Source organism: Nioella sp. MMSF_3534 (assembly GCF_030732985.1).
In the GTDB taxonomy this organism is placed as follows: Bacteria; Pseudomonadota; Alphaproteobacteria; order Rhodobacterales; family Rhodobacteraceae; genus Nioella.
In genome coordinates this window covers 1-56,027 of record NZ_JASHJX010000027.1, presented here as the reverse complement: position 1 = coordinate 56,027, position 56,027 = coordinate 1, and the positions used below count along the sequence as shown (strand labels likewise).

The 56,027-nt window shown below is 63.6% G+C and carries 56 protein-coding genes; 20 read left to right on the top strand and 36 right to left on the bottom strand.

What is annotated here, in order from left to right; genetic code table 11:
- Positions 1–74 precede the first annotated feature (74 nt).
- The 9 genes from RBB16_RS12590 to RBB16_RS12550 form a co-directional block, all read right to left on the bottom strand.
- Entirely contained in the window at positions 75–1,361 is a 1,287-nt protein-coding gene (locus tag RBB16_RS12590) for a Hint domain-containing protein (RefSeq protein WP_306046503.1), read from the bottom strand.
- Positions 1,362–1,582: 221 nt separating this feature from the next.
- Positions 1,583–2,536 carry a Hint domain-containing protein gene (locus RBB16_RS12585; protein WP_306046502.1) on the bottom strand — a complete coding sequence of 318 codons (954 nt, stop codon included), beginning with the start codon at positions 2,534–2,536 and terminating at the stop codon, positions 1,583–1,585.
- A 145-nt stretch (positions 2,537–2,681) separates the two neighbouring features.
- A complete protein-coding gene (locus RBB16_RS12580) occupies positions 2,682–3,896 on the bottom strand; it encodes a Hint domain-containing protein (protein ID WP_306046501.1) in 1,215 nt (404 codons plus the stop codon).
- Positions 3,897–4,048: 152 nt separating this feature from the next.
- Positions 4,049–4,933: a Hint domain-containing protein gene (locus RBB16_RS12575; protein WP_306046500.1), complete on the bottom strand. Its 885-nt coding sequence runs from the start codon at positions 4,931–4,933 to the stop codon at positions 4,049–4,051.
- 254 nt (positions 4,934–5,187) lie between these two features.
- Positions 5,188–8,589: an efflux RND transporter permease subunit gene (locus RBB16_RS12570; protein WP_306046499.1), complete on the bottom strand. Its 3,402-nt coding sequence runs from the start codon at positions 8,587–8,589 to the stop codon at positions 5,188–5,190.
- Positions 8,586–10,052, bottom strand: a complete 1,467-nt coding sequence (locus RBB16_RS12565) for an efflux RND transporter periplasmic adaptor subunit (protein WP_306046498.1) — start codon at positions 10,050–10,052, stop codon at positions 8,586–8,588. The genes RBB16_RS12570 and RBB16_RS12565 overlap by 4 nt, the downstream gene beginning before the upstream one ends.
- A gap of 85 nt (positions 10,053–10,137) precedes the next feature.
- Entirely contained in the window at positions 10,138–10,680 is a 543-nt protein-coding gene (gene moaB, locus RBB16_RS12560; RefSeq protein ID WP_306046497.1) for a molybdenum cofactor biosynthesis protein B, read from the bottom strand.
- The gene (locus RBB16_RS12555; RefSeq protein ID WP_306046505.1) at positions 10,677–11,276 is read right to left on the bottom strand and encodes a metallophosphoesterase family protein; all 600 of its coding nucleotides are present in this window, start codon (positions 11,274–11,276) and stop codon (positions 10,677–10,679) included. Before RBB16_RS12555 ends, moaB begins: the two co-directional genes overlap by 4 nt.
- On the bottom strand, positions 11,273–12,043 hold the full coding sequence (locus tag RBB16_RS12550; RefSeq protein WP_306046496.1) for a uracil-DNA glycosylase: 771 nt from the start codon (positions 12,041–12,043) through the stop codon (positions 11,273–11,275). The genes RBB16_RS12555 and RBB16_RS12550 overlap by 4 nt, the downstream gene beginning before the upstream one ends.
- A gap of 540 nt (positions 12,044–12,583) precedes the next feature.
- Here RBB16_RS12550 and RBB16_RS12545 point away from each other — a divergent pair.
- The 7 genes from RBB16_RS12545 to RBB16_RS12515 are packed head-to-tail and all read left to right on the top strand — an operon-like array spanning position 12,584 to position 17,247.
- A complete protein-coding gene (locus RBB16_RS12545; protein ID WP_306046495.1) occupies positions 12,584–13,534 on the top strand; it encodes an aspartate carbamoyltransferase catalytic subunit in 951 nt (316 codons plus the stop codon).
- Positions 13,527–13,931, top strand: a complete 405-nt coding sequence (locus RBB16_RS12540) for a hypothetical protein (RefSeq protein ID WP_071691311.1) — start codon at positions 13,527–13,529, stop codon at positions 13,929–13,931. Before RBB16_RS12545 ends, RBB16_RS12540 begins: the two co-directional genes overlap by 8 nt.
- Complete coding sequence (locus tag RBB16_RS12535) at positions 13,928–14,503, top strand: hypothetical protein (RefSeq protein ID WP_306046494.1); 576 nt, start codon at positions 13,928–13,930, stop codon at positions 14,501–14,503. The genes RBB16_RS12540 and RBB16_RS12535 overlap by 4 nt, the downstream gene beginning before the upstream one ends.
- Positions 14,500–15,063, top strand: coding sequence for a hypothetical protein (locus RBB16_RS12530; protein ID WP_306046493.1), 564 nt, complete (start codon positions 14,500–14,502; stop codon positions 15,061–15,063). Before RBB16_RS12535 ends, RBB16_RS12530 begins: the two co-directional genes overlap by 4 nt.
- Positions 15,060–16,343, top strand: coding sequence for a dihydroorotase (pyrC, locus tag RBB16_RS12525; RefSeq protein WP_306046492.1), 1,284 nt, complete (start codon positions 15,060–15,062; stop codon positions 16,341–16,343). Before RBB16_RS12530 ends, pyrC begins: the two co-directional genes overlap by 4 nt.
- Positions 16,344–16,345: 2 nt before the next feature.
- Entirely contained in the window at positions 16,346–16,954 is a 609-nt protein-coding gene (plsY, locus tag RBB16_RS12520) for a glycerol-3-phosphate 1-O-acyltransferase PlsY (protein WP_371931243.1), read from the top strand.
- A gap of 2 nt (positions 16,955–16,956) precedes the next feature.
- Positions 16,957–17,247 carry a hypothetical protein gene (locus RBB16_RS12515; protein ID WP_306046490.1) on the top strand — a complete coding sequence of 97 codons (291 nt, stop codon included), beginning with the start codon at positions 16,957–16,959 and terminating at the stop codon, positions 17,245–17,247.
- Here the strand turns inward: RBB16_RS12515 and RBB16_RS12510 are convergent.
- Positions 17,244–17,489: a hypothetical protein gene (locus RBB16_RS12510; protein ID WP_306046489.1), complete on the bottom strand. Its 246-nt coding sequence runs from the start codon at positions 17,487–17,489 to the stop codon at positions 17,244–17,246. The two genes, RBB16_RS12515 and RBB16_RS12510, sit on opposite strands and share 4 nt — an antisense overlap.
- 207 nt (positions 17,490–17,696) lie before the next feature.
- Here RBB16_RS12510 and RBB16_RS12505 point away from each other — a divergent pair, with 207 nt between their 5' ends.
- Complete coding sequence (locus tag RBB16_RS12505; protein ID WP_306046488.1) at positions 17,697–18,272, top strand: DUF805 domain-containing protein; 576 nt, start codon at positions 17,697–17,699, stop codon at positions 18,270–18,272.
- Between the two features lie 3 nt (positions 18,273–18,275).
- Here RBB16_RS12505 and RBB16_RS12500 read toward each other — a convergent pair whose 3' ends face one another.
- The 3 genes from RBB16_RS12500 to RBB16_RS12490 are packed head-to-tail and all read right to left on the bottom strand — an operon-like array spanning position 18,276 to position 20,965.
- Positions 18,276–19,646, bottom strand: a complete 1,371-nt coding sequence (locus RBB16_RS12500; protein WP_306046487.1) for a glutamate--cysteine ligase — start codon at positions 19,644–19,646, stop codon at positions 18,276–18,278.
- Between the two features lie 60 nt (positions 19,647–19,706).
- Complete coding sequence (locus RBB16_RS12495; protein WP_306046486.1) at positions 19,707–20,240, bottom strand: hypothetical protein; 534 nt, start codon at positions 20,238–20,240, stop codon at positions 19,707–19,709.
- Positions 20,237–20,965 (bottom strand): 16S rRNA (uracil(1498)-N(3))-methyltransferase, encoded by a 729-nt coding sequence (locus RBB16_RS12490; RefSeq protein WP_306046485.1) that lies wholly within the window; start codon positions 20,963–20,965, stop codon positions 20,237–20,239. Before RBB16_RS12490 ends, RBB16_RS12495 begins: the two co-directional genes overlap by 4 nt.
- A gap of 12 nt (positions 20,966–20,977) precedes the next feature.
- Between RBB16_RS12490 and ubiA the strand changes: the two genes are divergently transcribed.
- The 3 genes from ubiA to RBB16_RS12475 are packed head-to-tail and all read left to right on the top strand — an operon-like array spanning position 20,978 to position 24,258.
- Positions 20,978–21,949: a 4-hydroxybenzoate octaprenyltransferase gene (ubiA, locus tag RBB16_RS12485; protein WP_306046484.1), complete on the top strand. Its 972-nt coding sequence runs from the start codon at positions 20,978–20,980 to the stop codon at positions 21,947–21,949.
- Positions 21,950–22,000: 51 nt separating this feature from the next.
- Positions 22,001–23,935 carry an OmpA family protein gene (locus tag RBB16_RS12480; protein ID WP_306046483.1) on the top strand — a complete coding sequence of 645 codons (1,935 nt, stop codon included), beginning with the start codon at positions 22,001–22,003 and terminating at the stop codon, positions 23,933–23,935.
- Entirely contained in the window at positions 23,932–24,258 is a 327-nt protein-coding gene (locus tag RBB16_RS12475) for a hypothetical protein (protein WP_071691324.1), read from the top strand. The genes RBB16_RS12480 and RBB16_RS12475 overlap by 4 nt, the downstream gene beginning before the upstream one ends.
- Before the next feature lie 382 nt (positions 24,259–24,640).
- Here RBB16_RS12475 and RBB16_RS12470 read toward each other — a convergent pair whose 3' ends face one another.
- From RBB16_RS12470 to RBB16_RS12410, 13 genes are all read right to left on the bottom strand, one after another.
- Positions 24,641–25,096, bottom strand: coding sequence for a molybdenum cofactor biosynthesis protein MoaE (locus tag RBB16_RS12470; RefSeq protein ID WP_306046482.1), 456 nt, complete (start codon positions 25,094–25,096; stop codon positions 24,641–24,643).
- A 1-nt stretch (position 25,097) separates the two neighbouring features.
- Positions 25,098–25,346 carry a molybdopterin converting factor subunit 1 gene (gene moaD / locus RBB16_RS12465; RefSeq protein WP_306046481.1) on the bottom strand — a complete coding sequence of 83 codons (249 nt, stop codon included), beginning with the start codon at positions 25,344–25,346 and terminating at the stop codon, positions 25,098–25,100.
- Entirely contained in the window at positions 25,339–26,010 is a 672-nt protein-coding gene (pgsA, locus tag RBB16_RS12460) for a CDP-diacylglycerol--glycerol-3-phosphate 3-phosphatidyltransferase (protein WP_306046480.1), read from the bottom strand. Before pgsA ends, moaD begins: the two co-directional genes overlap by 8 nt.
- A 76-nt stretch (positions 26,011–26,086) precedes the next feature.
- Positions 26,087–27,955, bottom strand: a complete 1,869-nt coding sequence (gene uvrC / locus RBB16_RS12455) for an excinuclease ABC subunit UvrC (protein ID WP_306046479.1) — start codon at positions 27,953–27,955, stop codon at positions 26,087–26,089.
- 310 nt (positions 27,956–28,265) lie between these two features.
- Positions 28,266–29,042: an SDR family oxidoreductase gene (locus RBB16_RS12450; RefSeq protein WP_306046478.1), complete on the bottom strand. Its 777-nt coding sequence runs from the start codon at positions 29,040–29,042 to the stop codon at positions 28,266–28,268.
- A 13-nt stretch (positions 29,043–29,055) separates the two neighbouring features.
- Positions 29,056–30,015 (bottom strand): calcium/sodium antiporter, encoded by a 960-nt coding sequence (locus RBB16_RS12445; RefSeq protein ID WP_131541900.1) that lies wholly within the window; start codon positions 30,013–30,015, stop codon positions 29,056–29,058.
- A gap of 6 nt (positions 30,016–30,021) precedes the next feature.
- Positions 30,022–30,222 (bottom strand): hypothetical protein, encoded by a 201-nt coding sequence (locus RBB16_RS12440; protein ID WP_306046477.1) that lies wholly within the window; start codon positions 30,220–30,222, stop codon positions 30,022–30,024.
- Between the two features lies 1 nt (position 30,223).
- Positions 30,224–31,024 (bottom strand): S49 family peptidase, encoded by an 801-nt coding sequence (locus RBB16_RS12435; RefSeq protein WP_306046476.1) that lies wholly within the window; start codon positions 31,022–31,024, stop codon positions 30,224–30,226.
- 95 nt (positions 31,025–31,119) lie between these two features.
- Positions 31,120–31,389: a Txe/YoeB family addiction module toxin gene (locus RBB16_RS12430; protein ID WP_306046475.1), complete on the bottom strand. Its 270-nt coding sequence runs from the start codon at positions 31,387–31,389 to the stop codon at positions 31,120–31,122.
- Complete coding sequence (locus RBB16_RS12425; protein ID WP_306046474.1) at positions 31,386–31,637, bottom strand: type II toxin-antitoxin system prevent-host-death family antitoxin; 252 nt, start codon at positions 31,635–31,637, stop codon at positions 31,386–31,388. Before RBB16_RS12425 ends, RBB16_RS12430 begins: the two co-directional genes overlap by 4 nt.
- Before the next feature lie 72 nt (positions 31,638–31,709).
- The gene (locus RBB16_RS12420; RefSeq protein ID WP_306046473.1) at positions 31,710–32,513 is read right to left on the bottom strand and encodes a 3-hydroxybutyrate dehydrogenase; all 804 of its coding nucleotides are present in this window, start codon (positions 32,511–32,513) and stop codon (positions 31,710–31,712) included.
- The gene (locus RBB16_RS12415) at positions 32,510–34,012 is read right to left on the bottom strand and encodes a class I adenylate-forming enzyme family protein (RefSeq protein WP_306046472.1); all 1,503 of its coding nucleotides are present in this window, start codon (positions 34,010–34,012) and stop codon (positions 32,510–32,512) included. The genes RBB16_RS12420 and RBB16_RS12415 overlap by 4 nt, the downstream gene beginning before the upstream one ends.
- Positions 34,012–35,172 carry an acetyl-CoA acetyltransferase gene (locus RBB16_RS12410; protein ID WP_306046471.1) on the bottom strand — a complete coding sequence of 387 codons (1,161 nt, stop codon included), beginning with the start codon at positions 35,170–35,172 and terminating at the stop codon, positions 34,012–34,014. The genes RBB16_RS12415 and RBB16_RS12410 overlap by 1 nt, the downstream gene beginning before the upstream one ends.
- A 125-nt stretch (positions 35,173–35,297) precedes the next feature.
- Here RBB16_RS12410 and RBB16_RS12405 point away from each other — a divergent pair, with 125 nt between their 5' ends.
- Positions 35,298–35,840 carry a PAS and helix-turn-helix domain-containing protein gene (locus RBB16_RS12405; RefSeq protein WP_306046470.1) on the top strand — a complete coding sequence of 181 codons (543 nt, stop codon included), beginning with the start codon at positions 35,298–35,300 and terminating at the stop codon, positions 35,838–35,840.
- Here the strand turns inward: RBB16_RS12405 and hpaH are convergent.
- The 10 genes from hpaH to RBB16_RS12355 form a co-directional block, all read right to left on the bottom strand.
- Entirely contained in the window at positions 35,837–36,637 is an 801-nt protein-coding gene (hpaH, locus tag RBB16_RS12400) for a 2-oxo-hept-4-ene-1,7-dioate hydratase (RefSeq protein ID WP_306046469.1), read from the bottom strand. The genes RBB16_RS12405 and hpaH overlap by 4 nt on opposite strands.
- The gene (locus RBB16_RS12395) at positions 36,631–37,509 is read right to left on the bottom strand and encodes a fumarylacetoacetate hydrolase family protein (RefSeq protein WP_306046468.1); all 879 of its coding nucleotides are present in this window, start codon (positions 37,507–37,509) and stop codon (positions 36,631–36,633) included. The genes hpaH and RBB16_RS12395 overlap by 7 nt, the downstream gene beginning before the upstream one ends.
- Before the next feature lie 12 nt (positions 37,510–37,521).
- Positions 37,522–38,502 carry a 3,4-dihydroxyphenylacetate 2,3-dioxygenase gene (hpaD, locus tag RBB16_RS12390; RefSeq protein WP_306046467.1) on the bottom strand — a complete coding sequence of 327 codons (981 nt, stop codon included), beginning with the start codon at positions 38,500–38,502 and terminating at the stop codon, positions 37,522–37,524.
- A gap of 234 nt (positions 38,503–38,736) precedes the next feature.
- Positions 38,737–39,444, bottom strand: a complete 708-nt coding sequence (locus RBB16_RS12385) for a ThuA domain-containing protein (protein WP_306046466.1) — start codon at positions 39,442–39,444, stop codon at positions 38,737–38,739.
- Entirely contained in the window at positions 39,441–40,310 is an 870-nt protein-coding gene (locus RBB16_RS12380) for an NAD(P)-dependent oxidoreductase (protein WP_306046465.1), read from the bottom strand. The genes RBB16_RS12385 and RBB16_RS12380 overlap by 4 nt, the downstream gene beginning before the upstream one ends.
- A 1-nt stretch (position 40,311) precedes the next feature.
- The gene (locus RBB16_RS12375; RefSeq protein WP_306046464.1) at positions 40,312–41,823 is read right to left on the bottom strand and encodes a sugar ABC transporter ATP-binding protein; all 1,512 of its coding nucleotides are present in this window, start codon (positions 41,821–41,823) and stop codon (positions 40,312–40,314) included.
- Positions 41,820–42,821 carry an ABC transporter permease gene (locus RBB16_RS12370; protein WP_306046463.1) on the bottom strand — a complete coding sequence of 334 codons (1,002 nt, stop codon included), beginning with the start codon at positions 42,819–42,821 and terminating at the stop codon, positions 41,820–41,822. Before RBB16_RS12370 ends, RBB16_RS12375 begins: the two co-directional genes overlap by 4 nt.
- A gap of 12 nt (positions 42,822–42,833) precedes the next feature.
- Positions 42,834–43,814, bottom strand: coding sequence for an ABC transporter permease (locus tag RBB16_RS12365; RefSeq protein ID WP_071691342.1), 981 nt, complete (start codon positions 43,812–43,814; stop codon positions 42,834–42,836).
- A gap of 85 nt (positions 43,815–43,899) precedes the next feature.
- Complete coding sequence (locus RBB16_RS12360; RefSeq protein ID WP_306046462.1) at positions 43,900–44,697, bottom strand: SDR family NAD(P)-dependent oxidoreductase; 798 nt, start codon at positions 44,695–44,697, stop codon at positions 43,900–43,902.
- A 92-nt stretch (positions 44,698–44,789) separates the two neighbouring features.
- Positions 44,790–45,758, bottom strand: coding sequence for a sugar ABC transporter substrate-binding protein (locus tag RBB16_RS12355; protein ID WP_071691344.1), 969 nt, complete (start codon positions 45,756–45,758; stop codon positions 44,790–44,792).
- Between the two features lie 277 nt (positions 45,759–46,035).
- Between RBB16_RS12355 and RBB16_RS12350 the strand changes: the two genes are divergently transcribed.
- From RBB16_RS12350 to RBB16_RS12315, 8 genes are all read left to right on the top strand, one after another.
- Positions 46,036–47,799 (top strand): ABC transporter substrate-binding protein, encoded by a 1,764-nt coding sequence (locus RBB16_RS12350; RefSeq protein ID WP_371931242.1) that lies wholly within the window; start codon positions 46,036–46,038, stop codon positions 47,797–47,799.
- Between the two features lie 13 nt (positions 47,800–47,812).
- Entirely contained in the window at positions 47,813–48,622 is an 810-nt protein-coding gene (locus RBB16_RS12345; protein WP_306046461.1) for an SDR family NAD(P)-dependent oxidoreductase, read from the top strand.
- 66 nt (positions 48,623–48,688) lie between these two features.
- The gene (locus RBB16_RS12340) at positions 48,689–49,999 is read left to right on the top strand and encodes a Xaa-Pro peptidase family protein (protein WP_071691346.1); all 1,311 of its coding nucleotides are present in this window, start codon (positions 48,689–48,691) and stop codon (positions 49,997–49,999) included.
- Positions 50,000–50,085: 86 nt separating this feature from the next.
- Positions 50,086–51,093 carry a thiamine pyrophosphate-dependent dehydrogenase E1 component subunit alpha gene (locus RBB16_RS12335; RefSeq protein ID WP_306046460.1) on the top strand — a complete coding sequence of 336 codons (1,008 nt, stop codon included), beginning with the start codon at positions 50,086–50,088 and terminating at the stop codon, positions 51,091–51,093.
- A 12-nt stretch (positions 51,094–51,105) separates the two neighbouring features.
- The gene (locus tag RBB16_RS12330) at positions 51,106–52,101 is read left to right on the top strand and encodes an alpha-ketoacid dehydrogenase subunit beta (RefSeq protein ID WP_306046459.1); all 996 of its coding nucleotides are present in this window, start codon (positions 51,106–51,108) and stop codon (positions 52,099–52,101) included.
- Positions 52,091–53,359 (top strand): biotin/lipoyl-containing protein, encoded by a 1,269-nt coding sequence (locus RBB16_RS12325; RefSeq protein ID WP_306046458.1) that lies wholly within the window; start codon positions 52,091–52,093, stop codon positions 53,357–53,359. Before RBB16_RS12330 ends, RBB16_RS12325 begins: the two co-directional genes overlap by 11 nt.
- Positions 53,360–53,376: 17 nt before the next feature.
- Positions 53,377–54,807: an NAD-dependent succinate-semialdehyde dehydrogenase gene (locus RBB16_RS12320; RefSeq protein ID WP_306046457.1), complete on the top strand. Its 1,431-nt coding sequence runs from the start codon at positions 53,377–53,379 to the stop codon at positions 54,805–54,807.
- Positions 54,808–54,816: 9 nt separating this feature from the next.
- Positions 54,817–55,722 carry a 2-oxo acid dehydrogenase subunit E2 gene (locus tag RBB16_RS12315; RefSeq protein ID WP_306046456.1) on the top strand — a complete coding sequence of 302 codons (906 nt, stop codon included), beginning with the start codon at positions 54,817–54,819 and terminating at the stop codon, positions 55,720–55,722.
- Positions 55,723–56,027: the final 305 nt, after the last annotated feature.

Genomic DNA, 56,027 nt, shown 5'->3' with positions numbered 1-56,027 from the left:
AGATCAGACATGTTACCGCTCGTTTTTTCGAGCCGTGAATCATGCCGCCAGACGGAAATCAATGGGTCCTGAGCCTAAGCGGCCGCCCTCCTGCTCAGCTTCCCGACGATTGATGCCGACACCTGCCGCGCAGACATCGCGCGGGGGTAAGGCAGTTCTTCCATCTCCGGCACGTCCCCATAAAGCGCCTCGAACTCGGCGAAGTTGTCGAAGACGCGGCGGGAGACATTGTCGATAAACGTTTCCGCAGGCGCACCATTTGCGAGGATGATCTCATGTTCCTCGGTTTCCACATGATAGACGGTGTAGGTCTCCCCCATCTCGGCGAGCGGCACCCGCGTGATGGACGTCCCATTCACCAGCGCCCCGGCATGACAGATCACACCGTCCACCAACATCCCGTGGTCGGCGGTGACGGTCAGGTCAGCATGCGGCAGGCCCGCACCAAGAGACCCCGCCGCAAACCGCACCGGCATCAGCCGTTCTGCGGGGCCGAACCGGGTCATCACCGTCTGGCGACCGATCCACTTGACGAGCACCGCACGGCCCTCGGCAGTCAGGACCGTATCCCCGATGCACAGGCGCTCCACCGCGACCTCGCCTGCTGGCGTTGCGATCAGGCTGCCTTCGGCAAAGCAGAGCGGCGCGCCATTGGGCTCGAAATTGTTTGAGAAATTCGTGGTCGAACCGGAACTCGGCACGTCATCCCCCAGTTCGGTTTCAGCCCGGTTGTAGGGGATGTAGTAAGAGCCATTGGCGGCAGAATAGAAGATCGGATGCTCGCTGCCGTCCGAATGCGTGTAGTAGTAGCCGCTGAACACCCAGTCGGTGCCATCGACGGTGTCGATCCCGATATCGAGATTGCCGTCATTGTTCTGATCCACCACGGTATGGGGCTGGTAGAAAGGCGGCAACTTGGTTGTCCAAGACAGTGTCGTTCCGTCATCAGTCACGCCGTCCAATCTCATGAGATGTGTGTAGTCGTGATACCCTGTCGTACCAAACGGGAGGTTGTCCGTACTGTCCGTAATCGCGCCCGAGCTAGGGAACTCGGCGGCCAGGTCAACCTCGGACGTGCTGTAGACGATGATGTGCGGCGCAATGGACGGGATGTTGTAAGCCCGTTCAAAGATCGGATGCTGTGTCCCGTTCTGATCCGTGTAATAGTAACCAGAGAAGGTGTAGAGCTGGTTTGCGACATGGTCGAGCCCGATATCGAGGTCGCCATCGTCATTGGTATCGGTAATAGTATTACCGGCACCGGTCTGAGACTGAGTGGATGTCCAGGACAGCGCGGTGCCGTCATCCGAGGTGCCGTAGAGACGAACAATCCCGTCGAATCCGCCGATGAATGTCGCCATGTCGCCCTCGGTTTTCTATCAACATTTGCGCGGGGGCGCTTCAAGCCACGCGATCTCCGGCCGATGCCCGTCACACCGGGCCGCTGGATCAAAAAGGCCTCAACAAAAACGCTGATACCAAGCCAACGAAGCGGTCAAAAATAACCGTCCCCCACGGGCCGAACCCTAACCCTCTGAAATCGCCTGTCAATAGTTGAATGGCAAATCATTCAGGCGGTATGTCACGCGACTCTTTGTGCGGACGAGATGCGCCGAATCCGCGCCGGCACCTGCCGCGCAGACATCGCACGGGGGTAAGGCAGTTCTTCCATCTCGGGCACATCGCTGTAGAGCGCCTCGAACTCTGAATAGTTGTCGAAGGCGCGTCGGGAGACATTGTCAATGAAGGTCTCCGCAGGTGCGCCATTGGCGAGGATGATCTCATGCTCCTCGGTCTCGATATGGTAAACCGTGTAAGTCTCCCCCATCTCGGCCAGAGGAACGCGGGTGATCGTGGTTCCGTTGACCAAAGCCCCGGCGTGGCAAATGACCCCATCCACCAGCATCCCGTGGTCGGCAGTGACGGTCAGGTCAGAATGCGGCAGGCCATCGCCGAGCGAGCCAGCCGCAAACCGCACCGGCATCAGCCGCTCAGCAGGGCCGAAGCGGGTGGAGACGGTCTGGCGGCCGATCCATTTGACCAAGACCGCATGACCCTCGGTGGTCAGAATTTGGTCGCCCATCTCAAGGGTCTCGACCGCGACCTCGCCCGCGGGCGTTGCAATCATCGCCCCGGCAAGGAAACAGGCCGGTGACGTCCCAAGGGTCTGGCTGCCTGGATTGTCCTTGAAGAACTCCACATCAGACCCCGCATCGGGGCTTCCTGCCGTAGAAGAATCGTATGTGGTGAACAGGCCGTCGCTGTCGCCCACGGTCGCAGCGGTGCCGAATACATAGCCCGTGCTGCCATCGAAAACGCCGGTCCCGAGATAGTAGAGAGGCCCGGAGACACCGGCGGCGTCGAAGAATTCCAACAGAATGTGCGACGGCAACCCGGAAAGCGACACCTCGTCCCCGACCGAAACCACGCCGTCATCGATCGTGGCGACAACCTGGAACGTGCCTTCATCGCCGCCGTCTGTCCGCCCCCTGGCATTGCAGTAGGCAAAAGATCCGAAAGTGAATGACGTTGGCATAACTGGTTCCCCCGTAATCTGTCTGCAAGCTCAATCCCGTGACACTGCACCCAAGCCAAATGCGGCGTCAAGCCTGCGATCCACTGGACTGCAATCCCGCGGGCAGGGCGAAGCAACGCATTGAATTAAAAGTGAAATATCCGTTTTAGGCGACCTTTGCACCCGCGATTGCCCGTATCACCCACCCCGGCACCTGCCGCGCGGACATCGCACGGGGGTAAGGCAGCTCTTCCATCTCGGGCACATCGCCGTAGAGCGCCTCGAACTCGGCATAGTTGTCGAAGACCCGGCGGCTGACATTGTCGATAAACGTCTCGGCGGGGGCACCATTGGCGAGGATGATTTCGTGCTCTTCCGTCTCGATATGGTAGACGGTGTAGCTCTCGCCCATCTCGGCCAGCGGCACCCGCGTGATCGTGGTACCGTTCACCAGCGCGCCCGCGTGGCAGATGACGCCGCCAACAAGCATCCCGTGATCGGCGGTGACCGTCAGGTCCGTATGCGGCAGGCCCTCGCCCAGAGACCCGGCAGCAAAGCGGACAGGCATCAGCCTTTCGGCGGGGCCGAAGCGGGTGGACACGGTCTGACGTCCGATCCATTTGACGGGCGTGCAACTGCCATTCTGAGAAACGATGAGATCGCCGATGGAGAGCGATTCAACCGGCTTCTCCCCGTCAATTGTGGAGATCAGGCTTCCGGCAAGAAAGCACGTCACATTGGCAGCCTGAGTGGCGTAGGTCGTGCCATTCACATCGGGGTTGGTATGGCTGACTGGGTCGTTTGTTCCGGTCCAGTAATTGTGATCGTCCCCGTGTAGGGTGATGTCACCGCCAGTGAACATCATGTTGTCTCGGACATTCGTAAAATTATCGAGATCCTCGACCGCGGGGCTGGCGAGTGTCGGATTGTTTGCGATGAAAGTGTTCAATGCGCTGTCCGACAGGCCGGTCACCGTCAGAGTATCCGTGGTGACCGATAGGTTCGTTAAAGTCTGGTTCCACAAACCGCCATTGCTGATCGCGGCGATCACCTGCCCGCCCGAACCGGCAATAAGGTTGTCAGATGAGGTGATCGAAATGGTGCCTGTGAAGCCGGAGATTGAGCCTCCGGAGGGATCGGATTGAACCGTTGCCGAGCTATTGTTGGGCAGAATGATCACCACCTGATCCAGGGCCGACAGGCCGCCAACCCCCACCGTGTAGGTGAAAAACCCATCCCCGAGAGCCTCTGGCTGGTGGAAGGTGATGGTTTCGCCCGCCGCGATATTCGTCGTCGTCACAAAGGAAAAGGAGTCCGCGTTCGACCCATCGGGATCGGTGATCAGCGACGTGAAATAGATATCTCCAACGGAAACGGGCATTGGCTTCTCCTAATATGGCTATCGACGGCGCATGAGGCTGAAAAACCATTGCGCATGAGTAGTATCGGCGACCCTAGGTGTCCGATGACAACAGGACAACACCAAATTGAATCTGGGCCAGACCTTTCATCCATGACGGTCGTGCGTGGCGATCAGCAATAAGCACTGCGGGAGCGGCCAAGACGAACGGTGACCCTCCCCGGCACCTGCCGCGCGGACATCGCACGGGGGTAGGGCAGTTCCTCCATCTCCGGCACCTCGCCATAAAGCGACTCGAACTCTGCATAGTTGTCGAAGACCCGGCGGCTGACATTGTCGATAAACGTCTCGGCGAGGGCACCATTGGCGAGGATGATCTCATGTTCCTCGGTCTCGATGTGGTAGACGGTGTAGCTCTCGCCCATCACGGCCAGCGGCACGCGGGTGATCGTGGTTCCGTTCACCAGCGCCCCCGCATGACAGATCACCCCGTCCACCAGCATTCCGTGATCGGCAGTCACGGTCAGGTCGGTATGTGGCAGGTCCGCGCCCAGAGACCCGGCGGCAAAGCGCACCGGCATCAGGCGCTCTGCAGGGCCGAAGCGGGTGGAGACGGTCTGGCGACCGATCCATTTGACCTTTGCGGTCTGGCCATCCTGCGTAGACAACCTGTCCCCTATGCTAAGGGTCTCCACCCGTCGCTCACCGTCCGGCACGGTGATCCGCGTCCCTGCCAAAAAGCACAGCGCAAGCTGAGACCGGGTATAGGCCGGGATATCATCAACGTGGGTCGGATAGGCTCCTGTTGAGTTTGGCGACACGAGTTCCGTGATGTCGCCAGAGCTGTTGACAAAAACAAGGAACAGATTGCCAGACGCGTCTTCGTAGAAACCGTCAAAAAGGCGATTGGTAGAGCTCTCGAGAAACCTGTCGCCCAGATCCCACGTACCGTCATCGGTATCGGAGCTTCCTATGATCGTCGAAACATTCTGAACGGACAAAAAGCCCAACGCCGGATGGACCGGTGCGAATGACGCCACCTCATAGTCTTGTGCCATCGCTCATACCCCCCCTTGCAGATCGCCACGGTTCTCCAGAACCTCAAACCTTGAAGACAAGGGTAGTGTAAAAGGATCCGAAGGTCTATTCGTTGATCTTTGTCAACTATTCACATTCCAGATTACTGAGGGGTCGACTTCAGCCTGCTACACGGAATGGAAATTACAATCGGCCTGCGTGCCAACCCCCGAGGATCCACAGAAGGCATCTTTTGGAAGATTCTCGCAGGAGGTCTCGCGACACAATCGCGTGGTCAGGAAGACTGGATTGCGCGTCTCAGCGACATGACCCCAACCAGGAAGAGGCCCAAGATCCAAAACCCAAAGCAGATTGCCGCCGTGCCGCCGAGGAAGCCCAGGAACGCCCCGCGTGCACCCTCCAGCGGAACCTGTGACGCCAGCGGCGCCCACATCGCGCCCGTGACGATCTGAGCGCCAAGCGTTGCCGCGAAGAGCGCCGCAACCGCGACAACAGCCAGCCCCACCGCCGCCGCCAGAGCCGGCGCGCGCGCCGCCGTTCTTAGCCCCCGGCGCAGCGCCTGCATCTGCCGTGCCACGTCCTGTTGCATGGCCAGAATGGACGGCACCACCAGCAGCACGATGAACAGGCCAAAGCCAAGCCCATAGACCAGCGTGATCACCGTGGGTTTCAGGAATTGCGCATCGGCAGAGCGTTCATAAAGCAGCGGCGCCAGCCCCAGAACCGTGGTCAGCGTGGTCAGCAGCACCGGACGCAACCGGTCTGCCACCGCATCGACAATCGCAGGCACCAGCCCCCGGTCGCGGGCGTAGTCGTCCACCGTCGTGATCAGCACGATGGAATCGTTGATGATGATCCCGGTCATCCCGATCAGCCCCACCACGGTGAACATGCTCAAAGGCACGTCCCATGCGGCATGGCCATAGATCGTGCCCACCAGCCCGAAGGGGATGATCGCCATCACCACGATCGGCCGCGTCCAGCTGGCGAAAATCCAGGCCAGCACCAGGTAGATCCCCACAAGGCACAGACCAAAGCCCAGCATCGCGTCATTCAGGAAATCGTTTTCCTGCTCTGCCAGCCCGGCCAGCCGGTATCCGACGCCGTAATCGGCCTCGATCTGCGGCAGGATCACCTCTCGCAGCTCTTCCATCACCTGTTCGGCGCGGGCCGGGTCGTCCTCTGACAGATCGCCGGTGACCGAGACCAGCCGCAGCCCGTTTTCCCGTTCGATGGTGGAAAAGCCGATCCGCGAGGTGACGGACACCAGATCGGCCAGCGGAACATATTCCCCCGTCGCCGTGCGCAGCAGGGTCCGGTCGAGGAAATCGGCGGTCAGCTCATCCTGCGGCAGCTCCACCCGGATCGACGCGGTACGCACGCCCGAGGGGAAGGTCGCGGCCTCCACCCCGTTCAGACGGGCGCGCAGCACCCGACCGAGCGAGCCGATATCGAAGCCCAGCGCCTGCCCCTGCGGGGTCAGTTCCAGGATCAGCTCCTCGCGGTCATAGGCCAGCGTATCCTCCAGGCCCGACACTTCCGGGTAGGCGGCCAGCGCGGTCTGGATCGCCATGGCGGCGGATTTCAGCACCTCCGCCTCGGCCCCGAATAGCTGGATATCCAGCGCATCGCCCCCCGGCCCGCCGCGCCAGCCACGGAAACTGACGGCCTCGGCCAGCGGATGCTGGCGCACCTCGTCCTGTAGGTCGGCCACGAACTGAAAGCTGGAATAGGGCCGCAGGTCGGCGTCGATCAGCTCGATGGCGATGGAGCCCAGCAGATCGGCATCCTTATTGTCAGCGACGGCCAGGCCGCGCCCGGTGGTGCCACCGATCTCGGCCAGAACGAAGGTCAGGGGGCTCAGCCCGTATTCCTCCTCATACCGGGCCGCGACGGCAGCCGTGGCGCGCTGCATCTCGCGCATCATCTCAAGGCTGTCATCGCGGCTGGCGCCCTCCAGCATGGCGAAATTGCCAGAGACCGAGGATTGTTCCGGCGCGTTGAAGAACCGCCATGTCACATCGCCCCGGATGAAAACCGCAACCTGACTGGCCAGGATCAGGATCACCCCCGCCAGCACCGGGTAGCGCGCCCAGATCACCAGCCGCATCAACGGGCGGAACAGTGTATCGCGGAACCAGCCGAACCCCCGGTTCACCACCCGGCTTGGCCAGTCATACCAATGCTGCTTGTCCGAATGGGCCAGCGCATGGGCCATGTGATTGGGCAGGATCAGGAAGCATTCCACAAGGCTTGCCATCAGCACCGCGATCACGGTGAAGGGGATATCGGCGATCAACTCGCCGAACCGCCCGCCGATGGCGACCAGCCCGGCAAAGGCCAGCACCGTCGTGACGGTCGCGGAAAACACCGGCGCGGCCATGCGGCGGGCGGCGTTTTCTGCCGCCTGAACCGGGGTTTCCCCCAACCGCCGCACGCGGAAATCGGCGTGTTCCCCCACGACAATGGCGTCATCCACCACGATGCCAAGCGTGATGATCAGTGCGAAAAGCGAGATCATGTTGATCGTCAGCCCGGCGATATACATCAGCGTGATCGCCGACAGCATCGCCACGGGAATCCCTGCCGCCACCCAGAAGGCGGTGCGCGCGTTGAGGAACAGGAACAGCAGCAAAACCACCAGCCCAAGCCCCATCAGCCCGTTATCCATCAGGATATTCAGGCGCCCGGTAATGGCCTCGGCGCGGGTGCGGATCAGCTCGATGGCAACACCTTCCGGCAAGGTCAATTCCATCTCGGCGGCGACCTCTTCCACCGTGCGCTGGATGCCGATGGCATCGCCCCGGTCGGACCGGTCCACGCGCACCGAAATCGCCGGGTTCTCGCCCACGAAATAGGCGCGTTCCCGGTCGATGCCTTCTTCGGTTACGGTCGCAACATCACCGATGGTCAGGGCCGACCCGTCCGCGTTATAGCGCAGCACGATCCCCGCGATATCGACCGCCGAGCGCCGCGCCACCCCGGTCCGAACACGGGCATTCGCCCCGGTCACGTCACCAGCGGGCGAAGTGTCGACCTCTGCCTCGATGGCGGCGGCAATCTCGGCCATGGAGATATCGTTTCGGATCAGCTCGGCAGAGGGCACCTCGACCACGATCTCGGGCGCGGCCACGCCCCGGATCGTCGTGCGCGTCACGCCCTGATCAAACAGCCGCGCGACGAATTCATCGGCAAACCGCCCCAGCTGGTCGACGCCCACGGGGCCGGAGATCACCACATCCGTGACCCGGTCGCGCCAGACCCCGCGCCGGACCACCGGGTCCTCGGCGTCTTCGGGCAGCGTGGACACGCTATCGACCGCGACCTGCACGTCATCGGCGGCACGGCCCATGTCCCAACTGGGTTCGAATTCCAGCCTTATGCTCGCCCGCCCCTCGCGGCTGGTGGCGCTGCTTTCCGTGACGCCCTCGACCGCCAGCAACACCGGTTCCAGCACCGCGACGATGGCCTGGTCCACATCCTCGGCCCCGGCCCCGTCCCAGGTGACGGAGACGCTGACATTATCGACCACAACATCGGGGAAGAACTGCGCCCGCATGCGCGGGAACACCGCCAGCCCGACGACGATCAGAACCACCAGCAGAAGGTTCGCAGCCGTCGCGTGGCGCGTGAAGTAGGAGAGGATGCCTCCGGCGCTATCCGGCAGCCGTCTCATCCGTCCATCCGGCTTTCGAGACGGTTGACCATGCGCAGCGGCACCTCGTCCTCTCGCAACTGGCGCAGCATCCGTTCCTTGACATCTGCGGGGATGAAGCCGTTGCCCTCGACAAAGGCGATCAAACGCGCGCGGCGTTCAGGGTCGAGCGCGATGGTATCGGGTTCCGCCGGGGCCTCCGCCCCGTCCTGAGCAGGTCGCAGCGGGTTTACCCGGATACCGGCCCCAAGCGAGGGCGAGCGGGCACTGACCACCTCAACCCCTTCCAGATGCGGCGGGGCCCGGATGATGACATTGTCGCCCTGACGGCGCAGCAGGGTGACCTGCACCTCTTCAAGGCGATCTTCCTCACCCAGAACCAGCAACCGCCCCTCGGCATCCAGCGCGGTGGCGGGAAGGATGGCGACCTGTTGCAGTTCGGGTTCCTGCAAACGCACGGTCACGAAATCCCCGGCCCGGAAGCCGCGGGTTTCCAGCAATTCGGCAAACAGCAACCGGCCCGACTGCCCCTCCTCCACCGCACCGCTTTCGCGGGTCAGGCGGGCGGGGGCTGTCACATCTATGCCCAGCACATCCAGCACCACGGTGACGTCGGCGCGAGGCAGTCGCCCGTCCTCGTCCAACAGCCGGGCATATTGCGCGGTCGAGACGCGGAACGACACCTCCAGCGCCTGCGCGTCGATCAGAGTGGCCACCTGTTCGTTGCGGTTGACCAGCCGTCCCTGAACCACGGTCACATCGGCCAGCACGCCCGCAAATTCCGCCCGCAGCTCGGTTTCCGCCAGCACCCGCTCGGCCTCGGCCAGCGCAATCCTGCGACGCTCCAGCGCGGTGCCCGCCTGATCCAGCTGCGCCTCGGCCTGCGCCAAGGCCTGACGGCGCGACAGAACCGCCTGATGGGCGCTCGCCGCCGCCAGTTCCGCCGTTTCCACCGTTGCCGCCGACCCCACGCCGCGTTCCAGCAGGTCTTGTTGCCGGATCAGCGCCCGGTCCCGCAGTTCCGCCTGCGTGCGGGCGGCCTCCACATCTTCGCGCGCCAGTTCCACGGCGGCCTCCGCCTCGGCCAGCGTGTTCTCGGCTTCTCGCAGGTCGGTGGCGGTCACATCCAGCGCCGATTGCGCCTCCGCCGGGTCGATGCGCAGCAACAGCGCACCCTCGGCCACTTCGCCGCCGTTTTCAAACCCGTCGGCCAGTTCCAGAACCGTCCCCGCCGCCGGGGCCCGCAATTCCAGCGTGCGGCGGCTGTTGATCTCGCCAAAGGCAGTCAAAACCGGCGTTGCGTCCTGCAAGGTCAGCGTCACGACTTCCGCCGAAAAAACCCGCTCGCGGGCAATGGCAGGGCGGCCTTCTTCGGCCCAGCGCGCTTGCAGGGACGCATAAATCGTGGACCCCGCCCAGACCAGCAGCCCGAGCGTGAGCGAAATCAGAAAAAGCCCCGCAAGGGAGCGGCGGAAAAAGCGCATGGGCCGTGGCCTTTTGGACGTCCTGTCTAGCTAGATAGAGCGGCGGCGCAAAACCGCCAAGCACAAGCTGACACGGGCAAGCAGATCATTTCCGTCGCTTGTGCTCGTCCAGGCGCGGAAAAATCTCGACGAAGTTGCAGGGCCGGTGCCGGTAATCGAGCTGCCAGCGCAGGATTTCGTCCCAGGCATCCTTGCAGGCCCCCGAAGACCCCGGCAGTGCGAACAGGTAAGTTCCATTGGCAACGCCCCCGGTCGCCCGGCTCTGCACCGCACTGGTCCCGATCTTCTGGAAAGACACCATGGTAAAGACCGTGGCAAAGGCCTCGATCTCTTTCTCATAGACATCCCGATGCGCCTCCACCGTCACATCGCGCCCGGTCAGCCCGGTGCCACCGGTGGTGAGGATCACGTCAATCTCCGGGTCCGCACACCAGGCGCGCAGCTGATCCGCGATCTCGGCCCGTTCATCGCGCAGGATTTTGCGGTCTGCCAGAATATGCCCCGCGTCGCGTATGCGCCCCTCCAGCACATCGCCGGATTTATCCTCGGCCAGGCTGCGCGTATCCGACACCGCCAGCACCGCGATGCGCACCGGGATGAAGTCCTTGCTCTCGTCGATACGGCTCATGGATCGACCTCAAACCAGTTCACACGCGGGCCGAGGTTCACGACACGCGTCGCACCGATCCGGCCTTCCTGCCCCCAACTGTCATGGATATGCCCGCAAAGTGCCAGCCGGGGCGCGATGCGCTCTATCGCCGCGCGGATCGCGGTCGATCCCACCGACTGCCCCGCCGATGTGCGGTCCACCACACCCTTGGGCGGCGAATGGGTGATCAGGATATCCGCCGTCTCGCAACCTGCCAGCAACTCCGCCGCGAAGGCCTCGCTCAGATCGCAGGACCAGGACCCGAAGGGCGTCACCGGCACGCCGTAACCAAGCCCGAAGAGTGTCAGCCCGCCAATCTCGCACCCCTCGCCATGCAGCACGGTCACGCCCGGCCCTACCGCCGCGCGCAGCTCATCCGCGCTTTCGGCATTGCCCGGCACCGCCACCATCGGCGCCTGCAGCCCAGTCAGCAGCGCCATCGCCTCGCCCAGCCCCTGACGCATATTGCAGAAATCCCCGGCCCCGATCACCAGATCGGCCTCCGCACTTGCCGCCACCAGATCGGCGGCGCGACTGCGGGCCAAATGCAGGTCTGAAAACGCCAGGATCTTCACCGCGCCAACCTCGCCTTCAACGCCAGCAGATCCGCCCAAGACTCGCGCTTCTTGGCAGGTTGCCGCAGCAGGTAAGCCGGGTGGAACATGGGCAGGGCGGGGCGGCCCTGCACCTCCTGCCATTGCCCGCGCAGCCGGGTGATTCCCCGCCGTCCCAGCAGCCCGTCGCAAGAGATATTGCCCATCAGCACCACGATCTCGGGCGCTGCCAGCTCGATATGGCGGGTCACGAAGGGCAGCATCATCGCCATTTCAACCGGGCTCGGGTCGCGGTTCTGCGGCGGCCGCCATGGCAGGATATTGGTGATATAGAGCGCCTGATCGGCATCCGGATGATCCCGCCCCATGCCGATCGCATCGAACATCCGGTCCAGCAATTGCCCCGCCCGACCAACGAAGGGTTTGCCCTGGATATCCTCGTCCCGCCCCGGCGCTTCGCCCACGATCATCAGCCGCGCCGCCGGGTTGCCATCGGAAAAGACGAAACTGCGCGCGCCCATCCTCAGATCGCAATGGGGAAAGCCCTCCATCTCGGCGCGCAGGGCCTCCAGGCTGTCGGCCCGTTTGGCGGCCAGCCGCGCCTCGACCACCGGATCGGCCTCCTCGGCCTTGACCACCGGCGCAGCGGCCGGGGCCTTGGCAGCGGGCGAAGGCTCGGGCACGGCAAACCGGTCCACCGGGCTTTCCCCGATGGCCTCATCCGCGCCAAGCTCCACCTGCCATTCCAGCCAGGCCAGCGCCGTATGATACTCCAGCTGCGACTCCATGTGCCCAAGCTAGGCGCGCTTGCGGGCAAGGTAAATGGGCGGCAGCGTCCAAGGGATGCGGAAAGGTAACCCGCCATGCCAGCCGACTTGCTCTTTCGGCACGCATCGCGACCTCACCGAGACGATCAGCCTCTACCGCCATCTCGGCTGGACGGCCACCGAGGCAACCGGCCTCAAGATCATGATGCAAAAGCCCTTGCCCCGATCGTAGGCCTTTCATCTTGGCAAAAATACCTCCGCCGGAGGCGTCCCGCCGCCGCCACGACCGCGACCAATGACCCGGCGCGCCGCCCTCTCAACATGTCCGTGGAAACGCGGACCGCCGAGGCCTCCGGCGCAAGCCGGGGGTTGAGAAGGGCCGCTCGCGGGTCGACGCCGGCAGGCGGCGAAACCGCATTTCATATGCACAGGGGGTGTACGGGGGGTGTACGCCCGGTGCACGGGGGGCACCCCCCCGTTTTCGCACCACGCCGAACCCCGCTCTTGCCCCGCGCCCGCCCGCTGCCTATACCGCGAAGCGACCTTACAGGACGGGCCGCCATGACCTTCGCCAAGCGCCACCTTCTGGGCATCGAGCCCCTGCACCCCACAGACATCACCGCTTTGCTGGACCATGCCGACCGCTATGCCGAGATGGGCCGCGGCAGCGCCAAGCACGGCACCGCGCTGACCGGGCTCACCCAGATCAACATGTTCTTCGAGAACTCCACCCGCACCCAGGCCAGTTTCGAACTGGCCGGCATGCGGCTCGGGGCCGACGTGATGAACATGTCGATGCAGACAAGCTCGGTCAAAAAGGGCGAAACGCTCATCGACACGGCGCTGACACTCAATGCCATGCATCCCGATCTTCTGGTCGTGCGCCACCCGCATTCCGGGGCGGTCAACCTGCTGGCGGAAAAGGTAAATTGCGCGGTCCTGAATGCGGGCGACGGACGCCATGAACACCCCACGCAGGCGCTTCTCGATGCGCTGACGATCCGCCGCGCCAAGGGGCGGCTTCACCGCCTCAACATCGCCATCTGCGGCGACATCGCCCATTCCCGCGTGGCGCGGTCCAATATCCTTCTGCTCGGCAAGATGGAAAACCGCGTGAAGCTGGTCGGCCCGCCGACGCTGATCCCCTCGGGCGCCGCCGACTGGGGCGTCGAGGTCTACGAGGACATGCGAGAAGGGCTGGCGGGTGCCGACGTGGTGATGATGCTGCGGCTTCAGAAGGAACGCATGGACGGCGGTTTCATCCCCTCCGAGCGCGAATATTACCACCGCTATGGCCTTGATGCGGAAAAGCTGTCCCACGCCAAGCCCGACGCCATCGTCATGCATCCAGGACCCATGAATCGCGGCGTCGAAATCGACGGCACCATCGCCGATGACATCAACCGCTCCGTCATCCAGGAGCAGGTGGAAATGGGCGTCGCGGTGCGCATGGCGGCGATGGAGCTGCTGGCCCAGAACCTGAAGGCCGAGCGCGAGGCCGCCCATGTCTGACGCCATCACCTTCCGCGCCGACCGCGCGACCTACTGGCGCGAACATGCCTGGATCGCGGCGGTGGCCATGGCGCTTGGCATGGGCGTCCTGTGGGTCATGGGCAATCCGCATGTCTGGACAGGCGCTATCGGCGGGCTGGCGGCGGTTGCAGTGCGCGCCTTCTACCTTGCTTCGGATGAGGCCAATGCCGAATGGGTGCTGACCGAAACCGACCTTTCCGGCCCCGACAACCGCCATGTCCGGCTGGCCGAGATCGACAAGCTGCGCAGCCTTGGCAGCGCGGTGCAGATCATCACCCGCACCGGCGACAAGCACCTGATGAAATACATCGCCGACCGTCCCGCCGTGGTGGCAAAGATCGAGGCCGCCATGGCCCGCGCGGGCAACGCCGCATGAGCGCCCCGTCGGACAGCTGGCAAGGCATTCTTGCGCCGGATGAGGCGATCCTCTGGCAGGGCCAGCCGCACACGGCCATCAACTGGCGCGGGCTGATCAACCCTCTGACCCTGATGGGCGTCTTCTTTACCGGCTTCTCGCTGTTCTGGATCGGCATGGCCTATGCCATGACCGCGAACACCAGCGTGCCGTTCCCGTTCAGCTTCTTCCCGCTATTCGGCCTGCCGTTCCTGGCTGTCGGCCTTTGGATGCTGGGGGGGCGGCTGCTGCTGGATGCCTGGCTGCGCGGGCGCACATGGTACACGCTGACCAATCAGACCGCGTTCATCGCCCGCAACGCGTTTGGCAGGAAAACGCTGGAAAGCTGGCCGATTGAGGATATGGACCGGATCGTCTGGGAAGACGGCACCCCCGGCTCGGTCATCTTTCACATGAAGCACGGGGCCATGCCGGTCAGCGGCCGCAACGGCACCCGCATCCGGTTCCTGGGCTTTCATCAGATCGACGACTCGCAGCATGTCTACAGCCTGATGCGCCGGGCCCGGCGCGAGTTGCGGGAGGCGGCGGAATGACCGGACCGCGCGTGGAACCGGGGGAAACCGTTCTGTGGCAGGGGCAACCCGCCGGGCAGATCGTGCCGCGCCATTTCTGGGCCGCCCCGTCGATCCTCGGCTGGCTGGTGGTCGCGTTCGGGGCGTTCTGGTTTCTCAACCTGCGGGACATGCTGACCGATCCGCAAATTCCCTTTCCCATCTCTCTCTTTCCGTTCATCGGGTTGGGCTTTGTCGCGATCGGTCTCTGGAACGCGCTGGTGTCTCCGGTCACAAGCGCCCTGCGCAGGCGGGCCACGCACTATGCCCTGACAGACCGCGCCGCCTATATCGAGGAGCGCGGCACCACCACGCGCTATCCGCTGGAGCGTATGCTTCGGATCGACTTCGACCCCGGCCCGCCCGGATCGGTGCTGTTCCATCACGAGGTGAAGCAGCACACACGGGTGCGCCATAACCGGGGCGGCAAGCTCGGGTCGCGCACCACGCGCAGGTCCACGGGGTTCGTCCTGATCCCCGACGCGGACACCATCCACCAACGCCTGTTGGAGGCGAAGGCCAAGTTAGAGGGGCGCCCATGACCGCCATCCTGTTCACCAATGCCCGCCTGATCGACCCCGAGGCGCAGACCGACGCCCCCGGATGGCTGCTGGTCCGTGACGGGCGCATCGCGGATCGCGGCACCGGCGCGGCCCCTGTGGTTGAGGCGCGGGTGATCGACGCGGGCGGCAAATGCCTTGCGCCCGGCATCGTCGATATCGGGGTGAAGACCTGCGAACCGGGCGAGCGGCACAAGGAAAGCATCCGCACGGCAGGCGCGGCGGCGGCGGCGGGTGGTGTCACGACCATGGTCACCCGTCCCGACACCACGCCCCCCATCGACACGCCCGAGGCGCTGGAATTCGTGCGTCGCCGGGGCGAACAGGTCAGCCCGGTCCGCATGCTGCCCATGGCCGCCCTGACCAAGGCCCGCGCAGGCCGCGAGATGACGGAGATCGGCTTCCTGCTCGATGCCGGTGCGGCGGCCTTTACCGATTGCGATCACGTGGTGACCGATACCAAGGTGCTGACCCGCGCCATGACCTATGCGCGCTCGCTCGGGGCGCTTCTCATCATGCACCCGCAGGAACCGGGGCTGTCCTCGGGCGCTGCCGTGACCTCGGGCAAGTTCGCCTCGCTGCGCGGTCTGCCTGCCGTGTCGCCGATGGCGGAACGCATCGGGCTGGAACGCGATCTTGCGCTGGTCGAGATGACCCGCGCCCGCTATCACGCCGACCAGATCACCACCGCCGCCGCCCTTCCTGCGCTGACGCGCGCCAAGGCGGGCGGGCTGGACGTGACCGCCGGTGTCTCGATCCACCACCTGACGCTGAACGAGTTCGACGTGGGCGATTACCGCACCTTCTTCAAGGTCAAGCCGCCGCTTAGGGCCGAGGATGACCGGCTGGCCATGGTCGAGGCCGTCGCTGATGGCACGATCGACATCATCAGTTCCATGCACACCCCGCAGGACGAGGAATCGAAGCGCCTGCCCTTCGAGGTCGCGGCTTCGGGCGCGGTGGCGCTGGAAACCCTGCTGCCCGCCGCCATGCGGCTTTATCACGCCGGGCAGTTGAGCCTGCCGCAGCTGTTCCGCGCCATGGCGCTGAACCCTGCGCGCAGGCTTGGGCTGGAAACCGGAACGCTGGCCGTTGAGGCCCCCGCCGACCTCGTGCTGTTCGACGCGCACGCGCCCTTCCTGCTGGACCGCTTCACGCTGCGGTCGAAGTCGAAAAATACCCCCTTTGACGGGATGCGGATGGAGGGCAAGGTGCTGATGACGCTCGTCGCGGGCGCACCCGTCTTTGAAAGGACCGCCTGATGCTGCCTGTGTTCGAGACCTCTGCCGCCCTCTTGGCTTTCACCGCCGGGCTGGCCTATCTGCTCGGCTCGGTGCCCTTCGGGCTGGTGATGGCGCGGCTCTTCGGGTTGGGCGATATCCGCCAGATCGGGTCGGGCAATATCGGGGCCACCAATGTGCTGCGCACGGGCAACAAGCCCGCCGCCGCGCTGACCCTGCTGCTGGATGCAGGCAAGGGCGGCATCGCGGTGCTGATCGCGCGCTACGCGCTGGCAGAGGATGCCGCGCAGATCGCGGGCTTTGCGGCCTTCCTGGGCCATTGCTTCCCGATCTTTCTGGGCTTCAAGGGCGGCAAGGGCGTGGCGACCTTCCTCGGCACCCTGCTGGCGTTGTTCTGGCCCGCCGGGATCGCGGCCTGCCTGACATGGGCGCTTGTCGCGGGCGTCTTCCGCATTTCCTCGCTGTCTGCTCTGGTTGCCGCCGCTCTGTCGCCGGTCTGGGTCAGCGTTCTTGGCATGCCGTCCGCCGGATTGGCCACCGCGCTTCTGGCGGCGCTGATCTTCATGCGCCATGACGCCAATATCAAACGCCTGATCGCAGGCGAGGAACCCCGGATCGGTCGCAAGGGTTGACCTTGCAGGCGTTTCTCAACGCTTTCGACACGCTGCCCTTCGGCACCTTTACGGGCACGTCCCATGGCCGCCGCTATGTCGTTGTGAAATCTGGGTTTTCAGGGGGAGCCAGTCAGAAACTGGTGGCCGAGGAACTGGGCGGCACGGACTACATCAGCCTGAACCTCTATCGCACCCGTTCCGGCGCGTTGCTGCGGCCCTGCGAAATGCCCGAGGCGAAGGTGATCGGTTTCGTGCTGGACCTCAGGATAGACGCTGCGCCTTATGGCGGGCGCAGCGTCAGTGTGCCTTAGCCACGGCTTTCGAGAATGTCGGCCGTCCGCTTGGTGTTGTGGTAAATGCCGAGGAACAGGTACATCATGCCGCCCATCAGGACCACGTAAAGCCCGCCGAAGATCAACAGTCCGAGACCCTGCAGGAAACCGCCCATCGGGCTGAACATGGTGAACAGGGCGCCACCGACCACGCCGATGATCATCAGCACAACGATGACGGTGATCAGTTTATCCAACGCACCAATAAAAAAATCGCGCATTTCCAGAGCTCCTTGATTGTAAACAGTGACTGTAAGAGAGCCGAAACCCGAAATCGGTTCAATAAAAACTTCCCCGAAGCCTTTTTCGGGACATCCAAGGTCGATCCGGTCCGCCAAAGCCGCAGAGCGGACCCGGGACTGCCCCACTCCGGCCATAGTCGCGTGGCCCAATGGGCACGAATGAGTATTCGTGATCCAGAGGACCGCATGGGATTTTTCGGCGCCATCAAGACCTGCTACAAGAAAAGCTTCACCTTCTCGGGCCGCGCCACGCGGTCGGAATACTGGTGGTTTGCCCTGTTTCAGGCCCTTCTGGGCATCGGTGGCACGATCTGGTTCATGAGCTACCTCTTCGCCAATCCGCAGATCCTGGAGGACATGAAACACAGCGGCACCCTGCCCGCCGGGTTCATGAACAATTTCTGGATCTTCACCGCAGCGCATTTCCTGCTGTTCTTCATGCCCAGCCTCTCGGCCATGGTCCGGCGCCTGCATGACACCGACCGCAGCGGCTGGTGGTATTTCATCATGTTCGTGCCGCTGATCGGCGGTATCTGGATGCTGGTGCTGCTCTGCCTGCCGGGCAGCAACGGGCGCAACACCTATGGCCCCGATCCGCTCGGCCCCCGCCGCCGCCTGAACGATCACCCCGCCCTGATGGGAGAGTTGGACCCAGAGATCAAGGCCGCGATGCGCGCGCAGCAGCAGGCCGATTTCAAGGCCTACTACCAGTCGCGTGTGCTGCCGGAAATCCAGCGCAACAAGGCTGCGCGCGGGGTCTGAGCGTCAGTAGCTGAACTCGGAATAGATCCGGGTCAGGTCGCCGTTCCAATCGCCATTATAATGCGCCAGCAATTCGTCGGCAGGCACCTGACCGCTTTCGATGCTTTCTTTCAGCGCATTCAGGAAATGGGTCTCATCGGGCACCAATCCGCCTGCGCCGGGGCGGGCGCGGGCCTTCAGCCCCGCCTCGGAAATCGCCACCGCCTCGCGGGCGAGGTCATGCATGCGGATGCCCGCAACCTCGGCTTGCAGACCGTCGATCGACGCCGCCACCCGCAGCGCCTCGCGCGTTTCCGCGTCCCAGCCCTTGACCAGATCCCAGGCCGCATCCAGCGCCGACTGGTCATAGAGCAGCCCCACCCAGAAGGCCGGCAACGCGCAGAGCCTGCGCCACGGGCCGCCATCGGCCCCGCGCATCTCGATGAATTTCTTGATCCGCGCCTCGGGGAAGACCGTGGTCAGGTGGTCGGCCCAATCGGACAGCGTCGGCGTCTCGCCCGGCAGCGCGGGCAGCTTGCCTTTCAGGAAGTCGCGGAAGGACTGGCCGAGCGCGTTGATATACTGCCCGTCGCGGTAGACGAAATACATCGGCACATCGAGCGCATATTCCACCCACCGTTCAAACCCGAAGCCCTCCTCGAACACGAAAGGCAGCATCCCGGTGCGGTCGGCATCCAGATCGCGCCAGACCCGGCTGCGCCAGGATTTGTGGCCATTTACCTTACCGTCCAGGAAGGGCGAATTGGCGAACAGGGCCGTGGCCACCGGTTGCAGCGCCAGCGCCACGCGCAGTTTCTGCACCATGTCGGCCTCGGATCCGAAATCGAGGTTCACCTGAACGGTGCAGGTCCGGCGCATCATGGTGGTGCCCATGGTGCCGACCTTTTGCATATAGCCGTCCATCAGCTTGTAGCGCCCCTTGGGCATCAGCGGCATGTCTTCATGCGACCAGATCGGGGCCGCGCCCAGACCGATGAAACCCACGCCGATCCTGTCGGCGATATCCTTCACGTCGCGCAGGTGGTCGTTCACCTCGTCACAGGTCTGGTGGATGGTTTCCAGCGGCGCGCCCGACAGTTCAAGCTGCCCGCCCGGTTCCAAGCTGATATTGGCACCATCCTTGGTCAGGCCAATCAGGTTGCCGCCCTCGATCAGCGGGTCCCAGCCATGGCCGTCGCGCAACCCCTCCAGCACGGCGAGGATCGACCGGTCCCCTGCATAGGGCAACGGCTTCAGCGTGTCCTTGCAGTAGCCGAACTTCTCGTGCTCGGTGCCGATGCGCCAGTCTTCCTTCGGCTTGCAGCCATCGGCGAGATATTCCGCCAGTTGTTCGTGCCGTTCGATCGGGCCGCCGCCGGATTGGGGGATGGACATGGGGGCTGCTCCTGCACTGTCGCTTTCAGGGGCCCTTGATGGGTGCAAATGCAGGCGGTGTCAATTCAGCGCCTGAGGCCAGCCGAGCCCGTCTTCGCGTTCCCAGATCAGCAGCAGATCATTGCCGGCGCGGTTCAGTTTCCACACCATTTGCCCGGTATGGATACCCGGCAGCCGCAGGAACGCGTCAAACAGTCGGTCCGCCCCGGTGGCATTCACCGGAATGTGAACCGGTGCCGCATGGTTCTGGCGCAGGACCCAGACCGGCGGGCGGCTGCGACCGTCCAGCATCAGGACGGTCATATCCTCGATGTCGATCACGCCACCATCCAAAGGCCCCATATAGGTCACGCGCCCTTCATCCAGCGTCACGATGCCCGGCCCGATGGCCGCCTGCCGGAACCGCCCGCGCTGAATGCCGCCCCACAGCAGGAAAAGCCCGATGGCGGAAAAGGCAATGCCCACGCCCAGAATGATGACAGTGAGCGCCGCCAGTGCCACGAAGCCCCCCACGGCCAGCACCGCCAGCCCAATCAGCGCCTCGCGCCAGCGGCGCAGGGTGGCCATCGCCTCGGGTCGGAAGAAACCGCTCACCAGTCGCCCCGCGTGCTCTGGAACAGCGCCAGCGCCGCGACGGCGGCGGTATCGGCGCGCAGGATGCGCGGGCCGAGGCTGATGGCGGTCGTGGCCGGGTGGGCGGTCAGCCGTGCGCGCTCGGCGTCGGAAAACCCGCCCTCGGGGCCGATCAGGATCGCCCATTTGTCTCCCTCGGGCGCAGCCTCAAGCGCCGCCCGCGCGCCCACGAGGCTTTCGTCGCAGAATATGAGCTGCCGGTCGTCGGGCCAGTCCCCCAAAAGGCGGTCAAGCTTCTGCAACTCCTCCACCGGTGGCACGTAGGTGCCACCGCATTGCTCGGCCGCCTCCACCGCGTGGGCCTGCAACCTGTCTTGGCGGATCCGTTCCGAATTGGTGAAGTCCGTCTGCACGGGCAGGATCCGCGCAGCGCCCATCTCGGCGGCCTTTTCCACGATGAAATCGGTGCGCGCCTTCTTGATCGGCGCGAAGAGCAGCCAAAGGTCCGGCGGCGACATCTGCGGCGCGGCCTGTTCGCGGCAGTCCAGCACGCCGCCGCGCTTTCCGGCCTCTACGACCTCCGCGGTCCACTCCCCGTTATGGCCATCAAACAGCGCCACCTCGGCCCCGACACCAAGCCGCATCACCCCAAACAGGTAATGCGCCTGTTCCCGCGACAAGGGAACCGTTTGCCCTTGCCCAAGCGGATGCTCTACGAAGAGCCGTATCTTTGCACGCGACGACATGGGACGGACCTTATGACCGGCTTGAACGAAACGCCAGAGGGACAGGTGCATGACGCCGTGCGCGGCAATTGGGTGGACCGGCTGGCGCCCGCGTGGTCCCGGCCCTATCTGCGCCTGTCGCGGGCCGACCGGCCGATCGGCACATGGCTGCTGCTTCTGCCCTGCTGGTGGGGCGTGGGGCTGGCCGCTGCCGCCACAACACCCAGATGGGAAGACCTGTGGATCGCGCTTGGCTGCGGCATGGGCGCGTTCCTGATGCGCGGCGCGGGCTGCACGTGGAACGACATCACCGACCGCGATTTCGACGCCGCCGTGGCGCGCACAAGGTCGCGGCCCATCCCGTCCGGGCAGGTCAGTGTGAAGCAGGCCTTCGCGTGGCTCGCCATACAGGCTTTGGTGGCCTTTGCGATCCTGCTGAGTTTCAACAATGCGGCGATCCTGATGGGCATCATCGCGCTGCTGCCGGTGGTCATCTACCCCTTCGCCAAACGCTTCACCTGGTGGCCGCAGGTGTTTCTGGGCATTGCCTTCAACTGGGGGGCGTTGCTGGCATGGGTGGCCCATACAGGCAGTCTTTCCTGGCCTCCCGTCGTCCTGTACCTCGCGGGCATGGCGTGGACGATCTTCTACGACACAATCTATGCCCATCAGGACAAGGAAGACGACGCACTGATCGGCGTGAAATCCACCGCGCGGCTCTTCGGGGACAACACAAAACCCATCCTGCGCGGCTTTCTGGTGCTGTCGGTGGCGCTTATGGCGGTGGCCATCATCGGCGCTCTGACGCCTTCGGCGGGTATCCTGTCGCTGGTGCTGGCGCTTGTCGGGGCATGGGGCTTTGGCTGGCACATGGTCTGGCAGATGGGGCGGCTGGATATCGACGACCCGGATGTGTGCATGCACCTCTTTCGTGCCAATCGCGACGCGGGTCTTATTCCTGCGCTGTTTTTTGCCGCCGCAGCGCTCGTTTCATTGAACCTCTAGGGCCTAGCCGTTAAAGCAGATGCAATTGATCTTGGGGCAGTCACGGGACGCATGCGTTTAGCCTTTCATTTCGCCGCTTTGGGGGCCTTCGCGCTTGCCGCCGTGCTCAGCCTGTTCATGGCCGTGTTCGGGGCGCGTCAGATCGAGCAACAATCGGTGCAGGCGGTCAATTTCGCCATGCGCGAAGACGGGCTCGACTGGGTCGAAATCGGGGCCGACGGGCTGCGCGTGCTGATGGCTGGGACCGCCCCGGATGAAGCCGCGCGCTTCCATGCTCTGCGCCGCGCCGCCGAGATCGTGGACACCGACCGCATCATCGACAACATGGACGTGCTGGACCCCGAAGGGATCGAACCGCCGCGCTTTTCGCTGGAGATGCTGCGCAACGATGACGGGGTGTCGCTGATCGGGCTGGTGCCGACCGCCGATGGCGATGACAATCTGACCACGGGGATCAACGAACTGGCCGATGGCCTGCACGTGGCCAACATGGTCGAAACCGCCGCTTTCCCGGTGCCCGCCGGATGGCCCCCTGCCCTGCGTTTCGGCCTGCTGGCCCTGGCGGAACTGCCGCGCGCCAAGGTATCCGTCTATGACGGGCAGGTGGTGGTCGAGGCCGTGGCCGACAGCCGCCAGCAGCGTGACCAGTGGCAACAGTTCCTTGAGGAAAACCGCCCCTCTTCGGTCCGGCTGGTGCTGGATATCTCGGCTCCTCGCCCGGTGATCACGCCGTTTACCTTGCGCTATGTCCAATCCGCTGGCGGTGGCCGGTTCGAAGCCTGTTCCGCCGGCACCGAAGACAGCCTTAACCGCATCCTGACCGCCGCGCGCAATGCCGGGCTGACCGGGCAGGAAAGCTGCCGCATCGGCCTTGGCGTGCCGTCGCCCAACTGGGCCACCGCCGTCGAAATGGCGATTGCCGCCGTCAGCCGGTTCGAGGATGCGACCGTGACCTTCTCGGATGCCGATATCACGCTGATCGTGGCGCAGGGCACGCCGTCGGATCTTTTCGACGAGGTGATCGGCGAACTTGACGCCGCCCTGCCGGAGGTCTTTTCGCTCCACGCCGTCCTGCCCGACCCGCCCCCCGAGGAAGAGGCCGAAGACGGCCTGCCGACCTTTACGGCCACCCGCAGCCCCGAGGGCTATGTGCAACTGCGTGGGCGCCTGCCCGATGAGCGGATCACCGAGGCCGTGCAAGCCTATGCCACCGCGCTTTTCGGCCGCCAGAACACCTATGTGGCAACCCGAATTGACGAAGACCTGCCGGGCGGTTGGACCCTGCGGGTGATGGCCGGGCTGGAGGCGATGGCACAGCTGCATAACGGGGCCGTCGTGGTGGAGCCCGACACCGTGCGCATCCGGGGCAATTCCGGCAGCGAAAGCACCACCTCTGACCTGAGCCAGTTGATGAGCGAGCTTCTGGGGGCTGCCGAGGGGTTCGAGATCGACGTGACCTATGTGGCCAGCCTCGACCCGCAGACCGGGCTTTTGACGCCGCAACAATGCCTCGACCGGATCAACACGATCCTCAACCAGCGCAAGATCACTTTCGATCCCGGATCGGTCGAGATCAACGAGGAAACCGGCCGTATCCTTGATGACCTGGCCGAGATCCTGCCCGACTGTTCCCATGTGGATATGGAGATCGGCGGCCATACCGACAGCCAGGGCCGCGAGGAGATGAACCTGCGGCTGAGCCAGGGCCGCGCCGATGCGGTGCTGAACGGGTTGCTGGCACGCCGGGTACTGACCGCCAACCTGACCGCGCAGGGCTATGGCGAGACGCGGCCCATTGCCGACAATGACAGCGAAGACGGGCGCGAGACCAACCGGCGGATCGAATTCCTGCTGGCCAGCGACGTGGCGGAACGCGAGGCACGCGAGGCCGCCGAGGCCCGCGCACAGCTGCTGGCCGATGCCCCCCGGCCCGTGATGCGCCCCGATAACCTAGTGCCCGCAGAGGCCGAGGAGGACACCGAATGAACCGCACCGAATTCATCGTGGTGATCGCGATCATCCTCTTCGTGGCCTTCGCGCTTGGCTGGTTCGCGAACTGGCTGGTGCACCGGCTGACGCGGGTCTCGGGCGTCGACATGAACGAGCTGGAGGAGATGGCCAAGGCGCTGCATGACGCGGAAGAGACCCGCGACCAGGCGATTTCCTATCTGCAGCACCGCGAGGCGGAGCTGACCAACCAGATCACCCAGACCGAGGCCGAGCTGCGGGCGGCCATGGAGGGCCTGCGCGAGGCGCGTCAGGAAGCTGAAGAGCTGCGCATCCACGTGGAACAGCAGAACCAGGGGTAGGCGGTTTCGCCGACTGCGTCGTCGACCCGGGAACGGCCCTTCTCAGGCCCCTTTGGGGCCCTCGTCGGGCCGTGTTGCCACGGACATGTGGCTGCTGGTTATATCTCTGTCATCGGGTCGTGCTTGTGGAGGGGTTTGGATGCCTCCGGCGGGAGTATTTTTGCAAAGAAGAAGGGGAGAGTTCACGAATTCTTAGGGGATTTGTGTTGTCCTGCCGGTCAAGCGCTTGCCGGGTGACGCCGGTTCCGGATCACGAGGGGATTTTCGGGCCATTGCCGAAGACAGCCCCGAAAGGGCCAAGGCAGGCCGGTTCCACGCCCATTCTGCCCCGCATCTCTGCGGCGCCGCAGTCCTTTCGACGTATATCGGTCAGATGATGAGCCTATTGCTGCTGCCAGCGCGCGAGGGCGTCTTCATCCTCGTCGCGGGCCGCGACCCATGCCGCGCCCTCGCCCGTGATTTCCTTCTTCCAGAACGGCGCGCGGGATTTCAGGTAATCCATCAGGAATTCCGCCGCCGCGAAGGCATCGGCCCGGTGGCGCGAGGCGGTGGCGACCATCATGATCGTCTCGCCCTGCCCCATACGCCCATGGCGGTGCAGGATGAAGGCATCAGCCAGTTGCCAGCGGGTCATCGCCTCCCCGGCGATCTTCGCCAGCGCCTTTTCGGTCATGCCCGGGTAGTGCTCGATCTCCATCGCGTCGAGATCGCCGGTGGCCACATCGCGCACGATACCGGAAAAGCTGACCACCGCGCCCGCATTCGCCTGCCGCGCGGCAAAGCGGTTGAGCATCTCGCCCATGTCGAAGGGATCGGACTGAACGATGATCTCGGGCATCTCAGCCCCCGGTCATCGGCGGAAAGAAGGCGACTTCCTTCGCGCCCGCAATCGGCGCGTCCAGATCGACCAGATCCTGATCCACCGCCGCGCGGATGGCCTTGAGGTCGGAGAACGCAAAGGCATAGCCCTCGTCCCGCGCCTTAAGTTCCTCGATCAGCTCGGCCACCGTGGCGGCTTGCGTTTCCACCTGCTCATGCCCTGTGCCCACGCGTTCGCGCAGCCAGGCGAAATAGCGCAGCTCAATCATGCGGCTCCTCCCTCAGATGCGGCATGGCCTTGGCGAGGTAGTCCACCCCTGTCACAACCGTCAGTGTCGCCGCAAGCCACAGCAGGACGATGCCGCCATAATAGGCCCGGTTGGCCCATTTGCTGAGGGCCACTAGGTGGAACTCATCCTCGACCTCTCCTGCAAAGATCTGGGCGACGATCTCGGGCGACATGCCGATCACGTTCATGCCGAAATGATGCTCGAAAATCCCGTAGGAAAACAGCACCGCGATGGCGACCATCTGCACGGTGGTTTTCCACTTGGCCAGTTTCGTCACGCTGAGCGTGCCCGCCTTGTTGCCGAGGAATTCGCGCAGGCCCGAGACGAAGACCTCTCGGAACAGGATCGCGGCGACGGGCAGGATCAGCAGCGGCTGGAAACCGAAGAGCCCCATCAGCGTGGCCAGGGCGATGATCACCATCGCCTTGTCGGCAATCGGGTCGAGCATGGCGCCGAACCGGCTGTGCTGTTTCCAAAGACGCGCCAGATAGCCGTCGAGCCAATCGGTCAGGGCCGCCGTGACGAAGAGGATCAGGGCGACCCAATCGGCATAGGGGCGCGGCAGGATCAGGAAGATGATCGCAACGCCGGGGGCGGCGGCAAGCCGCGCGACTGTCAGGATATTTGGCAAGGTCCATCGCATGGCCAAGCATTAGCGCGGTTGCGGGGGCGGGACCAGCCCCGGCGGCAACGCCCCGCGCGATTTTGCGCGCATGGGGTCAGCCTTTTTCATGGAAGAAATCATAGATCGTTTCGGCCAGCGCGTCCGAGATGCCGTCGACGGCCTTCAGATCGGCGAGGTCGGCGCGGCTGACCGCCTTGGCGCTGCCGAAATGGGCCAGCAAGGCGCGTTTGCGGGTGGCGCCGACGCCGGGCACGTCATCAAGCGGTGTCGCCCCGATGGCCTTGGCGCGCTTGGCGCGGTGCGTGCCGATGGCGAAGCGGTGCGCCTCGTCGCGCAGGCGCTGGACGAAATAGAGCACCGGATCATTGCGTTTCAGGGCAAAGGCAGTTTTGCCGGGGCGATAGAACTCCTCCTTGCCCGCATCGCGGTCGATCCCCTTGGCGACGCCGATGAAGGGCACGTCATCAATGCCCAGATCGGCAAGGATCTCCGCCACCGCGCTGACCTGCCCCGCGCCGCCGTCGATCAGCAGCAGGTCGGGCCAGGCGTCGCTTTCGCGGTCCGGGTCTTCTTTCAGCAGGCGCTTGAAGCGGCGGTTCAGCACCTCTTTCATCATGCCGAAATCGTCGCCCGGTGTCAGGCTGTCGCCCTTGATGTTGAACTTGCGGTACTGGCTTTTCAGGAACCCCTCGCGCCCCGCCACGATCATGCCGCCGACGGCGTTGGTGCCCTGAATGTGGGAATTGTCGTAGACCTCGATCCGCTCGGGCGGGTTTGCCAGCCCGAACGCCTCCGCCAGCCCATCCAGCAACCTGCCCTGGGTGGCGGCTTCGCTCATCTTGCGGGCGAGGCTTTCGCGGGCGTTCCGCGCGGCGAAGGACACCAGTTCGGCCTTTTCTCCCCTCAGCGGCACCAGCAATTCCACCTTGCGGCCGCGTTTTTCCGTCAATGCCTGGGCCATCAGGTCGGCGTTTTCGATGGGGTGCGACAGCAGGATCTGCCTCGGCAGCTCCTTCTCGTCGTAGAACTGTCCCAGGAAGGCCTCCAGCACCTCGGCCTCTTCCGCGCCGGACCCGGTGCGCGGGTAGAAATCGCGGTTGCCCCAGTTCTGGTTGGCGCGGATGAAGAAGACCTGAACGCAGGCTTGCCCGCCCTCCATATGCAGCGCGACCACATCAGCCTCGGCCACGCCGCGCGGGTTGATGCCCTGCACGCCCTGCACGGTCGTCAGCGCGCGGATGCGGTCCCGCAGGGCCGCGGCGCGCTCGAACTCCATCGCGTCGGACGCCGCCTGCATGTCACGCGCCAGCGCCTCCTGGATACGGCCGCCATTGCCCGACAGGAACCGCTCCGCGTCCTTCACCGACTGCGCGTAATCTTCCGCCGAGATCAGGCCGACACAGGGCCCGCTGCATCGCTTGATCTGGTACAGAAGACAGGGCCGCGTGCGGCTGTCGAAGGTCGCGTCGGAACAGTTGCGCAGCAAAAACACCTTTTGCAACTGGTTCAGAGTCCGGTTCACCGCGTCGGCGCTGGCGAAGGGACCGTAGTAATTGCCCTTCTCCTTTTTCGCACCGCGATGCTTCTTGATCTGCGGAAATGCGTGCGACCGGCTGACGAGGATGTTGGGGAAGCTCTTGTCGTCGCGCAGCAGCACGTTGTAGCGCGGTTTCAACTGCTTGATCAGGTTCTGTTCCAGCAGCAGCGCCTCGGTTTCCGTGCGCGTGGTCAGGAACATCATCTCGGTGGTTTCGCGGATCATCCGGGCGATCCGCGCGCTGTGGCCCGTGGGCTTGGCGTAATTCGCCACACGCTTTTTCAGGTTCCGCGCCTTGCCGACGTAGAGCACCCGCGCCTGTGCATCGAGCATGCGATACACACCCGGAGAGCCGTCGATTAGCTTCAGGTAAGAGGCGATCAATTCATGGCCGGTCAGCGGCATTTCAGAGGGCGTTTCAGACATCGTGATCCAGTTGAATCGATTCCATTGTCGGCTGCAACGATCCGGGGGCATGTTCAAGGAAAACCTTGTCCACGGTTTCTGTGGATAACCTTAGGGATAAAATGTTGGGATCGGTGATTTTTCCTTGTATTCGGCAGGGTTCATCGAATTGCCTAATTTTTAGGCACTCTTTTAATGCCCTGAAAACAAATGGAATTTTTCTTTCCACAGGCATGTTAAGGAAGCATGTCATAAAAGGGTCACGCCCCTGTTACCGTAGCGTTAACGGTGGAAAACTGCGAGCGACCTGTCGAAAAAGGCCAGTTCGGGCCTATTCGACGCCAAGGATATCGGGGGTCTGCCAGGCCAGGTGCTGGCCCCCGTCGACGCAGATCAGCTGCCCTGTAACCGCCCGCGCGGTCAGGAAATAATTCAGCGCCTGAACAATACCATCGGCATCCGATCCGCGGCCCAGAACGGTGGCCTTGCGCTGCCGTGCGAAATGGCTGTCGGACTGGCGCGTGCCCTGCATGGTCGGCCCCGGCCCGATGGCGTTGACGCGCACATGCGGGGCCAGCGCCTGCGCGGCGGTCCGGGTGAAGGCCCAAAGCCCCATCTTGGCGATGGTGTAGCTCATGAACTCGGGCGTCAGTTTCTGCACCCGCTGATCAACCATGTTGACCACCAGCCCCCGCGCCTGCGGTTCACCGTTTTCGTCCGGCTCCGCCGGGGGCATCTGGGCGGCCAGCGCCTGCGTCAGAACGACAGGCGCGCGCAGGTTGGATTCGATGTGCCTGTCCCAGCTGGACCGGGTCATCGACTGGATGTTGTCGTACTCGAATACGGACGCGTTGTTGACCAGCACCGTCACCGGCTGAGCGAGGGCCTCAACCGCGCGGGGCAGCAGGGCCTGAGTCTGGTCCTCGTCCAGCAGATCGGCCTGAAGCGTCACGGCCCGGCGGCCAAGGGCGCGGATGTCCTCTGCCGTGGCCTCGGCTTCATTCGCTGATCCGGCATAGTGGATGGCCACGTCATGGCCCGCCTCTGCCAGCGCCAACGCCATGGCCCGGCCAAGCCGCTTTGCCCCACCTGTCACGAGTGCGGTCATCCTTGCCCTCCGTTCAGCTCAGGACACTGATCACATAGATGAGGTACAGCGCGGTGAAAACCACCCCCACGACGCGGCCAAACACCCAACGGAAATACACGAACGGGATCAGCAGCAACGAGGCGGCCAGCATGATCCACAGATCGAAGGTCAGGATCTCCGCGTCGACCGGGATCGGCCCGACCAAGGACGCGACGCCGATGATCCCCAGAAGGTTGAAGATGTTCGACCCGATCACATTGCCAAGCGCCACTTCGGCATGACGGCGCAGGGCCGCCATGACGGTTGTGGCCAGTTCCGGCAGCGAGGTGCCAACGGCCACGAGGGTCAACCCAATGGCGGTTTCGCTGACGCCGAAACTGCGCGCGATCACCACCGAGCTATCCACCAGCAGATCGGCACCTAGCGGCAGGCCCACAAGCCCGAGCAAAAGGAAGACGACGATCTGCCACCAGGGCATGTCGGGGTCGGCGCCTTCCACATCCTCCAGCTCTTCCAATGCGGCGGCAGCGGCGCTGTCGCGCTTGTGCGACCGCGCTGTCCAGGCGGCTTCCCCCAGCATCAGCGCCAGACCCGCCAAAAGGATCAGCCCGTGCCACCATGTGAACGGACCGGCGAAGGCCAGCCCGATGAAAGCCAGGGTCGCAACCATCATGATCACGAAGTTGCGGCGGGTGTCGCATTGACTGGTATCCAGCCCTGACATCAGCGCAGGAATGCCCAGAACCAGCAGGATATTGGCGGTGTTCGACCCCACCACATTGCCAAGCGCCAGCCCCGGCACCCCGTCCAGGATGGCGCTGATCGAGATCAGAAGCTCGGGTGCCGAGGTGCCAAAGGCCACGATGGTCAGACTGACGATAAGTGCCGGGATGCCGAGACGCAGGCTCAGGTTCACCGCGCCCCTGACCAGCGTATCCCCTGCCAGCAGAAGGATCACGAGGCCAAGCCCCGCCAGAAGGAATTCGGTGATCAGCACTTAGTCGCGCCCCTCGTTGCAATTGCGGCAGGCCCCGCCCGTCACGTTGATCTGCCCGCAGGTGGGGCAGGTGCGGGGGCGGGGCAGGCTGCCCCGCTTGCGCCGCGTCACACGCCGCGCGCCACCCGGCCAGCGCAGACGCCCGAACATGGCCAGAACCGCCATGCCAACGAGGAAGAAGGTTGCGATCTTGACCAGCATGCTACAGCCCGTACCGCGCCCAGTTGGCGCGATCCTCGACCTGGCCCAGGGCCTCGGCCGTCAGGCTGGCACCGAAGCGCTGAAACAGGCCGCGCTTGGGGCCGTGGACAGCAAAGCGGGTCTTGTCGCCGTAAAGCTCTTTCATCTTGGGCACCAGATGGGCAATGCCATCGGCCAGCCCCAGATCGACGGCGCGCTGGCCCACCCAGAATTCACCGGTGAAGATATCGGCATCCTCTGCCAGCCGGTCACCCCGGCGCGTCTTCACATGGGCGATGAAGCTCTCGTGAATCTGCGCCTGAAGCCCTTTCAGCCGGGCGATGTCCTCGTCCCTCTCAGGGCGGAACGGGTCCAGCATGGACTTGTCCTTACCGGCGGTGTGGACGCGCCGTTCGATGCCGTGGCGGGTGATAAACTCATGCAGGCCGAAACTGGCCGAGATCACCCCGATCGAGCCCGCGATAGAGCTGTCGTCGAGCCAGATATGATCCGCCGCACAGGCCAGCCAATAGCCGCCCGAGGCCGCCACATCCTCGACGAAGGCATGGACGGGCACCTCCTTTTCCTCGGCCAGCCGCCGGATACGGGCGGCAATCAGCGAGGATTGCGCGGGCGAGCCGCCGGGCGAGTTGATCACCAGCGCCACGGCCTTTGGCTTGCCCTTGGCGAACGCCTTCTCGATGGCGGGGGCCATGGCCATGTCGTTCAGAACCCCGGCCCGGCTGCCGCTGGCAATGGGCCCGGTCAGCCGGATGACGGCGACAAGGGGGTCGGATGACATGAAGGGAATGAAACGTTTCATAAAGGCCCATGTAGCCATGCCCCCGCCACCCGGCAAGAGCGGCCCTCGCAGAATGCCGGGTCTGTGACCTGCCCGCCGCAACCGCGGCCAAGCAGTCAGTAGTGATAGCGTAGCTGTGCGATATTCAGCTGCTGCCCGACACCCTTGCCACTGACATTGTAGACGAAGCGATGTTCATCGGTGATCCGGCGCGACCACCAGCCCCGGAGATCGCCTTTCAAGGGCTCGGGCTTGCCTATCCCCTTGAAGGGTTGCCTTCGGGTGGCCTTGATCAACTCGTTGACCCGTTCAAGTCCCTTCGCAGTACTGCCGGACTGCCACCAGAGGTAGTCTTCCCAGGCCTCGTCCGAGAAGACGATCTTCAAAGATCCAGCTCACGCTCGGTTCCGTTCCCGGCAGAGAGCTGATCAATCGACCTGCGCAGGCGGCGCGCGTTTTTCGGGCTTTGCAGAAGGTGCAGCGTTTCCTGAATCGCGTTGTATTCCTCTAGCGAGATCATCACGACCGCCTCGCGGTTCTTGCGGGTCACGACAACCTCGCTCCGGTCATGAATGACGCGGTCCATCACGTCCTTCAGGGACGCGCGGGCATCGGTATAGGTCATGACGTCCATCGGCAGGCCTCCTTGATCATGTACAGGTATATGCACATAATTCTGTACAATTCAAGAACGCCCGCTAGCGCCCTACTGCGCCGTCCAGCCGCCATCGACGGGGATCGCCGTGCCCGTGACGTTATGGGCCATGGGATCGCACAGCCACAGCGCCAGCCGCCCGATCTCGGATGGGTCAGAGGTGCGGCGGGTGGGTTGTTTCTCGGCCAGCAGGTCGGCGATGGCTGCGTCGCGGTCGCCGCCGATGATCTGGGCGCGGGCCTCGATCTGCGGCACGATCAGCGCGGTTTCGGTCCAGCCGGGGCAGATGCAGTTCACCGTGACGCCGCCCGAGGTCTTGCTGCCCGCCGTCGCATATTCCAGCGCCGCCACTTTCGACAGGCCGATGATGCCATGCTTGGCCGCCACGTAGGGCGCCTTGTGGACCGAGCCGATCAGACCCTGAACCGACGCGATATTGACCACCCGGCCAAAGCCCCGATCCGCCATGACCGGAAGGGCGTGCTGCATGGTATGGAAGGCGGCCGACAGGTTCACGGCGATGATCGCATTCCAGCTGGCGCGCGGCATGTCGCTGATCGGCGCGGGGTGCTGGATACCGGCGTTGTTCACGAGGATATCCACCCCGCCCCAATCGGCCACCGCCGCCATCAGCGCATCAATCTCTTCTGGCTGCATAAGGTCGCCGGGGAAGAAGCGGACCTCACTTGCGCCAGCGGCCAACAGGGCGGCGCTTGCCTTGTCAATCTGCGCATCATCGGCGATCCCATGCAGGGCGATCCGCGCGCCTGCCCCGGCCAATGCCTCGGCAATCGCAAAACCGATCCCCTGCACCGATCCGGTGACCAGCGCCGTTTTTCCCGAAAGATCCGTCATCTGTCATGCTCCAGCAGTTTGCGCAGCTCGGTCTTAAGTACCTTGCCATAATTGTTCTTGGGCAGCGCCTTGACCCGGCGGTAGTGCTTGGGCCGTTTGAACCGGGCGATATTGTCGAGACAGAGCTGATCCAGCTCCTCCGGCCGTGCCTGTCCGACATAGAAGGCCACCACCTCCTCGCCCCATTCGGGATGCGGTTTGCCGACGACCGAAGCCTCTGACACGGCGTCGTGCATCAGCAGCACTTCTTCGACCTCACGCGGGTAGATGTTGGAGCCGCCCGAGATGATCATGTCCTTGGACCGGTCCTGCATGGTGACGTAGCCATCTGCGTCCATGAACCCCATATCGCCGGTCATCAGCCAGCCATTCACCAGCGTTTTCGCCGTCGCCTCGGGGTTCTGCCAATAGCCGGGCATGACGGTGTCGCCCTTGACCATGATCTCCCCATGCTCTCCAGACGGCAGCGGGTTGCCCTCGGCGTCGCCAATCCGCACCTCGACCGCCGATTGCGCACGCCCGACCGAGGCGAGCCTTTCGCGCCAGCGGGGGTGGCTGCGGTCGGTCACGTCATGACGAGAAAGCGCGGTGATCCCCATCGGGCATTCGCCTTGCCCATAGACCTGCGCGAAGACCGGCCCGAAATGGTCCACCGCCTCGATGATGTCGGCGACATACATCGGCCCGCCCGCATAGACGACCGTCCGCAACCCTTCTCCGCTTTCGCCGGTCGCTTTCGCGATCTCGGTCATGCGTTTGACCATGGTGGGGGCGGCGAACATGTGTATGCGGGTGTGATGCTTGGCCAGCGCGAAGATCTCGGCCTCGTCAAAGCCGCCCGAGGGCGGGAAGACATGGCGCGCACCGGCGCGGACATGCATCAGGTTGTAGATCCCCGCCCCGTGGGACAGGGGCGCGGCGTAAAGCGCGGCGTCATCGGCGTTGACCGCATCGGCATCGACCTCATAGCAGAGCGCCATGGTGATCAGCATCCGGTGGGTGATCATCACGCCTTTGGGCCGCCCGGTGGTGCCGGAGGTGTAGAAGAGCCACGCCAGATCCTCCGGGCTGCGGTCCTGCGGGGGGATCGGGTCGGTGGCGTAGATGGCATCCATCCCGGTGCTTATATCGACGATCTCACCGGTCGCCTCTGCATCGCGCAAATCTTCGGCCATTCCGGGCGAGGCGAAACTCAGCCTGGTGCCGGAATCGCCGATGATCCACGCGGCCTCTCGCCCGTGCAGCTTGGCATTGATCGGCACCACCGCAGCACCCGCATACCACGCGCCATATTGCACGATCAGGTAGTCGGGCACGTTCTTCATGAACAGCGCCACTCGGTCGCCGGGGCCGATGCCCTTGGCGGAAAGCCAGCCCGCCACGGCAGCGGCCTTCGCATGGAAGCTGGCATAGTCTTCTACAAGATCATTTCCAAGATACATCGCAGGCCGGTCGGGGCTGACCTGAGCCATACGGTGAAGCCAGAAGGATATGTTCATCAGGCGCGCTCGGCCTCCAGAATGGTGCAGTAATTGGCGACGCCAGAGCCGCCCATATTGAACACCATACCCAAAGACGCGCCGTCTTGCTGCATCTCTTCTGCGGTGCCGGTCACCTGCCGCGACACGAGCACATGCATGGAGACGCCGGTGGCCCCCACCGGGTGCCCCTTGGCCTTCAGCCCGCCCGATAGGTTCACCGGCAACCGCCCGTTCCGCATGACCGCGCCGTCGCGCAGCAGGGTCTCGCCCTGACCGGGGGCAGCCAACCCCATGGCCTCGTAAATCATCAGCTCGGCGATGGTGAAGCAGTCATGCACCTCGGCCACATGCAGATCGTCGAGCGTCACGCCACCGGCCAGAAACGCCCGGCGAAACGCCTCTCGCGGGCCTTCGAACGCCGTCAGGTCGCGGCACGACATGGGCAGGAAGTCGTTCACCTGTTCGGCTGCCCGCAGGCGCACGGCGCGGGGCATGGTCTTGGCCACATCGTCGGCCACCAGCACGATGGCCGCCGCCCCGTCAGAGACCAGCGAACAATCCGACATCTTCAAGGGCGCGGCGATCATCGGGTTCCGCTCGCTTTCCGTCGCGCAGAATTCCACCGGCAGCTCCTTGTGCAACTGCGCCAGCGGGTTCGACATCGCGTTGGCGTGGTTCTTGGCGGCGATCATCGCAAGTGCCTCGGTTTTGTCGCCGTGCTTGTCGAAATAGGCCCGCGCGAAGCCCGCGAAGACGGCGGGGAAGGACAGGCCCGCCTCTTCCTTTTGGTAGGCGGCGTGGCCGAGCGCGGCGGCCACATCGCGGGTGGGCAGGTGGGTCATCTTCTCAACCCCAAGCACAAGCGCGATTTTCGCTTCACCTGCAAGGATCGCATTGCGCGCGGCGAAAACGGCGGCAGAACCAGAGGCGCAGGCGTTTTCCAGCCGGGTCGCGGGGGTGAAGCGCATGGCGGGGTCAATCGACAGGGCCATCGAGGCGGGGAAGCCATCGGGCACCATGCCGCCGTTGAAATGGCCCATCCAGATGCCGTCCACCTCACCCGGTGCAATGCCCGCATGGGCCAGCGCCTCTCGCCCTGCTTCCACGACAAGATCCTCAACCCCCTGCCCTTCCAGCTTGCCGAATTTCGTGTGACCCCAACCGACGATATGAACCATTTCCGGTTCCTCCTTTGATGCTGGCGGCAGGATGCGCCCGCGCGTGGCACCGGGCAATTCCGTAGAATTACGGGGGGCATCACGGGGTATCCCCAAAGCTGCCCAATCGCGCTAAGCTTACGGGTATGGACCCGCACGCCCTTGCCTTCACCCATGCGCCGCTTGGCCTTGTCCTGCTGGAAAACCGGGTGATCCGGGCCGCCAATCTGCGTTTTGCCGAGATCTTCGCCGGCCCGGTGGAGGGGTTCGAAGGCATGGACATGGCGCGGCTTTATCCATCGGTCGAGGACTACCAGAGGATCGGCGAACGTGGCCTTGCGGCGATGCGTGAAAGCGGCACCTATGATGATGAACGGATCATGCAGCGCCTGAGCGGCGAGCTCTTCTGGTGCCGGGGCCGGGGCCGGTCGCTGACGCCCGATGATCCGTTCGCACGCGGAGTCTGGTCGTTTTCCGACTTGTCAGAGGCGCGGCCCGTGGTGCAGCTGACCCCCCGCGAACGAGAGGTCGCGATGCTGACAGGGCAGGGCCTGACCTCCAAGGAAATCGGGCGCAAGCTGGACCTATCTTACCGCACCGTCGAACAGCACCGCGCGCGGCTGCTGAAGAAATTCGACGCCCGCAACATCGCGGAACTGGTGGCACGGTTTTCGGGGATGCCGTTTTAGGCGAACCGCACCGAAACCGACCCGAAACGCCCGTAATCCGCATGAATATCCGTGCCCGGCGGGCATTCGACCGGGGCCACGAAAGACCCCGCCAGAACCACCTGACCAGCCTCCATATTCTGGCCGTATTGGCCCATGCGGTCCGACAGCCAGACGATGCCCATCACGGGATCGTTCAGTACGGCAGCGCCTAGCCCGGTGGCCACGACCTGATCGTTCTTCGTCAGGATCGCACCGACCCAACGAAGGTCGAAATCCTCTGGCGCGTGGCGTTGCGACCCCAGAACGATGCCACCATTCGCGGCGTTGTCGGCCACGGTATCGAAGATCCTGCGCGGCTGACCGGTTGCGGGGTCCATGCGCTGTATGCGGGTGTCGAGGATCTCGATGGCGGGGGCGACATAGTCGGTCGCGGCCAGAACCTGTTCGCGGGTCACGGGGCCTTTGAGCGGAGCCTTTAGAACAAACGCAATCTCCGCCTCGATCCTGGGCTGGATGAACCGCCCGGCGGGCACGGTGCCGCCATCCGCAAAATCCATGTCGTCATAGATGACGCCGCTATCGGGCGTGTCGATGCCAAGGGCGTCTTGCATGACTTTGGAGGTCAGGCCGATCTTCCAGCCGATAATCTTGCGCCCCTCGGCCAGTTTGCGGGCCATCTGGGCGGATTGAATGGCATAGGCATCATCCAGCGTGATCCCCGGATGGCGCAGGGACAGCAGGCCGATCTGTCGGCGGTCCGCCTCGGCCTGCAACAGATCCTGCGCCGCCTGATCCACCTCGGCCTGCGTTAGCATCCTTCATCCTCCACCCCGTTGCGCAGAATGCCGATACCCTCGGCCTCCACCTCGATCACATCGCCGGGTTTCAGCCAGATCGGCGGATCGAACCGCGCGCCTGCGCCGGTTGGGGTGCCGCAGACGATGACATCGCCGGGGACCAGCGTCGTGAAGGTCGAGACGTAGTTCACGATATAGCGGAAATCATAGAGCATCCGGCCCGTGCGGTCCTGCTGCCGCACCTCGCCATTGACGCGGGTGGTGAGCTGGATGTCATCAAGCTGCGTCGCGTCCCGGAACGGCACCAGCCACGGGCCGATCGCACCAGACCGATCCCAGTTCTTTCCTTGCGTGACGTTGAATTTTGCATGCCGCACCCAATCGCGGATGGTGCCCTCATTACACAGCGTCAGGGCGGCGATGTGGTCATACGCCTCTTCGCGCGGGATGCGGCGGCCGCCTTTGCCGATTACGATGGTCACCTCGCCCTCGTAGTCCAGCTGCGGGGATTCCGGCGGGCGAATCAGGTTCTGGCCGTGGCCAACGAAACTGCGCGGGAAGCGGATGAACATCGACGGCTTGCCGGGCGCGGCCTGCCCGTCCTTGTATTCGGCATTCCGGTCGGGGAAGTTCACACCGATGCATATGATCTTTTCGGGCTGCGCCACCGGGATCAGGAGGGTGACATCATCCTCCTGATAGGTCGGGGCCTGCCCCTTTGCCGCTGCGATAACCTCTTCCAGCGCGTCGGCCTCCACAATAGCCTGAAGCGTGGCGAAGCGGGCACCAAACTGCGGTGTCATGTCGATGATGCCGGCATCGGTCACCACGCCATAACGGTCCGCGCCATCGACTTGGAAGGCAGCGATACGGGCGGGTAATGCAGTCATGTCGGGCACCTCTCAGGGGGCAATGATGGGCTGGGAGGCCAGATCGCTGTCAACCAGCGTAGCGCCGTCAAAAACCGATCCAAGCTCGAACCAGCTGCGGGGCGCGGGCGCGCCCCAAAGCGTCTGGCGCTGCGGGTCCTTGAGGTCCCATTTGATCGGTTCGTGATCGGGGTCGATGGTCTGGTAATCGGAACAATAAATCTCGGTCCGGTGCCCATCCCTGTCGCGGATATAGAGGAAGAAGGCGTTGGATATCCCGTGCCGCCCCGGTCCGCGTTCGATGTTGTCCAGATAACCGGTGGTCGACATCAGATCGAGCAGGTCGATGATGTTGAGCGGCGTTGGCACCCAGAAAGCCACATGATGCAGCCGCGGCCCGGTGCCGTTGGTGAAGGCGATGTCATGCACGCCGCCCTTTCGGTGCATCCACGCCGCCCAGGTCCGGCCCGTCTCGGCGTCTTCGGTGTATTCCGTGACGCGAAAACCCAATTCGTTATAGAAGGCCACGCTCTCATCCACATTCGATGAGAACAGGTTGAAATGGTCGATGCGGAGCGGTTTGACACCCCGATACAGCTTGTATTGCTGGTGGATCGGGGGCAGCCGGTCCATATGCGCGTAGAATTCCAGCGGCACCCCGAACGGATCGCGCGTGGCCAGCACCCGGCCCATGAAGGGACGGTCGATCCAGTCAACAGGCAGATCGCGGGCTGCGAACCAATGCGCGGCCTTGTCGAGATCCTCTTCGCTCCAGAGCTTGAAGCCCAGACTGCCGACAGACCCGGCCTCGGCCCGGCGCAGGATCAGGCAATGATGACCGCGTTCCTCCATCGCCCGCAGGTAGATCGCATCGGCATCCTCGTGCGTGACTTGCAGCCCGAGCGTGTCCACATAAAACCCGCGTGCCCAGCCCAGATCGGTCACGCGCAGCTCCACATGGCTGAGACGAACAATATTGAATGGCGGCGACAGGTTGGGGGCAGGAATTGGCATCGTATCCTCCGATCACGCCTACGATCATGCACGGGCTGAAGCAGCTTGTATAGTTGCTTTGTTAAGCTTTATGAAGGCAGCCTGTCAACTGCCCGCTCTTTCCGCCGACAAGCGCGGCGCGCCGGACAGCGCGGATACCGGCGTCACAAACCCGAAAAGCGCCCGCAGGGACGATCCCGCGGGCGCGTTCCCTTGCGCTATATCAGCCATGTGGACGGACCGTGCCAGCCGGTATCAGTCCGCGCGGGTTGCCGCCCAGATCATGCCCCGGCGCAGGATCTCGGTCACTTGCGGCACTTTCAGGTCGCTCAACTCGTGCCCGATGGAGCAATAGAACACCCGGCCCTTGTCCCAACGGCGTTTCCAGACCACGGGGATGACGGTGCCTTCGATCCACCACAGGTGATCGCCGCTGAAGGTGGTTGTGGCCAGCACCTCGTTGGAGGGATCGACGAGCATATAGTATTGTTCCGATTTCAGGCGGAAACTCTTGATCCCCTGCACCAGCGGGTCGGCGGGTTTGCAGATCGTTACGTCGTAGTCGATGTAATCCTCGGCCGGTTGCAGGTTGTCGGGCCAGCCCGGCGGATGCGCCACGAATTGCCCGCCGATGAGGAAATGATAGGTCGGCCGGTCGCGGAAGGCGTCGCCCATATGGCCGTGCCAGCCTGCGATGCCCCTGCCCTCGGAGATGAGCTTCAGCAGCCCGTCTTCCTGCGGCTTGGTCATGTTGCCGAACTCTTCCTTGTGGCCGGACCGGGCCGAGGACCAGATCGGCACGATCAGGTCGACATCGGCCAGTTTCTCCGGCGAGGCCAGCGGCTCCAGCGTGTCGTAGACATCGACTTCGAAGCCGTTGTCTTCCAACAGCGCCTTGCACCAGTCGCTGAAATCCGTGGGGGCGTGGCCTTCCCAGCCACCGGCGAAAAGCGCGGCTTTCATGTCTGTTTTCCTCGCATGTAGTTCAGGATTGCGGCCATGTCGCGCGCGTCATAGCCCGCGCCCGCCGCCTCGGTCAGGATGTCCAGCGTCACCTTTGATTGCGGCAGGGGAACGCCCAGTTTGCCCGCCAGTTCCGCCGTGACCCGCATGTCCTTCTGCGCGAGCGCGACGGTGAAGGTGACGTCATGGGCGGCCTCGTCGAGATAGAGCGGCTTGCGGTAGGTCAGCATCGGCGCGCAGGCGGCGCTGGCCTCGATCGCCTCAAACGCCGCTTCGGTGGGGATGCCCGTCGCCTCGGCCAAGGTCATCGCCTCCGCAAAGGTCTGGTTGATGCCGTGGATCAGCATGTTGACGGCGAGCTTCATGACAGCGCCCGCGCCTGTGCGGCCAAGGCAGATCGTCTGCTTGCCCATCACGTCGAAGAGCGGCTGGATGGGGGCCAGCATGTCTTGGGAACAGCCCGCCATGATCAGCAATTGCGCGTCCTCAGCCGCCTGCGTGGCACCCGATACGGGCGCGTCGATCACGTGGCGACCCGTTGGGGCCTTGGCCGCCAGATCGGCAATGTGATCGGGGCTCATCGTCCCCATTTCGACGAAATACGTGGCGCGCGACCCGGCGAACAGGCCCTCCGGTCCGAAATGGACCGCCTCGGAGGAGGCATCGTCGGCCAGCATGGTCACGACGATATCGGCGGCATCCGCAAGCGCCCGGGGAGAGTCGGCGCTGACAGAGCCGGTGGCCGCCGCGAGGTCGCGCGCCTTGTCGGGGCTGCGGTTCCAGAGGATCACCTCATATCCCGCGCCCGCAATGTTTGCGGCCATGCGGGCCCCCATTCTGCCGAGGCCGGCAAATCCGACCTTCATCTCAGGCGACCTTCCCGCCTTCGATCCCGGAGATCGCCTGAATCAGATTGTCCTCGGTCACCTCCTCCGACGTGAAGGTGCGGATGATCCGCCCCATATACATCGCCACGATCCGATCCGAGACATGCAGAACCTCGGGCATTTCGGAACTGACGACGATGACGGCATAGCCCTGCGCGGCCAGTTCGCGGATCAGGTTGTGAATCTCGGACTTGGAGCCCACGTCGATGCCGCGCGTCGGTTCGTCCACGATCAGCACATTGGGATGCATGGACAGCCATTTGCCGATGACGATCTTCTGCTGGTTGCCGCCCGAAAGGTTGCCGACCGTTTGTCTCCAGCCGGGGGTGCGGATATCGAGCTTGTCGCGGTATTGATCGAAGATCGCCACCTCCGCGCCGTCGGACACGAATGGCCCCGCCGTGAGATCCCCGACCTGCGGCAAGGTCATGTTGTCCCGGCAATTCATACCAAGAACCAGACCCTGCCCCTTTCGGTCCTCGGGAACCAGGGAAATGCCGCGCGCAATGGCATCGGCTGGCGACTGGATGGTCACTTCCTCACCATTCATCAGGATGGTGCCTGCCGACGGGTTGCGCAGGCCAAAGAGCGTTTCAGCAATCTCGGTGCGGCCCGCACCGACAAGCCCATAGAAGCCGACAACCTCGCCCCGGCGCACCTCGAAACTGACATCATGATACAGGTTGCCACAGCTCAGTCCGCGCACCTCGATGGCCACTTCGCCCAATTCGTGATGGCTTTCGTTGCGGCTGAGGTCGAGCTTTCGCCCGATCATCATCTGGGTCACGCCTTCCTCGTCGGTTTCGGCGGCGTTGACGGTTCCCTGATACTGACCGTCGCGCAGAACGCTGATCCGGTCGGTGATCTTGAAGATCTCTTCCATCCGGTGAGAGATATAGGCGATGCCGACACCCTGCGATTGCAGATCGGCGATCACTTCGAACAACACCACCTTTTCCGCGTCGGTCAGGGACGCGGTCGGTTCATCGAAGATTACCGCCTTTGCATCCACGGTGAGGGCGCGGGCAATCTCGACCATCTGCTGATTGGCAATCGAAAGGCTGCCGACACGGGTCTTCGCGTTGAAACCGACATTCAGTTTCTTGAGGATCTTGTTGGTGTTGGCCTCAAGCTGTGCCCAATCCACCAGTCCGAACCGCTTTCGCGGCAATTCGCCAAGATAGATGTTTTCGGCAACGCTGAGCTCCGTTGCGAGGCTGAGTTCCTGGTGAATGAAGACGATGCCCTTGGCCTTGGCTTCCAGCGGGCCGGACATGACCACCGGTTGTTCATCGACGATGATCTGGCCTTCGTCGGGCTGGTATATGCCGCCAAGCACCTTCATCAGCGTGGATTTCCCGGCACCGTTTTCACCCATCAGGGCATGGACCTCGCCCGGAAGCAGGGTCAGGGAAACGCCGTCGAGGGCACGGACGCCTGGAAAAGTCTTTACGATGCCTTCCAGTCGCAGGACGGGGGTTTGCTCGGTCATACCTTCAACTCCTCTTTGCCTTTCACGTTCAGCTGCCGATCAAGGAACAGCACCGCGATAAGGATAAGGCCGATCACAAGGTTCACGGTTGCGGTGTCGGCACCGATATGGCCAAGACCCTTGCGCAGAAGCTGGATCGCGATAACGCCGCCAAAAGTGCCTACGATGGACCCCGCCCCGCCGATCAGCTTGGTGCCGCCAAGCACCACGGCGGTGATGGCCCAAAGCTCGAACAGCATCCCGTCATTTGGATTGACCGAGCCGCTTCCGGAATAGAAGGTCACCGCCGACAGCGCTGCGAGAAAGCCGATCAGCACGAAATTGATCAGCATGTGCGGCCCCACCCGGATCGCGGCGTTAACCGCCGCCTCGCGGTTGTTGCCGACGGCGTAGGCATTGCGCCCATGCACGGTGCGGGTCATCACGAACCAGACGATCAGGGCCACCGCAAGAAAGACAAGCGCCGGGGTTTCGACCCCGAAAATGTCCCATTCCGCGATATCCACCATCGTCCAGTTCAGGTGATAGGTCGGGTTCTCGCCGTTATACATGAAGACAAGGCCCCGGTAGCCGAGCATCGAGCCAAGCGTCACGATGAACGCATCGACGCCCGTCTTCCACACGATGACGCCGTTGATCAGGCCAAGAACCGCCCCGGTCAGCAGGGCGAACAGCCACGCCAGCGGGATCGCCCAATCGCCAAGGGATTCCATGAACGGCCAGGACATCGAGTCGAGCATGACGATGGCACAAAGTGCGTAGATCGCCCCGACGCTCAGGTCGATATTTCCGTTGATCATGATCACCGTCATGCCGACCGCGATGATCCCGATGGGTGCCGATTGCTTGAGCAGCAGCAGCATGTTGTCGAGATCCATGAAGGCGCGTTCAGACAGCGACCAGAATTCACCGGCGACCTGGAAGAAGATCAGTTCCAGTACGATGAAGCCCCATATGGCGCCGTTCTTGATGAGGTTGGACATGTTATCGCTTTTCATCTGTCTGTCCCCTCACGCGATCGCTGACCAGAGCTTGCCGCGCTTGGTGGCGATATCGAGCCACACGGCAAGGATGATGATGACCCAGGTCACGACGAACTGGACGTAGAACTCGAGCCCCGCCAGCAACAGACCGTTCTGGATGAAGCCGAGGATCAGCACGCCGATCACGGTCTTGAACACGGTGCCCGAGCCGCCAAGCAGGGACGCGCCCCCGAGGATGACGGCGGCCAGAACCTCCAGCTCCATCCCCTGTCCCACGGTGTTCTGCGCGCCCATGGTGCGGCTGGCCTGTATCAGACCGGCAGTCGCGACGCAGAAAGAAGAGATGATGTAGGTGAAGAAGACCACCCTTGCCCGTGGAATGCCGGAAAAGGTCGCCGCCGTACCGTTGCCGCCCACGGCATAAACCTTTCGGCCAAAGGGCGTCTTGGCAAGCAGGATCGCCAGCACCGCCGCCAAGAGGCCGAACATCAGAACCGGGATCGGAATGCCAAGAGCCGTGCCACGCCCGAAGACGCCGAACCAGGTGGCGTCCTGATTGGCGATATCCATGTTCTGCCCGCCCGACCAGGTCAGCGTCAGGCCGTGAATGGCCGACAGCATCCCCAGTGTGACGATCAGCGAGTTGAGCCTCAGATACCCCACGAGAAAGCCGATCAGCGCCCCGATGGCCATGGTCATGGCGAACATGGCGGGGATCGCCAGATAGGGGCCGAAGGCCGGGTTTTCGTGCAGGTCAAGAACCACGATGGCCGAGAACGACATCAGCGACCCGACCGAGAGGTCAAGGTTGCCGCCGATCACCACGAAGGTCACGCCAAGCGCCATGACCCCCAAGATCGCCGAGGACCGGATCACGCCGAACACATTGTCAATGTCGATAAAGCGCGGATTCCAAAGTGAAAATCCGACCATAAAAAGCACGAAAGCCACCAAGATGCCCTGTCGGGCCAGAAAGCGGCCTACCGCGTCCAGGTTCTTCTCTGCCATCTTCTCTCCTCCCGAACAGCGCGCGTTTCGCGCGGCACTGTTATTTCCCTGATCCTCTGGCCGCCCGCCCCGATTTGAAGGGCAGTCAGACCAGCGTCATTCCTCCGTCGATCATCACGATCTGGCCGGTCATGTAGTCGCTGTCCTTCGCCGCCAGGAAGGTCGTCGTTCCGGTGATATCCTCGGGTCTTGCCACGCGGCCCTTCAGGATATCGGCCGAAAACTCCTCCATCGCCTGCCCCGGACGCTCGGCTGCACCGATCTCCATCAGGTCCTGATCGACCTGATCCCACATCTCGGTGGCAACCACACCCGGCGCGAAACCGGTGACCGTGATATTGTGCTTGGCCAGATCCCGCGCGCCCGATTGCGTCAGCGACACCACGGCCCATTTCGAGGCACAATAGGGTGCCACATTGTCAAATCCCTGCCGGCTGGCAATCGAGGCGGTATTGATGATCTTGCCGCCGGTTCCCTGCGCGATCATCTGATGCGCGGCCTCCTGCATGCCGATCAGGCATCCCAGCCCGTTGATGTCCATAATGAATTTCCAGTTGTCCTCGGTCACATCGAGAAAATTCATCGGCTTGTTGACGCCGGCATTGTTGAACTTGACGTCCAGCTTGCCAAACGCCTCGACCGTTTTGGCAATCATGCTGCGGACCTGTTCCCGGTCGGTGACGTTTACCGCCGCAGAAATGACGCGGCCGCCGCCTGCCTTGGCACGGCCCTCGTTGGCGGCCGCGACCGTGGCGACCTTGTCTGCATTGATATCAGCAAAACACACATCGGCGCCTTCGTCCAGCAACGCCTCTGCGATGGCGCGGCCAATGCCCTGCGCAGCGCCTGTCACGATGCAGGCACGCCCCGAGACTCGTCCCATGACGCCCTCCCCCGGTCTGTCGTTGTTCTTGTTTGGCAGTCAAAGCGGCACAGGGCCGGACACGTTCGGTCCGGCCCCGGCCTGTCAGTGGATCAGAAGACCGGACGGTCGAACTCGTCCATGTTGTCCTGGGTGATCTTCGGCGTGTCGAAGTAGTTCAGGAAGGGCACTTCTTCGCCGTTCAGGATGGCGATCGCGGTGGCCAGGGCGGCCTCTGCGTCATCGACCGGCGACTGGTAGATCGAGCCCCAGTATTCGCCACGGCCCATGGCGTCGTAGCCCACGGCAAAGTTGGTGGCGCCGACGAAGGTGATGCCTTCGGCGCGGCCTGCGGCAATCGCTGCGTTAAGGGCGCCCACGCCCATGTTGTCGTCGCCCGAGTAGACGCCGTCGATGTCGTCATACTGAACGAGGAACGCTTCCATCACGCGCTGCGAGTCTTCGCGGTTCCAGTTGCCGGGCTGGGTTTCGACCAGCGTGACGTTCGGGCAAACCTCGGGCAGGCGATCTTCGAAACCCTGCGCCCGCTCGATGGCGGTGGTGTAGCCGGGCTGACCGGAGATCTGCACGACGCGCGCTTCGTTCTCGATGCCAAGCTCGATGAAACGGTCACACATGATTTCCGCGGAACGCGAGCCCTGGGTGATGTTGTCGGGGCCGGAGAAGGAGGAGACGAAGTCGAACCCTTCTTCCGCGATGTTGGAGTTGGTGACGATCACCGGAATGCCGGCCTGGTACGCTTCGCGCACGGCGGGGATCACGGCCTGACCGTTGGTCGGCCAGATGATGATCGCGTCGACTTCCTGCTGCACGAGGTCCTGCATCTGCGCGATTTGGCGGGACACGTCGCCGCCCGCGTCAAGCACGACAACCTCGACATTGGGATCTGCTTCTGCTGCGGCGATGAACGCTTCTTCATAGGTCGTCTGGTAGCTGTCGACGCCCACGTTGTTCTGAGTGATGCCGATCGTGAACGTTTCCTGAGCCGACGCTGCGCCAGCAAGGGCAAGCCCCGCAAGTGCGGTGGTTCCTGCGATCATGGCCTTGGTGCGAATGTTCATCCTGGTTCCTCCCTTAGATGAAATCAATTCTCGTTGTCCCCGGCGGCCCGTCCACAGGGAATCACCCTTGGGCTGCCGAATGACGCATTGGTCGCGTTTTTTGGGTTTCTGGTCCGCATTGGATTTGTTCATTTCGAACATTTTGTTGTTCAAAACGGATATCTGTGCTGTTCTTGCGGCCTTCCCAATCCGTCAAAAGCAACTGAGGCGAGACATGCGACAGCCGAATCCCCCCGTGGGCAGACCCGCAGCACATATATCCGAAGACGACAGGGACATGAAAAATATTCAAAACGAATATTTGTTAGGTGGCAGTCCGGTGACCCCCGGCAAGCCGCCCTATGTCTCGTCGGATATGTTGCAGGTCATTGATCTGATAGAGGATTTTTCCTCTGAAATCGAGTCCATGCTGGATGTCGCTTCGCCCAATCCGCATCTCAACATGGCGCTTCACCTTGTGAAGAACCACCTGGAGGGCCGGATCAGCACCGCGTCCTCGGTGATCGCGGCGTCTGCAGTGCCTTACGCCACCGCGCGGCGCAAACTGGCGGAACTGCAAGATGCCGGGCTGATCGAAACCCGCCCGCGCACCAAGACCGGCAAGAGCTTCTCTCTCCATCCCAGTGCCTTGCTCATGCAGAACTGGGGGCAATTGGCGGACCGGCTGCTGCGCATGGCGAAGAAGCATGTGGGCGAAGCGGGCAGCTCCCGGTCCGAGGCGGAGTATTATTTCGGCGGCTCTTACCAGATCGGCCGTTCGATCCAGCCGCCCAAGGTTCTGCCAGAGCCGCTTTCGCTGAGCGGGGGCCTGCGCATCCTTGTTCATGGCGATCCCACCTTCATGGTGATGGAAAGCCTGAAGCGCCAGTTCGAGCAGGTCGTCGGCACCAAGATCAGCCAACGGGCCTTTTCCATCGACCGGCTGCATGAAGAAGCGTTGCGCAACGGCGAACGTCCGGCCAGCCGCTATGACATCATCGCCGTGGACCTGCCCTGGATCGGTGAATTCGTGTCCAAGGGCCTGCTGACACCGCTGACCGACATACTGGATGTCGAGTCGCTCGATCCGGGCGACTTCCATACCGCGGGCTGGCAAGCCGCGCATTGGGCGGGCCAGCCCTATGGCGTACCAAGCCAGACCACGCCTGAACTGATGTTCTACCGCAAGGACTGGTTCGCCGAGGCCGGGCTTGAACCGCCACGGACCACAGGCGCCGTACTTGAGGCCGCAAAGACCTTTCACGAGCCGCGAAAGGGCCGCTACGGCATCGCATGGAACGCCGCGCGTGGCACCGCGCTTGGCCATACATTCATGATGACCTGCGCCGATTTCGGCCAGCCGATCCTGAATCTTGCGGAAATCGCGGGGGGCTTCGACGCGGGCCGCCTAAACCGCGACGACCTGGTGCCGAGCATCGACACGCCGCGTGCGCTGGAGGCGGCCGAGTACCTGATGGCGCTGCTGGAATTCTCGCCGCCCGATATCCTGTCGATGTCGTGGTACGAACGCGTCCGCCCCTATGCGGCGGGCAAGATCGCCATGGCCTACGGCTATACCCTGCTGGCCCCCTATTTCGAGCTGGACGAGAAATCGCCCGCCAATGGCAACACCGGCTACCTGCCGCATCCCGCAGGGCCGTCCGGCCACCCGATCGCACCCGTGGGCGGCTATGTTCTGTGCATTCCATCGAACCTGCCGGATGAGAGGAAGCGAGAGGCGGCCAAGGCGCTTGTCGCCTTCACCTCGCCCGAGGCGCAGAAGCTTTATGTCCAGCATGGCAGCCGCACAGCGCCCCGCTACTCGGTCGGCGCGGATCCCGACGTGCGCCAGCTATCGCCCATCTTCGAGGCCGTCGATGCCATGTCCTGGCATGACGAACTGCAATTCTGGCCCCGCCCGCCGGTCCCGCAGATCAACCAGTTGATCGCGATCTGCGGAGAGGAGCTTCACGACATGCTGCGGGGTGTCTCAACCCCGCGCGAGACCCTGGCACGGGTTCAGTCCCGCGCCGAACAGGTCATGCGACAACACAGGGATTAGAGGAGGAACCCCAATGGACCCCAATCGACTCAACGGCAAGAATATCCTGATCACCGGCGCCGCGCGCGGCATGGGCGCAGGCAATGCAGAGGCCTTCGCGGCACAGGGTGCCAATGTGTGCCTCGGTGACCTTGATCTCGACGAAGCGCAGAAGGTTGCCGACAGGATCAACGCGGCCGGCAACGGCAAGGCGATTGCGGTCAAGATGGACGTCACCAAGCGCGAAGACAACGCAGCCGCCGTGGCCGCCTGTGTCGAGGCCTTTGGAAGCATCAACGTGGCGCTGTTCAACGCGGGCCTCAACAAGCCCCGGTTCTTCATGGATATCGATGAAGACAACTGGGACATGATCATGAACGTCAACACCAAGGCCATGTGGCTGGGCATGCAGGAAGCCGCCCGCCAGATGATCGCCCAGGGCCCGATGGAAGATCACCCCTACAAGATCATCAACGTGGGCAGTATCGCCTCGCGCAAGCCGCTGGTGGACGTGACCGTCTACTGCACCTCCAAATATGGCTGCCTTGCGCTGACCGAATGCGGCGCGCTTGGTCTGGCCGAGCACAACATCACCGTGAACGGTTACGCGCCCGGCGTGGTTGTGACGCCGCTTTGGGAACAGCTCGACAAGGACCTGGTCGAGATCGGCTTCAAGGAACGCGCCGGTCAGGCCTATGACGACATCGTCGAGAACAACCTTGTGATCAAGCGCGTCTCCTATCCCGATGACATCACCGGCACCGCATCGTTCCTCGCGTCCAACGACAGCGACTACATGACCGGCCAGATGATCTCGATCGATGGTGGCTGGGTCACGAAATAGGCCCGCAACACCACACCTTTCAGCAACAAACCGGGTGCGCATGGCCGCACCCGAAAGGAGTTTCCGATGTCAGAACGCCCCGGCAATGCACTCATGCCAAACCTGCTCACCCCGCAGGATCTTGAAACCAACTGGGAATGGCGTGACAAGATCCCGGCTTGGGGTCACACCTCGGTCGATTTCGAAAAGCGAGTCGACCATGACCGCCTGCGCCGCTACCGTCTGGCCCGCACGCGGCAGAGCTTGCAGAATTCCCCCGCCGGATCGCTGCTGCTGTTCGATGTGAACAACATCCGCTACGTGTCCGCGACCAAGATCGGTGAATGGGAACGGGACAAGATGTGCCGCTTCTGCCTGCTGACCGGCGATGACAGCCCCTATGTCTGGGACTTCGGTTCGGCGGCGGTGCATCACAAGCGCTATTCGGATTGGCTGGAGCCCGATCACTGCCTGGCCGGCGTTGTCGGCATGCGCGGCACGATCCCGCCGGAATTCGGCCTGATGAAGAAATATGCCAAGATGATTGCGCAGCTGATCAAGGATGCAGGCATGGCCGATATGCCCGTGGGCGTGGACTATGCCGAAACGGCGATGTTCCACGCGCTGCAGGAAGAAGGCATTCACGTGGTCGACGGCCAGCAGATCATGCTGGCGGCGCGCGAGATCAAGAACTGGGACGAAATCCAGCTTCTGACGCAGGCGGCCAGCATGGTCGATGGCGTCTACCACATGATCTATGAAGAGCTGAAACCCGGCGTGCGCGAGAATGACATCGTCGCCATGTCCAACAAGCTGCTCTACGAAATGGGCTCGGACGATGTGGAGGCGATCAACGCCATTTCCGGCGAACGCTGCAACCCGCATCCGCATAACTTCACCGACCGTCTGATCCGCCCCGGCGACCAGGCCTTCTTTGATATTCTGCAATCGTATCAGGGCTATCGGACCTGCTATTACCGGACGTTCAACGTGGGCCGCGCGACACCGTCCCAGAACGACGCCTATGTGAAGGCGCGGGAATGGATCGACGCCTCCATTGCGATGATCAAACCGGGCGTGACCACCGACAAGGTGGCCGAAGTCTGGCCGACGGCGGAAAGCCTCGGTTTCCCCAACGAAGACGCCGCCTTCGGCCTGCAATTCGGCCATGGCCTTGGCCTCGCGCTGCACGAACGCCCGATCATCTCCCGCGCGGTCAGTATGGATCACCCGATGGAGATCAAGACCGGCATGGTCTTCGCGCTGGAAACCTATTGCCCGGCGACGGACGGGTATTCGGCGGCACGGATCGAAGAAGAAGTGGTGGTTACCGAGACCGGTTGCGAGGTGATCAGCCTCTTCCCGGCCGAAGAACTGCCGATCGCCAACCGTTATTGAGACGGGTGGCCGGGTGAAAACCCGGCCACCTGCCACGATGCAGGCCGGGCCGTGCGCCCGGCGCCCGTTCAAGGGGGAAGCCCGCTATGGCCAAATCGAAAACAAACACCGAAGACTACCTGACGATGTACCGCCAGATGGTGCGCATCCGGACCTTCGAGGACAATGCCAACCAACTCTACCTGTCAGCCAAGATGCCGGGCCTTACCCATATGTATTCCGGCGAGGAAGCCGTCGCCGTGGGCATCTGCGAAGCGCTGAGGGTTACCGACAAGATCACCTCGACCCACCGGGGCCACGGCCATTGCGTGGCCAAGGGCGCCGAGTTCAAGGAGATGTTCTGCGAACTTCTGGGCAAGGAAGAGGGCTATTGCCGGGGCAAGGGCGGCTCGATGCATATCGCCGACCAGTCCAACGGCAATCTCGGGGCCAACGCCATTGTCGGCGGCTCCATGGGCATCGCCACCGGCGCGGCCTTCTCTGCCAAACTGCTCGGCAAAGACGATGTGACCGTCTGTTTCTTTGGTGACGGCGCCACGGCGCAGGGGCTGATGTATGAGGTCATGAACATGGCCGCGCTATGGAACCTGCCGGTCATCTATGCCTGTGAAAACAACGGCTATTCCGAGTACACCAGAACCGACGAGATCGCTGCCGGCTCCATCACCGCCCGCGCCGAGGCCTTCGGCATCGAGGCGCATCAGGTGGACGGGCAGGACGTTCTTGCCGTCAATGCCCTGACCCAGAAGCTCGTCGATCGCGCCCGCAAGGGTGAAGGTCCGTTCTTCATGGAACTGATGACCTATCGCTATCACGGGCACCATGTGGGCGACATCAACCGCGAATACTACCGGTCCAAGGAAGAAGAGAAGGACTGGAAGGAAAACCGCGATCCGATCATCCGCTTCCGCTCGTGGCTGGTCGAGGAGGGCATCGCCAGCGAAGAGGATCTCGATGCGATGAACGCAGAGATCAAGCAGGACGCGGCGGACGCCGTGGAATACGCGCTGAACGCCAAGTACCCGGACGTCTCCGAGGTGGACATGCATGTCTACACCGACATTGAACACGCGCTTGCCCGCGATACGGCCTGAGGAGAAAGACACATGCGTAATATCACCCTGTCCCAGGCGGTAAACGAGGCGCTGGCCGAGGAAATGCGCCGCGACGAAACCGTCTTCATCATCGGCGAAGACGTGGCCGAGGCGGGCACGCCGTTCAAGGTGCTGTCCGGCCTGGTCGAGGAATTCGGCACAGCGCGCGTCGTCGACACGCCGATCGCCGAGCCCGGTTTCATGGGGCTGGCCGTCGGCGCCGCCATGACCGGTTCCCGCCCCGTGGTGGATCTTATGTTCGGCGATTTCATCTACCTGATCATGGATCAGCTCTGCAATCAGGCCGCCAAGACCCATTATATGTCAGGCGGCAAGTTGAGCGTGCCGCTGGTTCTGCGCACCAACCTGGGCGCGACCCGGCGGTCGGCCGCACAGCACTCGCAATCGCTGCATGCTTTGGTGGCCCATATTCCGGGCCTGAAAGTGGCGCTGCCCTCTTCGGCCTATGAGGCCAAGGGGCTGATGAAGACCGCGATCCGCGACAACAACCCGGTCGTGATCTTCGAAGACAAGCTGATGTATAACGACAAGGCCCCGGTGCCCGAAGAGGAATACCTGATCCCCTTCGGCGAGGCGAATATCAAGCGCGAAGGCACGGACATCACCCTGATCGGCACGTCTTCCATGGTGCAGGTCTGTGAAAAGGCCGCCGAGATGCTGGCCGCCGAGGGCATCAGCGCCGAGGTGATCGACCCGCGCACCATCGTGCCGCTGGACGAAAAGACGCTGATCGAGTCGGCCAAGAAGACCTCCCGCGTGATCGTGGTTGATGAAGGCCACCAGAGCTTCGGCATCACCGGCGAAATCGCGGGCCGGATCAACGAAAAGGCCTTCTATCACCTTGATGCGCCGGTGCTGCGCATGGGGGCGATGGACGTGCCGGTGCCCTTCAGCCCGGCGCTTGAGGATATCACCGTCCCGACGCCCGAGGCGGTGGCAGAGAACGCCCGCAAGCTCATGTCGGGGGAGATGATCCATGCCGCATGAGGTGATCATGCCCGCCCTCGGGATGGCGCAGGACACCGGCAAGATCGTCAGCTGGCTGAAACAGTCCGGCGATGCGGTCAAGGCGGGCGATGCGCTGTTCGAGGTGGAAACCGACAAGGCGACAATGGAGGTCGAATCTCCGGCGGACGGGTACCTGACCGACGTGACCGCAGGCGATGGCGACGACGTGCCCGTAGGCAACGTGATTGCGCTGATCTCGGACACGGCGGAGGGCAGCGGCACCGCAGCCCCGGCCCCTGCCCCGGCGGCTGACTCCCCAGCCAGCGACGACCTGCCCGACGGCACCGGCGTCATCATGCCCGCGCTTGGCATGGCGCAGGACGAAGGCGTGATCGTGGCCTGGCACAAGGCCCCCGGCGATGCCGTGGCCTCGGGCGATATCCTGTTCGAGGTGGAAACCGACAAGGCCACGATGGAGGTCGAGTCAGGCCATGACGGTTATGTCGCCGCGCTTCTGGCCGAGGCGGGCGAAGCCGCGCCCGTGGGCGAGGTCATCGCCATCATCTCTGCCGAGGCCCCGGCCAACCCTGTCAGCCGCAGCTGGTCGGGTGGCGCTCAACCAACCCCCGCCCCGGTGAAGGAACAGGCCAAACCCGCGCCTGCCCCGAAACCCGCCGCCGAACCGGTGGCGAAAGCCGCAGCACCGGTCACCACAGGGGGGCGTATCCTCGCCTCACCCAAGGCCCGCCGGATTGCGCTGGAGGAAGGGTTGGACCTGCAACGGCTGGTCGACGCCGGTCATCCACAGCCCTACCATGTCTCGGATCTGGAGGTGCTGAGAAGCCTGCCCGACGCGACCGCCGAACCCACCCCGACCACCGCCGCCGCCGGTCGTCATCTGACAGCCGAGGTTCCCGCCAAGGCTTTCGCGGATTTCTGTGCATGGGCCACTGAGGACACCGGCGCGCCTGTGGACCGCGCCGCGTTGCTGGCCCGCTTTGCCGCGGCGTCCCTTGGCGATCCGCTGGCGGCCATTGCTGTCGAAGCCCATGGCCAGACCCGTGTGATGCCCGAGGATGCGGAACCGGCCCTGACCATCCGCGATCTTGCGGGATCGCCCATCACGTCGGTCAATCTCGGGGCGGAAGCGACCCCGGTGTTGACCCTGACCGGCATGGGCGACACCCTGACCATCACGCTCGAATGTGCGCCCGGGCAGCTCTCTGCCCCGCAAGCGCTTTCCCTTATCGGCGGATTCGCCGGTCGGCTTGCCGAACCGCTCCGCCATCTGCTCTGACCCCCGCGAGGACCGACATGGAACACACCGATCTCTATATCAACGGCGAATGGCGCGAAGGTGCCGACAAGACCCGTTTCGACGTTCTGAACCCCGCGACCGAGGAGGTTCTGGCCTCTGTCGCCTCTGCCGAGCTTGCCGATGCCGATGCAGCCCTCGACGCCGCCGAGGCCGCAATGAAGGACTGGGCCGCGCGCACCCCGCGCGAACGCTCCGAGGTGCTGCGCAAGGCGTGGGAACTGATGACCGCGCGGCTCGACTATTTCGCCAACCTGATCACGCTGGAGAACGGCAAGGCGGGCGTGGATGCCAAGGGCGAAGCCACCTATGCCGCCGAGTTCTTCCGCTGGTTCGCGGAAGAGGCCGTGCGCGCCGACGGGCTGATCACCCACGCCCCCGCCTCCGGCGCGCGGATCATCGTGCAGCACAAGCCCGCGGGCCTTGCCGTACTGGTCACGCCGTGGAACTACCCCGCCGCCATGGGCACGCGGAAGATCGCCCCCGCACTTGCCGCCGGTTGCGGCGTCATCATCAAGCCCGCCTCGGAAACGCCGCTGACCATGCTGGCGCTGATGCCGCTGCTGGAAGAGGCGGGCGTGCCTGCGGGCCTCGTGAACGTGTTGCCCTCGCGCCGCACCGGTGCGCTGGTCGATCACCTGATGCACGATCCGCGTGTCCGTGTGATCAGCTTCACCGGGTCCACCGGCGTGGGCCGCAAGCTGCTCAAGGGGGCCGCCGATCAGGTGCTGAAACCGGCGATGGAACTGGGCGGCAACGCGCCCTGCATCGTTTTCGACGACGCCGACATGGACACCGCCATCGAGGGCACCATGCTGGCCAAGATGCGCAATCTGGGCGAGGCCTGCACCGCCGCCAACCGCATCTATGTGCATGAGGATGTGGCCGAGGAATTCACGCGCCGACTGACCGAGCGCATGGAAGCGCTGAAGGTGGGCGACGGCACCGATCCTTCCGTCGACGTGGGTCCGCTGGTCAATGCCGATACCCGCGACAAGGTGGCGGAGTTCGTCTCGGACGCGCTGGCCAAGGGCGCGAAGCTGGAATGCGGGGGCACGGTGCCGAACGGCAAGGGCTTCTTCTACCCGCCGACCGTGCTGTCGAACGTGCCGGAAACCGCGGACTGCGTGAAGGACGAGATCTTCGGCCCGGTCGCCGCGATCCAGACCTTCACCGACCAGGAAGACGTGATCGCCCGCGCCAACGATACCGAATACGGGCTGGTGGCCTATGTGTTCAGCGAGGACATGAAGCGCGCGATCCAGGTCTGTGAGCGGCTGGAATACGGGATGGTCGGCCTCAATCGTGGCCTCGTCTCGGACCCCGCCGCGCCGTTCGGCGGTGTGAAACAGTCGGGCCTTGGCCGTGAGGGCGGACACGAGGGCATGCTGGAGTTCATGGAAACCCAATATATCTCGGCCAGCTGGTAAGGGGGCATCATGGACATTCAGGCAAGCCCAAGCACCAAGCACTACGCCGCGAACAAGGGCGTCGACCTGGAAGCGGTGGCCAGGGCCACGGGCCGGACGACGCTTGGCCGTGAAGACGTGGACGCGCATCTGGGCGGGGGCGGCAGTGCGCCCGCCGCCAGCACCCCCGACGCCAGCCGCTACTGGGACGTGGATCACGCGGCCTATGGCCCCGTGACGGAAGAACCGATGTCACGCATCGCGCAGATCGCCTCTGCCAACCTGTCGGCAGCGAACGCCATGATCCCGCAGGTCACCCATCACGACCGCGCCGACATGCGCGCGGTCGAGGCCTTCCGCAAGTCTCTGAAAGACGAAGGCGCGGCGCGCGGGGTTAAGATCACCGCGCTGGCCTTCCACGTCATGGCGCTGGCGCGGACCCTGCGCGCCTTCCCGCGCTTCAACGCCTCGCTCACTGCGGATGGCGAAACGCTGGTGCTGAAGGACTACGTCCATATCGGCATTGCGGTGGACACGCCCCATGGCCTTATGGTTCCCGTCATCCGCGACGCGGACAAGAAGGGCCTGTGGCAGATCGCAGCCGATATCACCGACCTTGCCGGCCGGGCGCAGGCAAGGAAGCTTTCGGGCGAGCAGATGGGCGGCGGATCGATGTCGATCTCCAACCTCGGCGGCATCGGCGGCACGGCCTTCACGCCAATCGTGAACCCGCCAGAGGTGGCGATCCTTGGCCTGACCCGCACCGAAACCGTGCCGGTCTGGGAGAACGGAGACTGGTCCCCCGTTCCGATGGTGCCTCTCGATCTCAGCTACGATCACAGGGTCATCAATGGCGCCGACGCGGCACGTTTCCTGACCCACTACGCGCGCCTTCTTGCCGACCCGCGCCGGATGGTTCTGCCGACAGGCCGCTGAGCTCCGGCCCCGGTGAACGGAGCTGCACCACATTACCGCTTTTGGCATCCCCGCCACGGAGCCCGTAGGCTGTGTGCGTCGGGGGAAAGCGGAGGTGCGGTCACGCATCAGGCATTTCTCTGCGGCGATGACATGGCCGCTGGCAGGTCCGGCGATGCGCGGAAGTCCAGACTGTGTTGACAAATGGGATTCACATCCTGCACTAAAGCATCGGACATTACATTAGATTTTTGGTTGCGGGGGTAGGATTTGAACCTACGACCTTCAGGTTATGAGCCTGACGAGCTACCGGGCTGCTCCACCCC

Excerpts from the sequence above, each read along its gene's own strand:
- RBB16_RS12590 (WP_306046503.1), bottom strand. The coding sequence starts at position 1,361 with ATGGCGACATTCATCGGCGGATTCGACGGGATTGTTCGTCTCTACGGC.
- RBB16_RS12585 (WP_306046502.1), bottom strand. The coding sequence starts at position 2,536 with ATGCCAACGTCATTCACTTTCGGATCTTTTGCCTACTGCAATGCCAGG.
- RBB16_RS12580 (WP_306046501.1), bottom strand. The coding sequence starts at position 3,896 with ATGCCCGTTTCCGTTGGAGATATCTATTTCACGTCGCTGATCACCGAT.
- RBB16_RS12575 (WP_306046500.1), bottom strand. The coding sequence starts at position 4,933 with ATGGCACAAGACTATGAGGTGGCGTCATTCGCACCGGTCCATCCGGCG.
- RBB16_RS12570 (WP_306046499.1), bottom strand. The coding sequence starts at position 8,589 with ATGAGACGGCTGCCGGATAGCGCCGGAGGCATCCTCTCCTACTTCACG.
- RBB16_RS12565 (WP_306046498.1), bottom strand. The coding sequence starts at position 10,052 with ATGCGCTTTTTCCGCCGCTCCCTTGCGGGGCTTTTTCTGATTTCGCTC.
- moaB (WP_306046497.1), bottom strand. The coding sequence starts at position 10,680 with ATGAGCCGTATCGACGAGAGCAAGGACTTCATCCCGGTGCGCATCGCG.
- RBB16_RS12550 (WP_306046496.1), bottom strand. The coding sequence starts at position 12,043 with ATGGAGTCGCAGCTGGAGTATCATACGGCGCTGGCCTGGCTGGAATGG.
- RBB16_RS12545 (WP_306046495.1), top strand. The coding sequence starts at position 12,584 with ATGACCTTCGCCAAGCGCCACCTTCTGGGCATCGAGCCCCTGCACCCC.
- RBB16_RS12540 (WP_071691311.1), top strand. The coding sequence starts at position 13,527 with ATGTCTGACGCCATCACCTTCCGCGCCGACCGCGCGACCTACTGGCGC.
- RBB16_RS12535 (WP_306046494.1), top strand. The coding sequence starts at position 13,928 with ATGAGCGCCCCGTCGGACAGCTGGCAAGGCATTCTTGCGCCGGATGAG.
- RBB16_RS12530 (WP_306046493.1), top strand. The coding sequence starts at position 14,500 with ATGACCGGACCGCGCGTGGAACCGGGGGAAACCGTTCTGTGGCAGGGG.
- pyrC (WP_306046492.1), top strand. The coding sequence starts at position 15,060 with ATGACCGCCATCCTGTTCACCAATGCCCGCCTGATCGACCCCGAGGCG.
- RBB16_RS12510 (WP_306046489.1), bottom strand. The coding sequence starts at position 17,489 with ATGCGCGATTTTTTTATTGGTGCGTTGGATAAACTGATCACCGTCATC.
- RBB16_RS12505 (WP_306046488.1), top strand. The coding sequence starts at position 17,697 with ATGGGATTTTTCGGCGCCATCAAGACCTGCTACAAGAAAAGCTTCACC.
- RBB16_RS12500 (WP_306046487.1), bottom strand. The coding sequence starts at position 19,646 with ATGTCCATCCCCCAATCCGGCGGCGGCCCGATCGAACGGCACGAACAA.
- RBB16_RS12490 (WP_306046485.1), bottom strand. The coding sequence starts at position 20,965 with ATGTCGTCGCGTGCAAAGATACGGCTCTTCGTAGAGCATCCGCTTGGG.
- ubiA (WP_306046484.1), top strand. The coding sequence starts at position 20,978 with ATGACCGGCTTGAACGAAACGCCAGAGGGACAGGTGCATGACGCCGTG.
- RBB16_RS12480 (WP_306046483.1), top strand. The coding sequence starts at position 22,001 with ATGCGTTTAGCCTTTCATTTCGCCGCTTTGGGGGCCTTCGCGCTTGCC.
- RBB16_RS12475 (WP_071691324.1), top strand. The coding sequence starts at position 23,932 with ATGAACCGCACCGAATTCATCGTGGTGATCGCGATCATCCTCTTCGTG.
- RBB16_RS12470 (WP_306046482.1), bottom strand. The coding sequence starts at position 25,096 with ATGCCCGAGATCATCGTTCAGTCCGATCCCTTCGACATGGGCGAGATG.
- moaD (WP_306046481.1), bottom strand. The coding sequence starts at position 25,346 with ATGATTGAGCTGCGCTATTTCGCCTGGCTGCGCGAACGCGTGGGCACA.
- pgsA (WP_306046480.1), bottom strand. The coding sequence starts at position 26,010 with ATGCGATGGACCTTGCCAAATATCCTGACAGTCGCGCGGCTTGCCGCC.
- uvrC (WP_306046479.1), bottom strand. The coding sequence starts at position 27,955 with ATGTCTGAAACGCCCTCTGAAATGCCGCTGACCGGCCATGAATTGATC.
- RBB16_RS12450 (WP_306046478.1), bottom strand. The coding sequence starts at position 29,042 with ATGACCGCACTCGTGACAGGTGGGGCAAAGCGGCTTGGCCGGGCCATG.
- RBB16_RS12440 (WP_306046477.1), bottom strand. The coding sequence starts at position 30,222 with ATGCTGGTCAAGATCGCAACCTTCTTCCTCGTTGGCATGGCGGTTCTG.
- RBB16_RS12435 (WP_306046476.1), bottom strand. The coding sequence starts at position 31,024 with ATGAAACGTTTCATTCCCTTCATGTCATCCGACCCCCTTGTCGCCGTC.
- RBB16_RS12425 (WP_306046474.1), bottom strand. The coding sequence starts at position 31,637 with ATGGACGTCATGACCTATACCGATGCCCGCGCGTCCCTGAAGGACGTG.
- RBB16_RS12420 (WP_306046473.1), bottom strand. The coding sequence starts at position 32,513 with ATGACGGATCTTTCGGGAAAAACGGCGCTGGTCACCGGATCGGTGCAG.
- RBB16_RS12415 (WP_306046472.1), bottom strand. The coding sequence starts at position 34,012 with ATGAACATATCCTTCTGGCTTCACCGTATGGCTCAGGTCAGCCCCGAC.
- RBB16_RS12410 (WP_306046471.1), bottom strand. The coding sequence starts at position 35,172 with ATGGTTCATATCGTCGGTTGGGGTCACACGAAATTCGGCAAGCTGGAA.
- RBB16_RS12405 (WP_306046470.1), top strand. The coding sequence starts at position 35,298 with ATGGACCCGCACGCCCTTGCCTTCACCCATGCGCCGCTTGGCCTTGTC.
- hpaH (WP_306046469.1), bottom strand. The coding sequence starts at position 36,637 with ATGCTAACGCAGGCCGAGGTGGATCAGGCGGCGCAGGATCTGTTGCAG.
- RBB16_RS12395 (WP_306046468.1), bottom strand. The coding sequence starts at position 37,509 with ATGACTGCATTACCCGCCCGTATCGCTGCCTTCCAAGTCGATGGCGCG.
- hpaD (WP_306046467.1), bottom strand. The coding sequence starts at position 38,502 with ATGCCAATTCCTGCCCCCAACCTGTCGCCGCCATTCAATATTGTTCGT.
- RBB16_RS12385 (WP_306046466.1), bottom strand. The coding sequence starts at position 39,444 with ATGAAAGCCGCGCTTTTCGCCGGTGGCTGGGAAGGCCACGCCCCCACG.
- RBB16_RS12380 (WP_306046465.1), bottom strand. The coding sequence starts at position 40,310 with ATGAAGGTCGGATTTGCCGGCCTCGGCAGAATGGGGGCCCGCATGGCC.
- RBB16_RS12375 (WP_306046464.1), bottom strand. The coding sequence starts at position 41,823 with ATGACCGAGCAAACCCCCGTCCTGCGACTGGAAGGCATCGTAAAGACT.
- RBB16_RS12370 (WP_306046463.1), bottom strand. The coding sequence starts at position 42,821 with ATGAAAAGCGATAACATGTCCAACCTCATCAAGAACGGCGCCATATGG.
- RBB16_RS12365 (WP_071691342.1), bottom strand. The coding sequence starts at position 43,814 with ATGGCAGAGAAGAACCTGGACGCGGTAGGCCGCTTTCTGGCCCGACAG.
- RBB16_RS12360 (WP_306046462.1), bottom strand. The coding sequence starts at position 44,697 with ATGGGACGAGTCTCGGGGCGTGCCTGCATCGTGACAGGCGCTGCGCAG.
- RBB16_RS12355 (WP_071691344.1), bottom strand. The coding sequence starts at position 45,758 with ATGAACATTCGCACCAAGGCCATGATCGCAGGAACCACCGCACTTGCG.
- RBB16_RS12350 (WP_371931242.1), top strand. The coding sequence starts at position 46,036 with ATGAAAAATATTCAAAACGAATATTTGTTAGGTGGCAGTCCGGTGACC.
- RBB16_RS12345 (WP_306046461.1), top strand. The coding sequence starts at position 47,813 with ATGGACCCCAATCGACTCAACGGCAAGAATATCCTGATCACCGGCGCC.
- RBB16_RS12340 (WP_071691346.1), top strand. The coding sequence starts at position 48,689 with ATGTCAGAACGCCCCGGCAATGCACTCATGCCAAACCTGCTCACCCCG.
- RBB16_RS12335 (WP_306046460.1), top strand. The coding sequence starts at position 50,086 with ATGGCCAAATCGAAAACAAACACCGAAGACTACCTGACGATGTACCGC.
- RBB16_RS12330 (WP_306046459.1), top strand. The coding sequence starts at position 51,106 with ATGCGTAATATCACCCTGTCCCAGGCGGTAAACGAGGCGCTGGCCGAG.
- RBB16_RS12325 (WP_306046458.1), top strand. The coding sequence starts at position 52,091 with ATGCCGCATGAGGTGATCATGCCCGCCCTCGGGATGGCGCAGGACACC.
- RBB16_RS12320 (WP_306046457.1), top strand. The coding sequence starts at position 53,377 with ATGGAACACACCGATCTCTATATCAACGGCGAATGGCGCGAAGGTGCC.
- RBB16_RS12315 (WP_306046456.1), top strand. The coding sequence starts at position 54,817 with ATGGACATTCAGGCAAGCCCAAGCACCAAGCACTACGCCGCGAACAAG.